The organism is Gammaproteobacteria bacterium, from assembly GCA_029880545.1.
Taxonomy (GTDB): domain Bacteria; phylum Pseudomonadota; class Gammaproteobacteria; order Acidiferrobacterales; family SZUA-150; genus JAOUOD01.
Window position 1 is genome coordinate 1 of the sequence record JAOUOD010000003.1, and the last position, 57,671, is coordinate 57,671.

The window sequence follows — 57,671 nt, forward strand, 5'->3', positions numbered from 1 at the left end:
ATCATTCAACTACTAGAAAAAATGAGGCAATGAAATATGCCTTATAACAATTCGTTCAAATACGCAGGTGTTTCACACCTGCTCGGACCGCGCAAAATGCGCGCGGCCCTTTAACTCTGACGTTAGGAGTAAGCAAGATGAGACTATCAAAATATATCGTGCTTTCATTGTTTTTCTTAATTATTTCCGAAGTTCTTGCTGATGACGTCGAGTCCAAAGTAAAAAAATGGGTTGAAGAGCAGTCGATAAAGAAACAACTTGTTATTTTACAGTCGACAAAGAATTATAACGAAGCATTAAGAACGGCCAAGTTGGCCTCGAAAACTCTGAAATTGAAATTAGATCTTCGTGGTTTGGATCATAATGATGCAACAGGTCTGACATTTTCAAAAGAGGTTTGTGATGGGGAAGGGGGGTTCGGATACCCCTGTTATATCGCTCGGGGCCGATATGACGATGGGGATTATGTAAGTATTGAGCATTCATCTGCCTATAGTGAGTTCTCCAATGGATTCTTCATTGTGGTGGCATCGAGCCATCCAAAAGGGTCGAATGAAGTTACCAGTGTTCTCGAACTAACTAGGAAACATTTTAAAGATTCCTACGCGAAAACAAGCATGGTTTATATGGGTTGTATGCATTAAATCGATAATGATGGAATAAGTCATTGAAATTGGTTTTCTCAATAGCACCGCCTAAAAAGGATCTAAAGGTCGTGCTTCGTACGGGACCTCGCGGACACCGCGCGGCCATTTATGCTAAACGTTATGTTTTAAAAGGGTTTACCCATGGAATTTAGTGATAAAGAACTGGCAGTGATTGCCAGTGCAAAGAAAAAAGTTAAGACAGCAACATTCCTCAGAATTGTGTTGGTTATTGCCATGCTGTCCGGGATTGGCTTGATGTTCACCGGCGTGGTGGTTGCCGAGCAAATTGTTTATTTGGCGGTAGCAGCGATTGTTTTGGCTACTGTACTTCCTCAATTTGGCACAGGGCCAAGGTACGAAGAGTTATTAAAAATACTGGAAAGCAAAGCTAATGCGCAGCGTTCAAAAACATGACGAGGTGCGGCAATCTGGGCCTTCGGCTCCTGCGACGCTCACAAGTTCGCGCCCATGCGCATGGCGTTACGTGACTGGAAGGAATGATCGATGCTGGACCGGCGAAAGATGTAGCGAACCTCATCAGGGAAAGCAAGTCTTATGAATAAAAATAGATATCTATCTTCACAATGGAATAACTACCTGATGATTGGATTGGGTATACCGGCGGTAGCCTATGCCGGAATCATCTTCTTTACATCTGCTCTATCAGAAAAAAATGGTTTTTTCGGTATGGTCGCGGTCGGGATTGTATACTGTCTTATTGTTGAGCAGCATTCATCGATGTTGCTTAAGTGGAGAATTGAAAACATTAGCGATTATATTCCAACAAAATATAGTGTTTCAGAAAGGTTTATAGTCGTTTTATACAATCTGATATGGTGGGTTCCTATTGCGTTTCCGTTTTCAGGTATCGTCAGTTTTAGATCCGGCTCGACAATATTCTTTTTTGTGACATTTTCAAGGGCGCTTATCAATCTATACCGAATCAATGTGCTTACACCAGAAAAAGCATTTCATTTTCCTTTGCGGGGACCAAATTGATATACAGTTCTATAAATTCGCTAATAAATCGTCACATGATAAACAGGGCCAGAGTAAAAAATTACATTGAAAAATCGCTTCGACTTCATGTATCGTTTTGGTCCAGGAGAGTCTTTTTGCACGCCACTAAAAAGTCCTGATTGATATTGGAAACATAAAATCAGTTCACCGAGAGGTGTCCAAATGCGTTTGAAATTCGTGTAAAAATTGGGTGCAGCGTTGTTGGACTGCGTATTGGCCGGCACAGGGATTGCGCTCGCGAAAGATATCCCATCCAAAGCGAACTCCGCTGTCACTGACATTGTGTTTGAGTATGACGCGAATGATTTTTCAACGTACGCCGTTCGGGAAAGTGGATTTGTCGATGTAACCTTTGCGCGCAATACGCCGGATGCGCTCTACGGTGAAATTCTGACCAAGTTGAAGAATCACCCTGATATCAAGGGCGTTCTCGCAGGCAAAGGTGGCCCTGGTTGCTCGGGTTTTTAGGTGCACCGAAATAGCAGCGTTACACAATTAAGGATGGGGCAAAATGGCAAACGACTTCGTCGGCGCTGAGCATGAGTTTCACAGCAAGGAGTTTGCGCTCGGCTGGGCCGAGCGATTCGTTCCTACGCCCGAGCGCCTGCGGTTGTTTGATCTGATCTTTACCGAGCTCACGGAAGCGGTTCCGGATGATGGGCGCATTGTTGAGTTGGGGATGGGGCCGGGCTACCTGGCGAGTTATCTTCTCGAGCGAATGCCCAGCGTCTCGTACTGCGGCATCGACTTTTCCACGCCGATGCTGGACATTGCCCGAGAACGGCTAGAGAAATTTTCGCCGCGAGTCATTTATACCCAGGCGGATCTGGTCGATCAGGCCTGGGAACAGCGCGTCACCAAACCTGTGCATGCGATCGTGTCCACGTGGGCATTGCATGATCTGGGCAGCCGGGACAACATCAATACTGTTTACCAGCGCTCGTTTAGCACCTTGAACAGTGGCGGTGTCCTGATAAATGGCGATTTCATCAAGCCAATCGACGCTGTACAGGAGTTCGAAGGCGGGCGTATTTATATTGCCGAGCATCTTGAGAGCCTGGACAAACTGGGCTATTCGAATCCCCGTTGTCTATCAGTATTCGAAACAGAACTAGACAACCCCACTTCAGCACAGAACTATGCTTGCATAATGGCAGAAAAGTGACGATTGCGTAGAATAGATCGCACTCATGAAAAACAATTACGAAGCACTGAATAAGCTCGGCTGGAGCGACTGGTTCGCGCAACGGGCAATATGCGAGCCAACCGATGCCATTGCTCGCGTGGCGGCAGTGGACCGTGACCAGTTGCTGATCGAGGGGCAGGCCGGGCAATTCCGGGCGAAGCTGTCCGGCAGTTATTTGCACCACCATGTTCCCGAGCAATTTCCCTGCGTCGGTGACTGGGTGTGCGTGGAAAGACAACACGGTGATGACTTTGGCATCATCCATGCAGTGATCGAACGCAGGACGTCGCTGCACAGGAAATCAGCCGGCCACAACGTCGAACACCAAATGATTGCCGCCAACATCGACTACGTGGTGATCGTCCAGTCATGCCAGTTTGATTTCAACCTGAATCGCCTGCAGCGCTATCTTGTCATGATCCTGGAAGGCGGTGCAGCACCGTGCATCTTGCTGACCAAAACCGACCTGGTCGATCCGGGTGTGTTGTCCTCGCAACTGGCCGAGATCGCTTCTGCCGGTATTACCGCTCCGATTTTCCCGCTAAGCAATGTTACCCGTCATGGACTGGATGAGTTCCGACATCTGCTAGTGCCGACCAAGACCTATTGTTTTGTCGGTTCATCCGGGGTGGGCAAGAGTACGCTGATAAACCACCTGATTGGGCACCAACAGCTGGAAACAGGATCAACCAGTGGCACCGGTGAAGGACGACACACGACGGTGCGTCGGGAACTGATTCGCCTGGAAGGCGGTGCGCTGGTTATCGATAATCCCGGGATGCGCGAACTTGGCATTATTGATGCGAATGAAGGCATCGGCGACAGCTATGCCGACATTTCGGCGCTATCAACCGGCTGTCATTACCGGAACTGCAGCCATACTGATGAGCCGGGATGTGCCGTGCTTGCCGCGGTGCGCGATGGCGAGATCAGCACGGAATCGCTTGGGAATTTTCACAAGATCAAGGAAGAATCCAGGTTTAATGACATGTCCTATGCTGACAAGAGAAAGAAGGATCGGAACTTTGGCCGATACATCAAGTCGGCCAAGAAGGACTTGAAAAAGGACAAGTAGCGTCGGTTCCGGGGTATAGCCCCGCACGCCAGACTATATAGTACTATCGGGCACAATCAGGCACTGTCAGGTAATAATAGAGTATGAAACCCGATATACGATTTGGCGATATCCTGGATCAAGACGTCGAGGTCATCGTGAACGCCTGGAACAGGAATATCATTCCCTGGTGGCTGTTGCTGCCACAGGGCGTATCAGGCGCGATAAAAAAGAAAGGTGGCTATGCACCGTTCAGGGACGTGGCCAGGTTTGGCCCCATACCGCTCGGCGAAGCGCGGCTAACCGGCGCAGGCACGTTGCCATTCAAAGCAATCATCCACGTGGCGGGCATCAATATGTTCTGGTGTGCCACGAAATCATCAGTCACGAATTCAGTTATCAATGCCATGAGACTGGTGAATGAAAACGGCTATAAAAGTGTCGCGTTTCCCCTGATTGGTGCGGGTTCCGGAAACCGGGGAGAGCAATGGTCCCTGGATTTAATGAACCACGCGTTTGAGCAAGTGGAAAGTGATGCAAAAGTATTCATCGTCCGGTATAAAAAAGGACATTGACGATATTGCCGGGACGGCGTGGACACCGTTATCAGGTTAGCGCGAACTGCGATAAAAATGAGCCGCCGCTCGATGGTTAGTGGCCCAGCGAAGGATTGGGATAAGGATTGGGGCAGGATTATAAAAAAAGGGGGAGAGCATTCGACATGTTTAGACTGGAAGTCGATAAGGAGATTAACCTGGTCTTTTTGCAGAACTCCATGGCACCGGAGCTGTATGCACTCGTGGAAAGCAACCGGGATTACTTGCACCAGTGGATGCCCTGGGTTGAAGGCACAACATCAGTAGCTGATATTGAATCGTTTATTGAGCGCTCTGTTAACGGTTTTGCCAAGGAAGCCACACTGGTTTGTGCCATCGAGTATAAGGGAAAGCTCGGCGGTATCATCAGTTACAACAAGATTTCCAAAACTCTGAAGAAAGTAGAGCTGGGCTACTGGCTGGCGGAAGCATTACAGGGCAACGGAATCATCTACCGGGCATGTAAAAAGCTCATCGACTATGCGTTTCATGAAATGAATATGGAAAAAGCAGAGATCAGGGTGGTGACAGGCAACCTTGCCAGCCGCAAGGTCTGTGAAAAACTCGGCGGCACCCTGGAGGGCGAGATCAGTCATAGTGAAAACCTTCATGGGAACATTGCCGGCCACGCGGTGTACGCTATTCACAACAAGTAAGTGGCGGCGCAATCAAAAGCCAGGCCCGCACGGTTTGGCAGGGAGTATTGTCTTCGTCTTAAATGCGTATCATTGGTGTTAGCGCTATCAAAGGCCATTCTGAAAGACTTTATTCTGGAGCCGGAACAGGACCTGGAGCGTGTAAAGCAGGAGTTGGTGCGTCACATTGACCTGACGAGAATGGAGCCGGGTTGTCTCGTATTTAACGCGATTCAGAATACTGCAGATCCGAAACGCTTTGAAGTTTATGAAGAATTCGTAAATAGAGCTGCATTCTCGTTCCATCAACATGGAGTGCGCGGCCCCGCATGGGGAAAAATCACTGGAAATGTGGTAAGGTGCTACGAAATCGAAGGGGTTGACGCAATCTGACAACCTATCGTCCTTCTGGCAGGTTATTTTGCTGCCGGCGTTAGCCGGTATGGGCCTGTCATCCGGCCGCTGACCCGGATATCCCGAATCAGCCGGTCGACTCCAATCCAATCACACCCGCCAGGGAGCATCATGCATACACGTCACAGAATTCAGTTTCCAAAATCCGAATCTTCAAAACTCAACCAGGACGAAGTCTATTTCTATCTCCAGGAACAGGAAAAGCAGCGCAAAATCCGCTTCCATGATTACGACAGGATCTACCAGGTGCAGGGCCTGTATGAGCAGATCTTCTATGATCGCCTGAAATGCACCTCCCCGGAGAAAGTCACCGCCATCCTGGCGTCGTCGGTAAGGCAATCAGACGACAACTTGTCTGAATTGCGCGTACTGGACTTTGGTGCCGGTAACGGAATGATGGGCGAGTCCCTGAAGAATCACGGTATCTCGCGATTGATTGGTGTTGATATTATCCCTGAAGCGAAGGAAGCTACCTTGCGAGACAGGCCGGGGCTGTATGATGCCTACTATGTTGAAGACTTCACGCAACTGAGCGCCGAGAAGAAAGAAGATATAGCCTCGTGGCAGTGTGATTGCATGGTTACTGTGGCGGCGCTGGGGTTTGGCGACATCCCGGTCAAGGCATTTATCGAAGCCTTCAATATCATCAAGACCAAGGGCTGGGTCGCGTTTAATATAAAAGAAACGTTTTTCGACGTCAGCGACAAGTCCGGGTTTTCCAAGATGATCCGCGACCTGATATTTTCCAAGTACCTGGATGTCTATCATATCGAGCGCTACCGCCATCGATTGTCTATCGAGGGAGAGCCGCTGTATTATTTTGCCATCGCGGGACGAAAGAATGCCGACGTATCCAGGGAGTTCCTTGAGTCGCAAGGCGTCAGCGCCTGACAGGGAATAACGGTCCTGGCTCCTGCGCTGTTAAAATCATCTTATAGCAGGCAGGAGCATGCCGATGACGGATTCAGCCGCAGTCGAAATCAAGGCGTTTGTGCCAGCCAAGGATTTCGGTTTATCCAAAAAGTTTTATACAGACCTTGGCTTCGATCTGAAATGGACCGATGAGGAACTGGCGTATTTTGCGTGCGGGGCGACGAGCTTTCTTCTGCAGAACTTCTATGTCAAGGCGCACGCCGACAACTTCATGATGCACCTGCTTGTCAGGAATGCCGATGACTGGTGGAACCGGCTGACGGCAAGTGGCATTGTTGATCGCTACGGCGTTTCCATGACCGAACCGGGAGACCGCAGCTGGGGCATGCGGGACTTCACCCTGATCGACCCATCCGGCGTGTTGTGGCACATCGCCAATAATATCCCGCAATCATAATAGCGCCTGGAGTTCGTTTGCTGTGCCGTAATCGGCTGGATGGAGAGCCTGCCCGAAGGCCGAAAATCACGTTTTTGCCGGGGTGCACACCGATCCCGGGTTACCCGGTGCCCGCCGTTAATCCATGAAGCAGGTGAAGCCGGGAACGGACCCAGTCCCGGTTCCGTTACGGAATAGGGTTGCCGCGCATGTCATGTCGCGGCAAGGGCAGCGCAAAGGCCACTTTTTGCGCTATCATCCGGGGAAATCATCCGCCAACCGGAGCCTGTAAAATTTTATGGAAAACCGGCGTCACCCGAGAAATCCTATTGCCGTAATGATGAAGGTATGGCACCCGCAGTTTGGCGAAAAGCTGGTGACTACGCGCGACCTGTCAGATGGCGGGCTGTTTATTGTTTGTGACCCGGCTACCATGCCGGCAATGGGCGAGATCCTGGACGGGCAGGTGCAGTCCGAACATGCCGAGTTGCCGATTGTGAAAATGGAAATTGTCCGGGCCGAGAAAGACGGGCTTGGGTTGCGATTTGTTGGTACATAAAGCTTACACCCCTGCCGACAACCGAGTATTTTCCCCATGCAGCCCGACCAAATCGCTGAAACCTACAACAAGATCGCCGAACACTGGGACTCTCCCGACTTTAATTACGACAACGGTATCAGTCAGCACCAACGTGCCCTGGGGTTGGCACCGCAGGCCGGCGCCGCGCTGGACGCGGGCTGTGGCGCCAGTGGTCGCATTATTGAATTACTGTTGGCCAAGGGCTACGACGTTGAGGGTGTCGATATCTCCGTGGAAATGTTGCGCCGCGCGCGCCGCCGCCATCCTGGTGTTGTGTTTCACGAGGCCAACATTTGCACCTGGGAGTTGCCACGGCAATATGCGGTTATCAGTGCCTGGGACAGCATCTGGCATGTGCCGCTGGCGCAACAGCTGCCGTTAATCAAAAAGTTATGCAATCATCTCGTGCCGGGCGGAGTGTTGATATTTACCACCGGCGGTGTTGAGCAGGCGGATGAAATTACGCCAGATTGTTTCGGGCAGCCTTTATATCATGCCGCACCCGGTATCCCGTCGCTGGTGCAGGCGCTTGGGGAGGCGGGTTGTCGTTGCGCGCATCTTGAATATGACCAGTACCCGGAGAACCACGTTTACCTGGTTGCCCAGAGACTTGAACATACACCGTGATGATTGAAGTGATTTATTGTCGGGGTTGCTGCAAATGATTCGACCGCTGGATGTGAATGTCGCCGACGATCTTGAAGCGGTCGCCCGGATCTACAACCATTATATAATCAATACGGCGATCACCTTTGAAGAGCTGCCCATTGATGCGGACATAATCCGCACGCGCGTTGAAAAAGTCACGGCTGCCGGTTTGCCCTGGTTGATCGCCGAGCAGAATGGTGAAGTCATCGGTTATGCCTATGCCGCGCCGTGGCGTGAACGCTCGGCTTATCGGTTCAGTGTTGAAGTCAGCGCCTACCTGGACAAGGATCAAACCGGTAATGGTTGGGGCACCAGGCTGTTCGAAGAATTGTTTGCCCGGTTAAGACAATGTTCCATTCATGTCGCCATTGGCGGCATTACCCTGCCCAATGCCGCCAGCGTCGCGCTGCATGAAAAGTTCGGCATGACAAAGGTCGCCCATTACCCGGAAGTCGGTTACAAGTTCGAGCGCTGGCTGGATGTGGGCTATTGGCAGGTCATACTCGCCGAATAGCCGGGTCAGCGAGCCCCGGTTTGTTTGGCCACCATGCCGGCATCAAAACGCTGCTTGTCAATAACAAAGCGTTCATGGCTGCCGCGGCTGATCAGGTCAATGCCATCGTGAGCTTCCACGTCGAAGCGCAATCGCCTGCCATCAACCTCCACCAGTGTGACATTGGCCGTGACTTCCAGCCCGGCCGGTGTCGCCGCCTCGTGACTGACATTAATGTGAGTGCCGACACTTTGTTCCGCCGGCCAGTCCAGGTGCGGCACTACCAGTTTGATGCAGGCCCATTCCAGGAAGCCTACCAGGAAGCCGGTGGCAAACACTTCCGGCATGGCCAGGAATTCCTCGGCTTCGGGGTACAGGGCAGGTACGGTTTTGGATGATGGAATCACGAATCGATGTTCATAGCGGATGCCGGGTTTGAGTGATGGCTTCATGCTGCGGTCCTCATGCGATGGCCGGGGTTCATCCGTGAAACGCTGTCCAGGCCCTATCATAATACAGAATCGCTGGGCGGCCACGGCCGTGTTCCAGTATGATGGGGTTATCGATGATCATGGAAACAGGCTGATGATGGCAAGCCACGCAGGTTCCCGGTATGTGCTGATGGTTTCAGTATTGGCGTTGTTGTTGTCCGCCTGTCATGGCGATCGCATCAGCCAGCAATACCAGGTACCGGTATTCGGTACACTGGTGGATGTCAGTGTTCATGATGCGGACCGGGATGCGGCGGCAAAAGCGATTGCGGAAATCACGCAAAAGTTTGAAGCCATGCACAGTGACTGGCATGCATGGAAACCGGGCACGGTAGTCGAGCTCAACCAGGCCATCGCCCGTGGTCAGTCATTCACGGTCAATGATGAAATGGCGACCGTCATTGCGCAGGCAAAAATCCTCGCTGCCCGGAGTCAACATCTGTTCAATCCAGCCATTGGAAAACTGATTGGCCTGTGGGGCTTTCATGCCGACGTGCGACCCAGTGGGCCGCCACCGGCGGCGAAAGAAATCCAGGCATTGGTGAAGCTGAATCCGCGCATGGACAACCTCGAGATCAGTGGTAATAACATCAGTAGCAGTAACCCTGCCGTGCAACTGGACTTCGGTGGTTTTGCCAAGGGCGTGGCCGTGGATTTTGCCATTGCGATTCTGCGCAAACACGGTATCAATAATGCCATTGTCAATGGCGGTGGCGATCTTCGTGCGATAGGCCGTCATGGTGACCGGCGCTGGCGCGTGGGCGTGCGCCAGCCGGGTAACTGGGATGTGGTCGCCGTGATCGAAACCCGCGATGATGAAAGCGTGTTTACGTCAGGCAACTACGAACGTTACCGTGAGCATATGGACCGGCGCTATGCGCACATCATTGATCCGCGTGATGGTATGCCGGTGGAGCATGTGGCATCGGTGACGGTAATCCACAAAGATGGCGCTACCGCTGATGCGGCGGCAACGGCGCTGGTGGTTGCCGGCGTGAAAAACTGGGAGCGCATCGCGCGCAACATGGGCATACGCTATGCCATGATGATTGATGACAAGGGTACGGTGTATACGCACCCGGCCATGCTCAAGCGCCTGGAATTTGCCGAAGACAGCAAGCCGAAGATAGTGCTGGGCGCGGATCTGCCCTAGCCGCCGTACCAACGGCGTTCAATGCCACGCTCGTTCATGATGAAGGTGGCAATCTCTTCTATGGACATGGTACCGGTATTGATAAACGGAACATTGTCACGCTGGTACATGGCTTCAACAGCGCCGACTTCGTATTCGCATTGGGACAGGGAAGAATACTGCGAGTTGGGTCGGCGTTCATTGCGAATCTGGCACAGCCGTTCGGCACTGATGCTGAGGCCATGCAGCTTGCGGCGCCAGGGCTTTAATGCTTTTGGCAACTGTTCCGATTGCAGGTCTTCATCGGTAAGTGGGTAGTTGGCGGCAAGAATGCCGAATTGCAATGCCAGGTACAGGCAGGTCGGTGTTTTGCCGCTGCGCGATACACCAATCAGGACAATATCGGCTTCATCGTAATGGGACGTGGTTATGCCGTCGTCGTTGGCCAGGGCAAAGTTGATGGCATCGATTCGTGCCTTGTAGCCGCCGTTGCTGCCCATGCTATGTGATCGACCGACCGCATGGGATGAATGTATGCCCAGTTCCTTTTCCAGTGGCCGGATAAAGGCTTCAAACATGTCCAGCACCAGCGCGTTGCTTTGCTCTATGTATTCGCGCATGTCCTGCTCGATCAGCGTCGAAAACACCAGTGGCCTGGGTTTGCCTCCCTCGCTGATGCGATTGATCCGTTCCGCCAGCAGCCGGGCTTTTTCCGGCGTATCAATAAACGGCGCCTTGATCATGTCGAAGTCGATGCCTTCGAACTGCGTCAGCAGGCTGTGTGCCAGCGTTTCCACCGTGATGCCGGTGCGATCGGAAACAAAAAACACCGTGCGTTTCATTGGCGAGCAATCTTGTTGCTGTTACAACGACCAGCTTTGTGCATTGCCAGGCTCAGCTGCCGGCAGCGCTGTTGTTGCCGGCTTGCTTGCCCGACTGTTTACCGAGGAACAGCCAGGTTTCCAGGACCGTGTCCGGGTTAAGCGAAATGCTCGAGATACCTTGTTCCAGCAACCACAAGGCCAGGTCCGGGTAATCTGACGGCGCCTGGCCGCAAATGCCGACATACTTGCCTTGCTTGTGACAGGCCTGGATAGCCATCTGGATCAGTTTTTTCACCGCGGCGTTACGCTCATCAAAGGTTTGCGCCACCAGCGCCGAATCACGATCCAGTCCCAGTGTCAGCTGGGTCAGGTCGTTGGAGCCGATGGAGAAGCCGTCAAAGTGTTCAAGGAACTCCTCGGCCAGGATGGCATTGGACGGAATTTCGCACATCATAATCACGCGCAGGCCGTTTTCACCGCGCTTGAGACCGTTCTGCTCCAGCAGTTGCACGACCGCCGCGCCTTCATCGACAGTACGTACAAATGGAATCATGATTTCGACATTGGTCAGACCCATGTCATCGCGAACCTTCTTGATGGCGCGACATTCCAGTTCAAAGCAGGAACGGAAACTTTCCGATACGTAACGTGATGCGCCACGGAAACCAATCATCGGGTTTTCTTCATCAGGCTCGTAACGATCACCGCCGAGCAGGTTGGCGTATTCATTGGATTTGAAATCCGACATGCGCACAATCACCGGCTGGGGATGAAACGCGGCCGCCAGCGTGGCAATGCCTTCCACCAGTTTTTCCACATAGAACTCGACCGGTCCCGGGTAGCCGGTAATGCGTCGGTCAATCTTCTCGCGCAAGCCTGAAGCCAGCTGGTCGTATTGCAACAAGGCACGCGGATGGATGCCAATGGTATTGTTAATAACAAACTCGAGCCGTGCCAGGCCAACGCCACGATGTGGCAGTGAGGCAAACTGGAACGCACGCTCGGGGTTGCCGACGTTCATCATGATCTTGGTGGGCAATTCCGGCATGCTGCCGGCCTCGATCTGGTTGATTTCAAATGCCAGCTTGCCGCGATAGACATAACCGGTGTCACCTTCGGCGCAGGATACGGTGACCTTGTCGCCATCCTGGATGGTATCGGTGGCATTGCCGCAACCCACTACCGCCGGAATACCCATCTCGCGGGCGATAATGGCGGCATGACAGGTGCGACCACCGCGGTTGGTGACTATGGCGCTGGCTTTTTTCATGACCGGTTCCCAGTCCGGGTCGGTCATATCAGCTACGAGCACGTCGCCTTCCTTGACCCGCGACATCTCGCTGACATTGCGTATGACCCGCGCTTCGCCAGCGCCGATGCGCTGACCAATAGCGCGGCCATGGGTGATGGTGGAACCGCTTTCCTTGAGTTGATAGCGCTCGATGACCTGCCTGGATGCGCGACTCTCGACGGTTTCCGGTCGCGCCTGGACGATATAAAGACCGCCGTTAATGCCATCCAAGGCCCATTCAATATCCATCGGCCGGCCGTAATGCTTTTCGATGGTCATGGCCTGGCGGCCCAGCGCTTCAACCTGTTCATCGGTCAGGCAGAAACGGTTGCGCTCGTCAGCGGGCACCTCGACGGTGCGTACTGTCTGGCCGTGCTCGGTGCTGTCGTTGTAAATCATCTTGAGGCTGCGGCTGCCCATTTGCCTGCGCAGGATGGCCGGGCGATTGTCTGCCAATGCGCGTTTGTAGACGTACCATTCATCCGGGTTGACCGCGCCTTGCACTACCATTTCACCCAGGCCGAAGGCGCCGGTGATCAATACCGCGTCACGGAATCCGGATTCGGTATCCAGCGTGAACATGACCCCACTGGCGCCAACGTCGCTGCGCACCATTTGCTGAATACCGGCGGACAGCGCTACCTGGCTGTGATCAAAATCCTGGTGAACGCGGTAGGCGATAGCGCGATCGTTATAGAGTGAAGCGAATACGTGCTTGATGGCGGTCAGTACGCTATCGATGCCGCGTATATTGAGGAATGTTTCCTGTTGCCCGGCAAAGGATGCGGTGGGCAGGTCTTCCGCCGTGGCCGATGAGCGTACCGCTACCGACAGCTCGGCGTCACCGAACCGTTTTTGCATGTCGGCATAGGCATCGCGAACCGCCTGTTCCAGTCCGGGCGTGAACGGGGTGTCAACGACTTGCTGGCGAATGCGAGCACCGGTTTCAGCCAGCTTGACGACATCATTAACATCAAGCCCCGCAAGTTCCTTGTTAATACGATCATCCAGGCCAGATTGCGCCAGAAACTCGCGAAAGCTTTCAGCAGTAGTGGCAAAACCACCCGGCACCTGTACACCCAGCCCGGACAGGCTGCTGATCATCTCGCCCAGCGAAGCGTTCTTGCCGCCGGTCTGTCCGACATCATTCATGCCGAGTTGATCAAACCAGATGATATGCGTTGTCATGCCAGCCTCCGATGGTGTTTGGGTGCAAAACTAAACCAGGCTTTGTTATCAAACCTTGATCTGGATAAAACATAGCAAATGAATTCGCTAAACCAACCTCTAGTGCGCCTTTCGTTTGCAACTGTCGCCCTGACAGCCACAATGGCTGCCGCAGCCGCCGCCTTCCTCGCGGGCCGGGCCCAGCTCCGGGTGCCTGTCAGCAAATCGCCGGGCCGCGGTTTGCACCAGCAACCAGGCAATCGAGGCTGCAAATATAATCGCCATGCTGGCCAGTAGTTTGATCATGTTCAGCTCCCCAGACCGGCAAATCCCATGAAACTCAGCGACAACATGCCCGCCAGCATCAGGCTTAACGCGGCGCCCTGTGTAATCTTCGGCAGTGACGACAGGTCCAGGCGTTCGCGCAAACCAGCCATCAGCAGGATCGCCAGCGTGAAACCCAGCCCGGCACCAATGCTGTATACCAGTGATTGCGTGAAGTTGTATTCACGGTTGGTCTGAAACAGCGCCAGGCCAAGAATAGCGCAATTGGTGGTAATTAGCGGCAGGAAGATGCCCAAAGCCCGGAACAATGCCGGGGACATTTTTTTCATCGACATTTCCACGAGTTGCACGGCCGAGGCGATCACGGCGATATAACAAATCAGGCGCAGAAACTCGATATCGAACGCTACCAGCATCAGGTTAATAACGTAGGCGCAGACGGAGCTGACCAGCATGACCAGCGTGGTCGCCAGCCCCATGGGCATGGCGGTGTTTAGTTTGCCGGATACACCCAGGAACGGGCATAAGCCGAGAAACAGGCTGAGCACAAAGTTATTGGCCAGCATGGCGTTGAAGAAAATAAACGACAGGGTATCAGTGCTCATGCACCACCTCCGCACGTGTCGAATCCGGTTGCCGGCGCTCGCGCCACCAGGCAAACAGCAGCAGCCAGCCACCCAGCACAAAAAACCCGCCCGGCGGCAGCAGCATGATGATCCAGGGCTCAAAGTTTGCGCCCAGCACCGGGTAGCCCAGCAGGCTGCCGTTACCAAGCAGTTCACGCACGCCGCCGATACACAGCAGCGCCAGCGTAAATCCGATGCCCATGCCGGCAGCATTGACGACAGATTTGGCCAGCGGTTGCCTTGAGGCATAGGCTTCAGCGCGACCGAGAATCATGCAGTTGACCACGATCAGCTGGATGAAGGCGCCGAGCGCGTTGTACAAGTCAAGACTGATCGCCTGTATCGCGTAATCCACCATAGTGACAAAGGTGGCGATGATAATAATGTAGCTGGCAATACGTACTTGCCTGGGTATCAGGTTGCGCATCAGCGACACCAGCGTGCTTGACGCCAGCAGCACAAAGCTCGTGGACAACCCCATGGCTATGGCATTGATCACAGAGTTGGTCACTGCCAGCACCGGGCACATGCCCAGCAACATGACAAACACCGGGTTGTCGCGCCAGATGCCCTGCACGAAGGTGTCGAGCGTTACGCGGTTGTCAGGATTAATATCACTGCCGGCTTTATGGTTCATTCGCAGGTTCCCTGAGCTTGTCCAGTTGCGGCATCAGCACCGGTAACAATGTTTGCGCACTGTTATTAAGCATGTGGCCAACTGCGTTTGAGGAAATGGTGGCGCCGGAGATGGCGTCGATTTGCCAGGCGTTGCGCTTGCGGCCATGTTTGACTGTGACAATGGCGTTGCGCAATGCATCAGCCGAATCATTGAGCTGCGCATCCAGTGCGCGAAAGTTTTCCAGGAACGCCGGGTCCGTATTGATCTTGTCACCCAGCCCCGGCGTTTCCGCCATTTTCAGTACCCGGATACCGGTGATGCACTGGCAGTCGGGTGAATAACCGTAAAGCACGTGAATCTTGTCCTGGTAGCCGACGGCCACGGCTTCGGCGGCAATGCCCTTCAGCTGACCGCTTTCGTCGTAACCGGCATAAATGGTGGCAGCCGCATTGTTGTTTTCCGCAGCAATGCTGACAGTTTTGTCTATAACGCTGAAGTCGCGTCGCGATTGTGCGCCCGGGATGACCTGGAACACCGCTTTTTCTATGGCGTGACGTTTGTTTTCAGCGATACGTTCGGCGGTCAATTCCACGGTTGTCACAACCAGCAAGCCGGAAAGCATGGCGATACTGCCCAGTACCAGTACCAGTCTTGTCGGTGAAACCCTGTCTGCAGTGGCCTTAGCAGTATTCACGGTTTCGCCTCACCACGCTTGCGTCGCGAATCTCCGTACACGCGTGGTTGCGTCAACTGGTCGATAAGTGGCGCGGCGGCGTTGGCCAGCAGGATGGCGTACATCACGCCTTCAGGCAGTCCACCGAACAGGCGTATGACTACGGTTAGCATGCCGATCAGCAGGCCGTAGATCCAGACGCCCAGCGGTGTCACCGGTGAACCGACCATGTCGGTTGCCATGAACCAGGCGCCCAGCATCAGGCCGCCGGAAAACAGCATGAACCAGGGCGATGGATAACGGCCGGCATCATAACCGTGCAAGGCTGCGGCCAGTATTGTTGTGCCCAACATGACTGCTACCGGGATGCGCCAGTCGAGCATGCGTCGCAGCGCCAGGTACAGGCCACACAGTATGATTAATGCTGCCGAGGTTTCACCGATAGAGCCTGCAGTCGCGCCAGCAAACAGGCTCAGTGTGTCGGTATGAACGGATTCAAACTTGGCCAGGCCCAGCGGTGTTGCTCCACTGAAGCTGTCCACCGCCATTTTGCTCCATTGATCAACCGGCAGCGCACGGGTGAACGGCCAGGCCAGTGTTGATGGAATGAGCTCAACGAAGCGCTGTGGCGCCAGCGCCGGTGTCCAGGTGGTAATGGCCACGGGAAACGCGGCCTGGATAAAGGCGCGGCCGATAAGCGCGGGATTGAATACATTAAAACCCAGCCCGCCAAACAACAGCTTGCCCAGGGCGATGGCAACAAAGCCGCTGACTGCACCCATCCATAACGGCAGTGACGGCGGCAGGGTCAATGCCAGCAACAACCCGGTGATGACAGCACTCCAGTCGCGCAAGCTGTTGTCACCATTGCGAGCACGGTTAAACATCGCTTCAGTCAACAGGCAACTGGCGGTGACGACCAGGATCAGCGCCAGCGCGCTGATACCAAAGAGATAAATGCCGTAACCACATACCGGCAACAGCGCATAGACAACATTGCGCATGATTTGTTCGACGGAAGAGTCGGCGTGTGCGTGAGGCGAGGTGCGGAGTTCGATGATTGGCGGTTTACCCGGCATATTCAGGCGGCCTGTTCCCGCAGCCGGGTTTCAAGATTAATTGCCTTGGCGATGCGGAAGTACTGGGTCAAGGGAATATTGGACGGGCAGACATAGCTGCAGCAGCCGCATTCAAAACAGTCGTTGAGATGATAGCGTTGCTCCATTGTTTCGTACTCACGTTTGGTTGCCAGCTGTCCGAGCATTGACGGGTTCAGGTTCATCGGGCAGGCGTCGACACAGCGGGCGCACTTGATGCAAGCATACACGCGCCGGGTTTCGCTGGCGATGCCTGTCTCGTTCAGTACCAGTATACCTGATACACCCTTGGTTACCGGAACATCCAGTGATGCCACGGCGCCACCCATCATCGGGCCGCCAAGAATCACTTCCCTGGCGCTGCCATCAAAGCCTGCGTAGTCGAGCAGGAACGCCATCGGTGTACCCAGTGGAACAACGTAATTCCCCGGCTTGTTGATGCCCGGCCCGGTTACGGTAACCACGCGCTCAACCAGGCCATGGCCTTGCGGCAACAGCATGCCAAGTTCGGCCAGGGTGCCGACATTGCTGGTGACGACACCAATCATGTACGACTGGCCTCCCGACGGCACTTCACGATTGAGCAGGGTTTTGATAAGAATTTTTTCAGCACCTTGCGGGTACTTGGTCTGTACCACTTCGACGCGAATGTTATCGTTTGCAAGCAAGCGTGAACGAATGGCGGCCACGGCATCGAGCTTGTTGTCCTCGATACCAATAACCGCCTGGCTGGCGCCTGTTGCCGCAAGTGTGATGCGAATACCGCTTAGCAGGGCGTCAGTATATTCGAGCATGATGCGATGATCAGTTGTCAGGAACGGCTCACATTCACAGCCGTTGACGACCAGCGTATCAATGCACGCGTCTTCCGGTGGCAGAAACTTCACGTGGGTGGGAAATGCCGCGCCACCCAGGCCAACCATGCCGCATTGCTGTATGGCCTGGACGACATCTTTTGCCGACATGCCGGTTACGTCGCGCGGCGTTTCATACAACACTTCCTGTGATGAACCGGCATAGGGCCTGAGAATAATGGCCTCGGCCTTCGGGCCCTTCGCGGTTGGCATCAGCGTGATGTCGCTGATGACGCCTGTTGCCGGGGCATGCAGGGGCGACGACAGCCAGCCATCGGCGCGGGCAATGGGTTCGCCGCGTATTACTTCCTGCCCCTTGCTGACCAGGGGTATGGCCGGTTTGCCAATGTGTTGTGACAGCGGCAGGATCAGTTGCGGCGCAAATGGCAACCGGCGGATTGCGTGCGCACGCGTCTGATCCTTCCATTGTGGCGGGTGAATGCCGTGACTGAAAGACTTGTGCAACCAGTTTGTTATCAGGCCCATGCTGTTCGCCCTATTGATACTTGGCTGCCCGTTGCATGAGCTTGTCCAGTCCTTTTTCATCCTGCTTGAACGGTGTGCCCGGATGAATTGCGCCGGCAGTGCATTTTTCTGCAGCCCGGACAATGTCCTTGTAGGGCCCGGCCGTGGGATCAACGACATAGGCAAGACCAGTTTCATCGTAGGCAAAGATCTTCGGGTTGATTTCGATGCATTCATCACAGGATGTACATTCGGGTGTATCAATCCACACCGGTTCAAAGTCTGACGACCCGGCAGCCGGCGCTGCTGCAGCAGTCGCCGGCGCCACGGTGGACAGCCGATCGGCATTGGCAAGGTTGGTACCGGATGCGGCCATAGCCATAAGGCTGGCTGTAAGTTTCTGCGCCATATCGGCCCGGGCATCGCGTGCCACCTTGTCGACATCGACCACCTGGTCCAGCCCGGCCAGTGATTTGAGCTGGCGCCAGAACTGCCGACGCTCTTCAGCGGATCGCGCCAGTTCCTCGGTCATTAACATGCGTACCAGGTGATTCTTTTCATCAACAGCCCATATATAGGGATAGCGACCTTCGCGCTCGTCGGCGTCCAGGTCCAGGAACTCATGCAGCGGCACCATTTCATCACCCCAGGTTTCGGCCGTTGCCTTCTTGAAGTGTTTGCGGAACCGGCCCTCGGTGGCGGCAAAGTCAGCAAACGTCAGCGGAACGTCCATGGACTGGGCGTTGCCGTCGTTGTCGACGTACTCAATTTTTACTGTTGGCCAGTCATCATCCATGGCCGGGTTGCCGTCAATGTCGATACAGTCGCGGAAGTTGGTGGCCAGGTCCGGATCAAACTTGAACAGCGGGTAGGCGCGCGATTCCACGGCCAGCCGGCTTTGCATGTCGGTGGCATCATCGGCAACTCCGTGTTCCGGCTGGCACACGGAGTAGAGATTGAACAGCGCCGGACGACGACTGTTCAGCCCCTCGATAAATCCTTCAAGCAGGTGCGTCATATGCGACATGGAACTTTGCAAAACATAGGTCGTTCGATGCGCCATGGCAATGAGGCTGATCTCCTTGCGGGTTTCGGTCTTGCCATGCCAGGCCTTGCCATAAGGCGCCATATCCGAAACCTGGCCAATAAAGCCGGAGGTGCAGGCCTGGCCACCGGTGTTGGAGTACACCTGGGTATCCAGGACCAGCGCCTTGATCGGTCGCCCGGCCATCATCATGCGTGACAGGTTCTGGAAACCGATGTCATACATGGCGCCGTCACCGCCGACCGATACCACCGGCGGACACAGGTGGAATTCCTCGTCGTTAAACTGGCGCCAGTCAAAGCGGGCAAAGAACTCGTCATGTTCGCGCGGGTTGTACTTGCCTTGCAGTTCCAGTTCGGCCATGCGCACAACCTTGAAGCCTTCGGCCATCTTTGTCATGTGGCCTTCAAAGATGCCCATGGCAATGGATGGCGAATCCTGGAACAGGTGATTGGACCACGGGAACGGGTAGGGGTTGTACGGGAAGGTCGATCCCCATACCGATGTACAGCCAGTGGCATTGATGAAGCCAAGATTGGCACGACCCATGTGGGTCTTGCCGTCGGTATATTGCCACTTGAGGTAGCGTAGTTTTTCCAGAAGTTGCGTGGCCCAGCGCAACCAGTCGGGATCAATGGGCAACAGGTCGTGCTCGCTGTCGAGCGTGGCTGACAGCCTGGCCAGCGTCAGGTCACTGTCACCCTGTTGTTCCAGCGCCTGGTAGATGGCATGGGTGTCACCAAGGTCCATAGTGTCGGCAATCTTGATGCGGATATGCCGACCAAGCTGCTCGATCAAATCGTCCAGGTGCTTGACGTGTTTCTGCACACGCGGCTGCATCAACGCTGTCACCGTGCCGGTGAAGAGGTGAATCGCGGTTTTTTCACCGCAACCAAGACAGGCGCCGTCACCACAGACCATGGACTGGTAGTTACGCTTGTCCAGCAGCAGCGTTTCCAGCGCGCCAACCTTTTCATCTATATCATCAATACGAATAAAGTCGGCCGAGGTATTGGGCAGATCCAGCCACAGTTGCCAGTCATGGCGCAGTGATTCAACGGACTCTGTTGTTTGCGTGACTGCTTCGAGGGCGCCATCCTTGCAGACGGTGACACACTCCATGCAACCCTTGCAGGTATACGGATTGATGGTGATGGAAAACAGGCCGCCGCTGCCCTTGCTGCGTTTCTCGCGAACCGTGTAATACGGCTTGGTAATGGCAAACCTGAAGTTGCCCATACTTTCAAGGAACCAGTCAAACTCGGTCTCAAGCTGTTGCTTGCCGTCCACTTCCATGACTGACTCTTCGACAGTCTGTTCAATGGCCTGTTGCAGCAGGTGCGCGACATTGGCTGATTCACCGGCCTCGTCTATCGCGGCGTGCAGTTTTTTCTCAACGGTACGTGTAGCCCGGCGCAGGTGGCGCGTCGGCCGGCCGTTGTTTTCAATACGGCGAATCACCGTGTTGAACACATCGCTCATGGTATTGACCAGTCCGGGAATGGCGGCATCAGGGCAGGTGGAAAAACAGTCGCCGCAGGCGGTACATTTTTCCGGGATGAATTCAGGATGTTCAAAACGGATCTTGGTCATGTCCCGGTAGACACCGGTGGCCGCCGGGATCAGGCTGACACCCATGAACGGATCGACCAGGTTGTCATTGCCTTTGCCGGTGGCATAGAAGTGACCGGTTTGTTCCCAGAACCGGTGAACATCGGAGGCATGGCCATCACCCGCCGGTAACTGTTTCAGCATGACCGGCAAACCGGCAGCACGACGCTTGATGTGATCCCGGGTCAGGCCGAGAGGCTTGTCAGTGATCTCATGGATTTCGTCAAAGCCGCGACGCACCACGCGCAGGTTGTCTTCGACAACACGCTTGCCCTTGTCGCCGAACTTGCTGCGCAACTGGTCTTCGATAGCCTTGAGCAACGACTCTTCGTCCAGCCCCGCCTGTTTCATTGCCTTGGACGTGGCAAAAAACGCGCCCTGGAAGGCATTGCCCTGCATGCGGAATTGCAGCTCAGCGTTGCTGGCTTCCTCGCGGGCTATGCGGAAGCCGTCTACGTAGTAAACGTGAATGTCGTTATCAACAATATACTGTTGACCGTGTTGCGGTATGTGCGCCCAGACTTCCTCGGCCGAGTCGAGGCTGCTCTGAATAATAAAGGCGCCACCCTTGTCGAGACCGGCCAGCGGGTTGGAGTGTTCGAAGACATTGGGGTCAGGCGACAGCACCACGTCGACATGGTGGTATTCGCAATTCAGCGGAATCGGTTCCGGCGCGGCCGACAGGTAGTAGGTGGTGGGCTGGCCTTTTTTCTCTGAACCATATTTCGGGTTAGCCTTGATTTCGTAGTCGAGCAGGTCGAACAGGGTCATGGCCAGGTTCTTGCCGGTGGTAATGGCGCCCCAGCCGCCGACGGAATGAATGCGCACGGTGATGGAGTTCTTCGGCATCAGGTTGGGGTTCTCGCTGCCATGCACCGCCAGTTCACGAATACGGGGGTAGGCATCGAGCAACGCCTGCTGATGAATCTCCTGTTTTGGGGTCATTGCCTGGTCATGAATGAAATCCACTGACAGGTAGAAAAAGCGCCGACGCTTGCCCTCGGGCAGCATGTTTTCAACTGCACCAATCAGTGCTTCCGGTTGCAGGTCGCGGCTGCCCAGACCATAAACGCCGGAATACAGCCTTGGCCTGTCTGCAGGCCTGGCATAGGTGTCATAGGCCGGGTAAGGCTTGTCTTCACCACGGCCGACCTGGTTCTCAAGACACTTGCTGATGACTGCCCGTACCTCGCGCATCAATGGCAGGTCTTCAGCAAGTGGTTGATCGGTACGCTCAAGAACGGTGACGGCTTTTTTGCCTTTCAGTACATGGCCGAGCAGGTCGCCGGGGAATGGTCGGTACATGGTGATGTTGACGACCCCGACCTTGAGCTTGCGGGTTTTGCGCAGGTAATCGGCGATGGCCTCGGCCTGCACAATCATGCTGCCCTGGCCGAGTATCAGGTAGTCGGCATCCTCGGCCCTGTAACTGGCGACACGTTGGTACTGCCTGCCGGTAAGCCCGGCATACTGTTTCATGACATCGTCGGTAATGCTGCTGATGTGTTCGAAGAAGTAGGGTCGTTGCGCCGCCACCGACTGCATGTAGGCATCCTGGTTTTGTACGCTGCCTGACAGCATCGGGTTATCCACGTCCCAGACTTCGGGTACGCGACGGCGCTTGTCACCGTAGATCATGCGTTGCGACGGTGTTGGTGTATCAATGATGTCATCCGGCTGGCCGAGGAATTCCTTGATCAGCTCCCGTTCCGGTACTTGCATGGATTCGATCAGGTGCGTGGTCAGGAAGCCGTCCTGGGCAACGGCAGCCGGTGTCAGCGACAGCTCGGCTATCTTGCGCCCGATCAGGTTGAGGTCCGCCGCTTCCTGTGCGCTCTTGGCCATGACCTGGAAGAAACCGGTGTCGTCGATACAGTGATAATCATCATGACCGCAATGCACGTTCAGGCTGGCCTTGGTAATGGCGCGACAACCGATATTGAGCACATAGGGCAGGCGTTTGCCGACCGCGGCATAAAGCGACTCATGCATGAACGCCACGCCTTGCGCCGACGAGAAGTTGGTGGCGCGTAATCCGCTCATGGACATGCCGGCGGTGACAGCGGCCGCAGCATGTTCACTTTCCGGTTCGACAAATATCAGCGGCCTGCCAGATACATTGATATGACCCTTGCTGACTTCCTCGGCCCAGTATTCACCCATTTGTGTTGACGGGGTAATCGGGTAGGCGCCGGCGGCATCACTGGCTTCACGTTCGCACATGATGACGGCGGTGTTGCCGTCTATGGCCTGGCGGATACCCGGGTACTTGATTGCTGTCGTCTGCTTTTTCATGGTTCTGCCCCTTGTGGTGGTACGGCTGCTTGTCTCCTGTGTTGCCTGCTGGTGCTGTTACCAATGAGCTAACCCGGCGGCAGTGGTTGTTGCCGGATAATTTTTCTGGCCTTGAAACCTTTTTGTACGCCGGACTGTTTATCGAGCCAGACGATGGCGCCGGTCGGGCATCGTTCGATGGCGATGCGCGTGGCCAGCGCATTCTTGTCGTAATCGACAATGGCCAGGTTGTGTTCCATGCGCACCAGTCCTTCCGGTGCGTCCAGTGCGCAACGACCACAACCGTCACAGATCACTTCGCATTCAGCCTCGGCCGCGGCACCGGCTTCCTGGTTCTTGCAGGCGACCCAGAGCTGGTGACTGACCGGGTGAATGGAAAACAGCTGGCGTGGACAGATATCAACGCAGTCGCCGCAGGCGGTGCACAGGTCATCAATCACTACCGGCAGGTGATGCGCATCCATAGTGATGGCGTCGAAGTCGCACACCACTTCGCAATCGCCGAGACCCAGGCAACCCCAGGTACAACCCTTGCCACCGCCGGATACCAGGCTGGCCGCCCGGCACGATGGCAGGCCTTCATAATGGGCGCGAATATGGGCGACGTGACTGCCGCCGGCGCAGGCCAGCCGGGCGACGCGCTGTTCGTGTTCGCCGACATCGACGCCCAGGAAATTGGCAATGTGTTGTTGTTCATCGGTGGTGGCGACGGTGCAGGCGCCGGGGTCAAGATCGCCGCGAATCAGGGCTTCGGCAAATTGCCGGCAACCGGCAGTGCCGCAGGCGCCGCAATTGCTGGCCGGCAACATCGATTCAACGTCGTCGATTCGGGGGTCTTCCCAGACATAGAGCTTGCGGTTGGCCAGCGCCAGCACTGCCGCCAGCGTCGAGCCGAGCCCGGCCATAAACAATCCTGCGGTGGCAATGTGCGTTAGTGCTGGCAAACCCGGTTCTCCTAAACCAGAGGAAATTGGTCAAGAATATCCTTACACTTTTTAAGACTAAACAGACACGAACTATTTGTCTCAATAATAATTTCAATGTTTAATATTAAAAATATCAATACAAGGAGCAATCATGACCCGCCACCAGACCTTGTATTACAAGCAGAACCTGCTGAAGCAGTTGCGCGCGTTTTGCCAGGCGGCGCGTACCGGCAATATCACTGAAGCCGCCGAACGCCTGTTCCTGAGCCAGCCGTCCGTGACCCTGCAAATCCAGGCCCTGGAGCGGGAGTTCAATACCCACCTGTTCGAGCGACGCGGACCGCGGATCAGTCTGACCGGCGAAGGCCAGGTGCTTTACAACCTGGCCCAGCCGCTGGTGGACGGCATGGACCGGTTGCACGAAACCTTCGATGCCCATCTCGGCAAGCTGGAGTCGGGCGAACTGAACATTGCTGCCGGTGAATCGACCATCCTGTACGTGTTGCCGGAAGCGACGCGGCAGTTCGTCGAACGCTATCCCGGGATCGAGCTGAAAATGCACAACGTTACCGGTCGCGATGGCATGGCCATGTTGCGCAACAATGACGCTGATTTTGCTGTCGGTTCCATGCTGGAGATTCCCGATGACATTGAATACGAAGCGGTGGTGACCTATGACCCGGTGCTGATAACGCCGCTCGATCACCCGTTGGCAACGAAAAAGAAGGTGACACTGGAAGACATCAGTGAATACGGCCTGATCCTGCCACCGCGTCATTTAAGTACCTGGCGCGTGGTGCAGCTGGTGTTCAGCCAGTACAACCTTAACTACCGGGTAACCCTGGAAGCCGGTGGCTGGGAAGTGATCAAGAAATATGTCGAGCTGGGCCTGGGACTGTCTATTGTCACTGACGTTTGCCTGACCGGTGATGAAAAACTGGTGCGCATTCCGCTGAATGATTATTTCCCCGAGCGAAGTTACGGCATCGTCACCCGCAAGGGCAAATACCTGTCGCCGCAGGCGCGGCGGTTTATTGATATGCTCAAGGCCGTATATCACCAGGCGTAACCGCGTGTTGTCCGTAGTGCTATAGTCTTGTGCATTGACAAAGCCGTGGATGCTGTTGACAACATCAGGGTCATTAATAAATCAGCGCTGAGGAGAAACCGGGTATGGCTGTGAAATTCTTTGGTCGAAGCCTGTACAAGGGCCGGTGTTTCCGCCGGGCATTAAGCATCGACGAGCTGCGCGAAGTGGCGCGTCGGCAGGTACCGTACTTTGCGTTTGAGTACGTCGAAGGCGGAGCCGAGGATGAGCGCGCCTTGCGCTGGAACCGCGGCGCCCTGGAAAACATTCGATTAATCCCCAATACACTGGTTGATACCAGCGATCGCCATCAGCGCATCTCCCTGTTTGACCGGCAATCACAATCACCGTTGATTGTTGCGCCGACCGGATTGAACGGCATGTTGCGTTACCGCGGTGATGCGGCGCTGGCCCGGGCGGCAACGGCAGCCGGTATTCCGTTTACCCTGAGCACGGTATCCAACATGTTGCTGGAAGATGTCGCTGTCAGCGCGCGTGAGGTCGGTGATGCACGCATGTGGATGCAGCTCTACGTGATGAATGACCGTGCTGTTGCCCGAAATATCGTTGAGCGTGCCGACAAGGCCGGTTACGAGGCGCTGGTGTTTACAACCGATGCCAATGTCTTTGGTTATCGTGAATGGGATCGTCGCAACTACCGCGAACCCGGCAAGCTGACCTTGCGCAATATGATGAATGTACCGTTTCATCCTCGCTGGGCCTGGGATGTATTGCGACACGGCATTCCCTGGTTCGACAATATTGTTGACTTCATGCCGCCGGAAGCAAGAAGCGCCAGCGGTGGTGTGGCGTTTTTCCCCAGGTTGTTTGCACCGAACCTGTCCTGGGATGATGTTGCCTGGATACGTGATGCCTGGCCGCGCAAGTTGCTGATCAAGGGGGTAATGAGCGTGGATGATGCGCGCAAGGCCGCTGATGTCGGCTGTGACGGCATTATCCTGACCAATCACGGTGGTCGTCAGCTGGACAGTTGCGTGGCGCCCATCGAAGTCTTGCCGGAAATTGCCGCCACTGTTGGCGAGCGCATGACTATTATAGTGGATAGTGGTTTTTATCGTGGCGGCGACGTGGTCAAGGCTGTTGCCCTGGGCGCGGATGCGGTCATGATCGGCCGTGCCGCGCTGTTCGGTCTTACTGCGGGCGGTGAAGCCGGTGTTGCCCATGCGCTGCACATCATGATGAGCGAGATTGACCGGACCCTGGGCGAGCTGGGCTGTTGTTCACTGGCCGATGTGCATCCCAGTATGCTGGTCCAGGGTTAATTCTTCGAATGCATCACTCCCCCGCTGATTCGGTACACGCCGTTCTGTGGATGACCGGTGCATTACTGTCTTTCTGTTTGCTTGCCGTGGGTGCGCGTGAACTCAGTGGTGGCATCAGCGTCATGCAAATGTTGCTGTTTCGCAGTGTTATAGGTGTCGTCATTATCGGCCTGGTGATCGTGAGCGGGCGGCGTTGGGCACTGTTTGCCAGTGCCCGTCCGCGTCTGCACGGGTTTCGCCACCTGTTTCATTTTGCTGCCCAGTACTGCTGGTTCGTTGGCCTGGGCGTACTGCCTCTCGCCGAGGTGTTTGCGCTGGAGTTCACGGTACCATTGTGGACCATGCTGATCGCGGTATTGTTCCTGGGTGAGCAGGTGACCCGGCGCAAGCTTCTGGCCATTGGCCTGTGCCTCGCGGGTGTGGTGTTAATCGTCCGGCCGGGATCCGGTGTCATGAACATGGCATCAGCCATTGTTATAGTCGCTGCCATCCTGTTCGCCATCTCCCACAGTGCCACCAAGGCGCTGTCGTCTTCCGAGCACCCGCTGACGATCCTGTTTTACATGTGCCTGGTGCAGCTGCCTCTTGGCCTGGTACTGTCGATACATGGCTGGAAGCAACCCGAATCCGGTCACTGGCTGTGGATCGTGGTGATTGGTATTACGGCATTGACAGCACATTACTGCATGACCCGCGCCATGCATCATGCCGAGATCACTACCGTGGTAACGCTGGACTTTTTCCGCCTGCCCTTGATCATCCTTGTGGGCGTGGTTTTCTACCACGAGTCGTTTGACGGCTGGTTACTCGCCGGAGCGGCCTTGATGCTTTTCGGTAACCGGATTAATCTTGGTGGCAGCAACGTGGTCCCGGTGTCGCCGGATCCGCAGCACGAACCAGTTGAACTACGGCGCTGAACCATTACCGAGATAGATGGTCGATGCAAATAGCGCATGCCTGATGAATAATAATGATTTGAACAGGTGGATTATGTATACGATTGAAAGCCTGCTTGAGATGTTGCGCAGTAATCCCGAAAACGTCAGCTTTGATGACTGCATCGCAGTGATTGATGCCAATTACGAGTTCACTCCTACCGCATTCAGAAATGGCATGCTGGTGAATAATGCCGGCGAGAACAACGGTTCCTGCAAGATTTTCGCCTTTGCAAAATTGCAAGGCCTCGATAAAACACAGACCCTGCACTGTTTTGGCGATTATTATCGAAAGGATGTGCTGGGCTCGCCTGATGGTGATGATCATCAGAATATACGAAATTTCATGCAAACCGGATGGAGTACGCTCGGATTTGACGGTGTTGCACTGGCTGCCAGGTCTTAACGCTGCCTTCAAGCTGAAGGATGGCAGCTGTGCTGGAAATTCCGGCTGTGGCGTACTTCTGAAACCGGTTATGGATCGAAAGGCGCCATTACGGAGAGATGAATGACCATACTTGATACTACCGCTATCCTGATTTCGCTCGCGGCTTTTTTATCCTGGGTTAATTACCGCTTTATCGGTTTGCCGCAAGTCATCGGCCTGATGATCGTGGCACTGGTGCTGTCCACCGGTGTGCTCGTGATCGGACAGTTTCGGCCGGAAATCATGATCCCGGTGCAGCGGGTATTGACCAGTGTTGATTTCAACCAGGCGCTGATGCACGGCATGTTGAGCTTTCTTTTGTTTGCCGGTGCCCTGCATATCAATCTCAATGACCTGGCCCGGCAGAAATGGGTAGTGGGTACGCTCGCATCCATTGGTGTAATCGCCACGACATTTATTGTCGGAACTGTCATGTGGTGGATCATCAGCCAGGTGCATCCCGGGTTTCCGTATTTATACGGCCTGCTGTTTGGTGCGCTGATCGCGCCGACAGACCCGATTGCGGTTATGGCAATACTGAAGACCGCCGGCGTACCCGACAGCTTGCGCATCAAGATTGCCGGTGAGTCACTGTTTAATGACGGCGTTGCCGTGGTCGTATTTATTGTCCTGCTGCGCCTGGCATCCGGCGAGGCGGACATATCGGCCATGTCCATTGCCGGATTGTTTGTCATGGAGGCGTTGGGTGGCGCGATATTTGGCCTGGTGCTGGGTTTTGTCGTATACCAGCTCATCAGGCGCGTCGACAACTACCAGATCGAAATCATGATGAGCCTGGCACTGGTGATGGGCGGTTATTCACTGGCCAGTGCCTGGCACCTGTCCGGCCCCATTGCCATTGTTGTCGCCGGACTGTTTATGGGAAACCAGGGCCGATACTTTGGCATGTCGGAAAAAACCCGTGAGCATCTGGATACTTTCTGGGAACTGGTTGACGAGATGTTGAACGCCTTGCTGTTCCTGTTGATCGGTCTAGAAGTCATGGTGATAAGTATCACCGGTGAATATCTTGGCCTCGGGCTGATTGCCATTGTCGTGGCCTTGCTGGCACGTTTTGTCAGCGTGGCAGTACCGGTCTCCATCATGAAGCGGTTTCGGGAGTTCACGCCGGGTTCGGTACGGTTGCTTACGTGGGGCGGGCTTCGCGGGGGTATATCAGTAGCGTTGGCATTGTCATTACCGGCAGGACCTTACCGCGAGGTTGTGCTCGCGATAACCTACATTGTTGTTGTGTTTTCCATAATTGTGCAGGGGCTGAGTATCAAGCCGTTGGCAAGATGGCTGCTTAATCGATAAACAAGAACCCGGCCACAAGCCAGGAAAGAGCAGGAAGTTTTCAGCCTGTTAAATGCTGCTGGATGAGCCGGGAATTCGCTTCAGAGTCCGAACTCACCCTGCAGTAGTACACTCATGCCTTCAAAGTCTGAATTACCGGCCTGGCTGAATCCCTGTTTGATAGAAAGGGGCATCTCGAACCAGCCTGGTGGCGTTGTTTCCGGAAAAGTATAAGTATAAAATATTGTTAATGTGAAAAAACATCCGCATCATGATGATCATGATGCGGATTAACGGATTGTCTTCGTGATAACTGTTAAAGATCGGTAGCCATTGTGCTGAACAGGCTGTTTGCATAAGTGAAATAGGGGAAGAAACAGTTGCTGTGTGTGGTCGGAAGTCCACCGAGATAGCAGTCAACACTGTCTACATCGGCAGCACCATTGGCCTGCATGGATGCAACCGCGAGCGGCGTATTGAAATAAGGCACTGATACGTCGTCCGGACCATGAAAGAACCGGGTCATGGTAACCGGTGCCCAGTTGTAGATGTCATTTTCCGCGATTGCGCTCTTGAGCGGGCCTTCACCACTGCCAAGAAAGTCGGCGCGAAAAGCGGGATTGAACAAGTCAGCAGTGACGGTGGTCAATAGCGCGTTGATTTCCTCCTTGTTCAGGGTCCCGTCAAAACTGTTGTTGATAGCGTCGACATACGGGGCCTGGAAATAATCCGGAATGCGATTGAAGTTGTAGGCAGTATCATAGGCTTTCAATACAAATCCGACATAGGCAGGCACGGGCAAGCTTGTTGATGCAACGATAGCCATGGCTGTTGTGCTCATGTCAAAAGGACCCGCAGCGGGCGCGGAAGCGGTGATCGGGAATTCCACGGCGAAGTCATTTTCCAGTGAGCGTTGCGCCGCCAGTGTCGCGTACCCGCCTTCCGAGTAGCCAGCCAGGAACAACTGACCGTTAAGTTTCAGCTGGTTTCGCGTCGCCAGGGTAGCGGTAGCGTGCAACATATCAACAGTTGTAGATGCCAGGGTCCTGGCATGAATAAACGGGTGCATCACACCGCTGGTGTCGCCATAACCAATGTAATTTGCGGCCGCGACAACGTAACCCTGGGACGCAAACATAACAGCTATATCCGCGTAACTGACTTCAGGAGCAGTTTCGGCACCTCCCGCCATGGACGATGGAGCCTTGTTCAGAAACAGGGTGCCGTGCTGCAGGCTGATTAGCGGGCTGGTTGCGCCCGGGTCCTTTACCGGCGCTGTGATCAGGCCCGAAACGGAAACAAGATTCCCGTCGGCATCAGGAGTTGAGTAGACTATCTTGTAGGCGGTGACATCATAGGCGGCATTGAGCCCGGCGAGGCCATACGATGTATAGGCAGACATCATGGCGTCGGCAGCAGCAACCGGTATGGTTGCCAGTTCCGTCTGCTCGAGCAGTGCTCCCCGGTGAGCAACAAATTTATCTGCTTCCGGTCCGCAGGCTGTCAGCAGTACAAAGAAAAGTACAAACACCGGGACAAGACACCTCTGTCTGAATGAAAAGCAATAGCATTCTGGGCCTGGCATGATTCATCCTCCATGTGAAGTGGTGGCAGGGAGAGCCACCTTCACTCCATGCGTTTGCAGTAAATGTGCCAGTTTTACAGGGTTTGCTAACCTATTGACTTTCAGTAAATAAATATAAAACTCGTTATTAGTGTCCGGAAACAACTAATTGGAAATAGACACGGTATGTATACGGGTGTACATTGGATGCGCTATGGGCACGAAAAAACTGACTTCGGCCGAACGCACATTCCTTGATAATGCTGTCGGGGTTATTTATGCCAACCCGTTCAGCGCAGATCGTGACCTGGTCGACAAGAGGCTGGTGGATTTTCCCGCCGGGGAAAATTATACCCTTCGTTACCAAAGAATTATTTCCGCCATCGCTGACGGCGTGTCGGGCCTCGTCTCCAGTGGGCACCACGATATCAGGCAGTTCAGCGGTACAGCACGTGATTTGCTGGAAAGCGTCCTGATTTTCCACGTCTATCACCAGGTTTTTCTGGAGTTCGACTCGTTAATCGAAAAGCAGCTGGGTAACGGCGATACCCCGGTCAAGGTCCCTTTTGCGCGTGATGCACTGGCCATGCTTCACAGCTTCGGGTTCGCAGAGGAAGCGGCGGAAAGATACTTCGCGGCGTTTTTCCAGATTCGGCGCGCGTATTATTTTATCGGAACATCTATTATTGGCAGAAGCCCGTGCATGCGCGGCTTGCGAGAAGCGCTCTGGAACAACGTAATTACCAGTGACATCGGCTTGTACATGAGAACCCTGGTCGGACGCATGGAGGATTACTCAACACTGTTGCTCGGTGAAACCGGTTGCGGCAAGGGTATCAGTGCCGCAGCCATAGGCCGATCAGCCTTTATACCATTTGATAGCAACCGCGGCTGTTTCAGGCTTAATTTTAACCGGTCATTTATGTCCATTAACCTGTCCCAGTTTTCCGAGTCGCTTATTGAATCGGAACTGTTTGGTCATGAGAAAGGCGCATTTACCGGGGCAGTCAGTAATTATGAAGGCGTGTTGGCCAGGTGCTCCCGTTACGGCGCCGTTTTCCTGGACGAGATCGGCGAGGTATCGTTACCGGTGCAGGTGAAACTGCTGCGCGTGCTCGAGGATCGGAGGTTCATGCCTGTCGGAAGTTATGAGCAGAAGCAGTTCGAGGGTCGAATTATCGCGGCGACAAACCAGTCACTCGACAGGCTCCGGGAGGAAAACCGTTTTCGTGATGACTTTTATTACCGGCTTTGCTCCGATGTCATTCATGTGCCGCCGTTAAGGCAGCGTATTGCCGAGGACGAAGAAGAGCTTGATGATCTCGTTGTTCATACACTGGCCCGGATTGTCGGCACGTCATCACCGGAGCTCGCGGACCGGGTAATCTCATGTATTCGTGACCAGATACCGCGTGACTATCCGTGGCCAGGAAATGTGCGTGAACTCGAGCAATGTATACGGCGCTTGCTGCTGAAACGTCGGTATGAGGCAGGCCCCGCTAGTCTGCATAAAACGAACGATATTGATGGAATGCTGAAGCTTGTCGAGCAGGGCAGCGCCAGTGCGCAGGAGCTTTTATCCAGCTATTGCAGGAAGCTCTACGGACAACACGGTTCCTACGAGACCGTGGCCCGAATCACCCGGCTGGATCGCCGGACAGTCAAGAAATATATCGATATATAACCCGGGCAGGAGTCAATGCTCCTGCACATTCAGTTCCTTCAGTTTGCGCGTCAGTGTATTGCGTCCCCAGCCCAGGCGCTTGGCTGCTTCCTGTTTGCGTCCGCCTGTGTACTTTAATGCCTCTTCGATCAGTACGCGTTCGAATTCTTCGTTAAGCGCCTGAAAGATATCCGAGTCGCCGCGCGCAAGCTGCTGGTCAACGAACTGCTTCAGCTGCAACTGCCAGGCATCCTCTATTTCACCGGAATGTTCTTCGCGCAATTCCGGTGGCAGGTCTCCGGTGCGTATGGTTTGCCCGGGTGCCATGACCGTCAGCCAGCGACAGGCGTTTTCCAGTTGCCTTACATTGCCCGGCCAGGCGAGTCGCGCCAGGTAATTCTGTGCGTCCACATCAATCTTTTTCGGTTCGACATTGAGTTCCGTGGCAGACTTGTCGAGAAAGTAGCGTGTAAGCGCCGGAATATCCTCGCGCCTCTCTTTCAGTGATGGCAGATGAATACGAATAACATTCAGACGATGGAACAGGTCTTCGCGGAAGCGACCTTCCACGACGCGCTTTTCCAGGTTCTGGTTGGTGGCGGCAATAATGCGCACGTCAGTCTGTATTTGCTCGCGTCCGCCGACACGGTAAAAACGACCATCAGACAATACGCGTAACAGCCGGGTTTGCAGTTCAGCCGGCATGTCACCGATTTCATCCAGGAATAGTGTGCCCCCGCGCGCCTGCTCAAAACGGCCGATGCGTTGTGAGTGTGCGCCGGTAAAAGCGCCTTTCTCGTGCCCGAACAATTCCGATTCCAGCAGCTCCGCGGGAATCGCGGCAATGTTAATGGCAACGAAGGTTTTGTCGGCGCGCGGGCTGTGATTGTGCAGTGCTCTTGCCACCAGTTCCTTGCCGGTGCCGGATTCACCATTGATCAAGACGCTGAGATTGGAGTTGGCCAGTCGCCCGATAGCGCGGAACACTTCCTGCATGGCCGGTGCTTCACCGATAATCTCCGTCTGGTATTCAGGCGTTTCGACAGCGGTGCTGTTGAAATTGCTGCGCCGGTGTTCAATGGCGCGTCGCACGAGGGACACGGCATCGTCCATATCAAATGGTTTGGGCAGGTATTCGAATGCGCCACCCTGGTATGATGCCACCGCGCTCTCGAGATCGGTGTGTGCCGTCATGATGATGACCGGTATGTCAGGCGCCTGTTTCTGGATGGTTTGCAATAATTCGAGCCCACTCAGGCCCGGCATGCGAATGTCGGTAACAATGACATCGGGACGCTTGCGCTCGAGCAACTCGGCAATACCTTCAGCGGACTCAAAACATTCCACGGCCAGTTCGGCCTGTTCCAGCGCCTTCTGCAGCACCCATCGAATGGAACGATCATCGTCGATGACCCAGACTCTATCCTTGGCGGCCATGCGGATTCTCCAGCGGCAAAAAGATTGAAAATACGGTTTTGCCAGGGCGACTTTCGACCTGCACCAGGCCGCCGTGGCGGGCAACAATATCCTGGGTTATGGACAGGCCGAGCCCGGTACCATCGGGTCGGCCGGTTACCAGCGGATAAAAAATATCGTTGCGAATATCTTCGGGGATGCCTGGCCCGCTGTCTTCGATATCAATGCGCACGGCCAGGCGATGCCGTTCGCCGCCAATGGTGAACTGGCGTTCGATCCTGGACCGCAGGACCAGGTGGCCGTTTCCGGCCATGGCTTCAATGGCGTTGCGGCAAAGATTCAGCAAAGCCTGGATCATCTGGTCACGATCCAGTGATAATTCCGGCAGGCTCGGGTCATAGTCGCCGCGAATAATCAGCTTGCTGCCGGATTCAACACGCACCAGTTTGCGTACGTGCTGCAGCAATTCGTGAATATTGCAGGGTTCGCGATTGAGTGGCTGGTTGGGGCCAAACATGCGATCGATCAGGTTACGAAGCCGGTCGGCTTCTTCAATGATGATGCGTGTGTACTCTTTCAGTTCTTCGCTGGGCAATTCGCGCTCCAGCAGTTGCGCAGCGCCGCGAATGCCACCCAACGGGTTCTTGATTTCATGGGCGACGCCACGAATTACGGCGCGGTTGGTCATGTGCTGGCTGAGCATTTTCTCTTCCTGCGCCAGTCGCAGTACTCGGTCAGTCTGGTTCAACTCGAGAACAATATTATGTACACCATGGCCCTCGTTGATCGGGTTAATGGTGTAGTCGACGGTAATGGATTCGCCGTTCGGCAGGCGCAACATGGTCTCGCGGGTGGTAAATGGATGTTGGCTGGCGAGTGTATCGTTCAGCGCCTGGATCAGCTCCGGGTTATTGGGCAGCCAGGATTCGATGTGTTCACCGACAATCTGGCGTGAGCTCGAGTCCAGCAACATTTCCCCGGCCGGGTTTATCGCCCGCAACCGGAGGTCGGCATCCAGGCTCAGCACAGCCGTGCTAAGACTGTCCAGGGTTTGCTGTGACAGATGTGTGCTCATGGCCGCATGCTTCGTAATGTTAGTGCTCACTCTCACAATTAGGGTTCTAACATCTTGAATTCTATCTGTTTTCGCTTTGCACCAAAATAGTGCAAATTGGATTTTGGCAAATAAAAACGCCCCCAATCGGTGGGGGCGTTTCACCGCTCGGTCAAATGCAGTGCCAACAGCGGAGCCGGCACTGCTACGGGATGCCCCCGTCTTACATGCTGTAGTACATGTCGAATTCAACCGGATGCGTGGTCATACGCAGACGGGTGACTTCTTCCATCTTCAGCTTGATGTAGGCATCGATCATGTCGTCAGTGAACACGCCACCGGCGGTCAGGAATGCGCGATCCTTGTTCAGTTCGTCCAGCGCCTGGTCCAGGGCATGGCAAACAGTCGGGATGGCGGCTTCTTCTTCTGGCGGCAGGTCGTACAGGTCCTTGTCCATGGCTTCGCCCGGGTGGATCTTGTTCTGGATGCCGTCGAGACCGGCCATCATCAGCGCGGCGAAAGTCAGGTACGGGTTGCCGGAAGCATCCGGGAAGCGTACTTCGATGCGACGCGCTTTTGGGTTGGTTACGTACGGAATACGAATGGAAGCAGAACGGTTGCGGGCAGAGTAGGCCAGCATAACCGGGGCTTCGAAGTGCGGTACCAGGCGCTTGTAGGAGTTGGTGGAAGCATTGCAGAAGGCATTCAGTGCCTTGGCATGCTTGATTACGCCACCGATGTAGTACAGCGCGGTTTCTGACAGGCCGCCGTATTCGTTGCCAATGAACAGGTTCTTGCCGTCCTTGGACAGCGACATGTGCACGTGCATACCGGAACCGTTGTCACCTACCAGCGGCTTGGGCATGAAGGTCGCGGTCTTGCCGTAATTGTGGGCAACGTTCTGAACCACGTATTTCAGGATCTGGTTCTGGTCAGCGCGTTTTACCAGGGTATTGAACGCGGTACCGATTTCACACTGGCCGGCAGTGGCCACTTCGTGATGGTGTACTTCAACGCCAACGCCCATTTCTTCCAGTGCCAGGCACATGGTGGAACGGATGTCCTGCAGCGAGTCGACCGGCGGAACCGGGAAGTAACCACCCTTGACGCCGGGACGGTGACCCATGTTACCGCCTTCGTAAACACGCTCGGAAGACCACTGGGCTTCTTCGGAATCCACCTTATAGAAGGCGCCACTCATGTCTGCACCCCAGCGAACGTCTTCCAGGATAAAGAATTCCGGTTCCGGACCAAAGAAAGCGGTATCGGCAATGCCGGTGCTCTTCAGGTATTCTTCGGCACGCTTGCCGATGGACCGAGGATCGCGCTCGTAACCCTGCATGGTTGATGGCTCAACGATGTCGCAGCGAATGATCAGCGTTGGCTCTTCCATGAACGGGTCCATCACGGCGCTGTCAGCATCCGGCATCAGGATCATGTCGGATTCGTTAATGCCTTTCCAGCCGGCAATGGATGAACCGTCGAACATTTTGCCTTCTTCAAACATGGCTTCGTTGGCTTCACGGACCGGCAGCGATACGTGCTGTTCCTTGCCCTTGGTGTCGGTGAAACGCAGGTCGATAAACTTGACCTGGTTGTCTTTAATGGTCTTGAGCACATCAGCGACTGACATGATTTCCTCCTACGTCGGAATATTGATGCCCTTGTGGGGCGGCTAAATTTTTGATCCAGGCGGATTACCCGCCTGGATCGTGAAACTGGCACGTTGGCTTTGTCGGCCTCGGTGTTTGAAGTCGTGCATAAGCACCAAACTTGTGCTCTAGTAATGCACGCGGCGTGCCAAGTTATTCGTTTCGATAACTCATTGAATATACGAACAAAATTGTTTCGTCGCCTGTTTAGAACGCACCATTATGTAGCATTCTGGTCACTAAATGCACCATTATGGTGCATTTAGTGAAAGTACAGCACAATTTCGCCCAGTTCCGGGTCATCCTTGATGGTGTCCTGGAACTCTTGCGTCAGCGCGTCGGCTTCGTCTTCGTCGCTGGCATAGTTAATGGGCAGTACGATTTCCGCGTTCACCTTGCCATTCATATAGTGCAGGGTGATACGTTCAATATCGCCGGCGGCCGGGATGCCGGTAAAATATTTGCCTAGTCGAGGAATGATCTCCTGCCTCAGTGGCAATTTCGCCGTTTTTGCATTATTCAGATCATCCTCGGCATCTACATGGACAGTGACATCGGCCACTTCCGGAATGTCGGCAATGACACTGCGGCGTACGGTTTCGCTGATCTGATGACCTTCGCTGACGCTGAGACTGGGTTCCACCTGGATATGTACGTCTACCAAGGCGATACCGCCCATGCGTCGGGTACGCAACATATGCAATGAGCGGACGCCGGAAGTGCTCTTGATGACCTTGTGAATGGCTTCAACCCGGTCCTGGTCCAGGCCGGTATCAATAAGTTCGTGGATGCTGGTCCAGGCCAGCTCCCAGCCTATCTTGGCAACCATGGCGGCAACAATAACCGCGGCAATGGCATCGAGATATTCGAGGCCGGCCATGGTACCGACGACACCGATGATGACGACGATGGACGAGATGGCATCACTTCGACTGTGCCAGGCGTTGGCGCGTAACAGGTCGGAGTTGTATTTGCGCGCGGCGTGCATGGTGTAATGATAAATGGCTTCCTTGGACACCACTGAAGCACCGGCAATAATCAGCGCCCACATACCCGGTTGCAACAGCAGGTCCGGCTCAAACAATCGTCGTGTCGAATCAATGGCAATTCCGATGGAGACGCCGATAAGCGCAATACCCAGTCCGACAGTGGCAATGGTTTCGATGCGGCCGTGACCATAGGGATGTTCGTCATCAGCCTCGGCGCTGGCATGTTTTGCGGCATACAACACCATGAAATCCGTTGCCAGGTCAGACAGCGAGTGTACGCCGTCGGCAATCAAAGCCTGTGAATGACTGATAAAACCGACAACAATCTTGGCGACACCCAGCAGCAGGTCGATGACTGAGCCGATCAGCGTGACTTTTAGCGTATCCTTGTAACGCGCTCCTTGGTTGACGTCCTGCTGCAAGCCATGACCGCTGACATGGTGGCCCGAATGTGAATGGGGGTGATGACTATGCGCCATGGTGGACCTCCAGGCGGATAATCACTTCATGATCGTTATCGACCGTTTCAACAACCGTGTGGCCGTTGATTCGGCACCAGGTAGGTATGTCGTTCAGGGCGCCATGATCGGTGCAGACAACTTCCAGCATTTCACCGGAGGCCATGCCATTGACCTTGTCCTGGGTCCTTATGACCGGCATCGGGCACAGCATATTTCGGGCATCCAGTGTTTCCATAATTATTTACTCAATGCGTTTACAGGTACCATTCCTGGGGCAGTTCATCCGGGTGTAGTGGTGCCACCTTATATTCAGTAACCATATCGGACAAGTCATGTATGGAAACCGTGACCTCATCGTCTGTTCGGCCCTTGCCAAACCGCGCGGTCAGGCGCGCAGCCAGCAGCAGGTCATTTTCGCTGACAGTACCGGATTCTGCATCCAGCAGCACCAGTGGGCCGCGATGGCTGCTGGCATGCATGTGAACAAATCGGTTGCGGTAACCGCGCAGGAAATTATTTTCACCATCGTCGCGCCCAATGATGAGTTTGAAATGTGGTCTCGGCCTCACGTGGCGCCCGACCTTGAGCAGCATTATGTCATCAATTTCGTATCGTTTTTCACCGCGAACCTGCCACAAGTCGGCAAGCTTGCGTGAGTAGTTGGCATCAGTAAGGAAGCAGCAGCCACCTGCCGGTTGGGCGTAATCATTGAACCCGAGCTGGTTGGCCAGTGCCATTTGCGGCTTGCGATTGCGACCGGAGAAATCGAGCAGCTTGTTCCTGTCTACCCAGCCTTCGCGCTCGGGCAGGGTTTCCGGAAGTATCCTGGCGCATAATGGCCTGAGTAACAGATCCCTGGCACCGGATTCGCGGGCGATCACGGGCATTGTGTCCTTGCGTTGTGACATGGGTCGTTGTCCGACCACTTCACCGGTGACAATAAAATCAAAATCGTGCTGCTGTATCCACTCGAGTGCTTTCCGGACCATGAATCCCTTGCAGTCGAGACAAGGGTTAAGGTTGGCGCCGTAACCATGTTTCGGGTTTATGACGACATCCTTGTATTCCTCGATGATGTCAACGATGTGTAGTTTGATGCCCAGCTGTTCAGCCACCCATAGCGCGTTGTTGCGCTTTTCCTTGTTCTTGTCCTTGTTGCGTATGGCGTGCGTATGGCCTTCTACGCAGAAGCCGGTGTAAAAGTTGATGCCTTCCACATGAATGCCCTGGTCGAGCATTAACTTGGCGGCGAGCAGTGAATCCAGTCCACCGGAAATCAGGGCGGCGGCTTTTCGTTGGGTCATGGCTTGAATACACATCTGTAATCCAGGGAAGCGTCGGATTTTATCTCAAAACTGTCCCTGACAGGTATGCCCGGTTGTGCCTGTCGGCGCTGAACGGGACAGCTTCTTCGGACTGGTCGTGAAGTTGGCCAAATAAAAAACGGACCCGAGAGCCCGTTTTTTATTTACGCTGATAATAATTATGGTCCTGCTTTTTTGTGTGCTTGCAGCCCGTTTTTTGGTCGCTGGGCTTTTTTTGGCCTCTTTCGGGCCCTTCTCCTCCACCGGTGGTCCAAGCGTGTCGTGCCACCTACTGGAATGACCTTACTCTAATCCTGTGTTCCTGTCCATAATCAAAATTATTCTCATTTAAAACCGGCGGTATTGGTAAAACTATTTATTTCATAATGTTTTTGTTGTCCGAGCCATCGACCATGCGCAGTTCTTTCCAGTTGTAGCGGCGAATATGGGCACTTTTGCCTGGTTCAAATTCTCCCTGATCGACCCGGCTGTAGACTACTGGCTCATCGCAATTGTAGACATAGCGTTTTGTCGGGTAGTGCAGCTTGATGGCGCCGAGTTCCCCCGCCTCACAGGGGATGGGATTGGTCTTGCTGGCCTTGCCTCTTGCCAGGGCGCCAAGGGTCTCCAGATCGGTGTCGAGATTCTTGTAAGGATTGGCTCCGGAGCTTTTTGGTGTCGCTTCAGTATTTTCTGTTGATGGCTCAGTAACGGTTTCCGTCACCGCCGGTGGTGTTGGCGCGATACTCGAGGTCGGTACTGGCTGCCATTGGGCAAGGGAAATGTGAGGCAGTGACAGCTGCAACCAATGCAGGACAGGTACGAGCCAAAGCGCCAGCCAGGCAAGGTGCAGCAATCCAACCGGTCGACCTAACCGAATATAAGGCACTGGTGCAATCAGCAGCCAGGCCAGTATGTGTCGCCGCGGCAGAAATGTGTCACTGCTGGTAGCCAGTGCGCGCAAGTGCGCCATGCGTTTGGCGGCCCAGGGTTCGGTGGACACCAGTTCATTCAATGACATCCAGAAGTGAGCGCCTTCCAACCCCTGTTTGGCAAACTCCGGAATATTGACCGACTTCCAGCGTTCACTGCGGGTGACTTCGACGGCCAGGCCAAAGGCGGCGTCCACCTTGTTTTTGCAGGCACCCAGGCCGGCGCGATCATAATGATAGGTTTGCGCACGTCGCCAGGCTGTACCCAGCAGTGGCAGGACCAGTGCCGGTGCCAGAAAAAAGCGCCAGGATCGATACGGGTCAGTGAGCTTTGCCAGTTGCTGACCCATGTGAAATTCAATGGCACCCTGGCGCTCGGTTAGCGCGGCAATGATGTCCCCGTCCAGCGCCAGATGGTAGCGGCCGAAGACGCGAACGCTCTCGAGCAGTTGTTCGTGCCCGCAAATGTAGGCAGTGGGAACGTCGTCAATATTGAGTCGATCACAGGCTTTGTGCAGCCGCGCGAACAGGTCGGGCTGCTGTTTTTCAGTGAGCGCCACTGCGAATCCACGTAATTTGCTGAGACGGCGAATTCTGTACAGTGCGTGTACAAGCCAGGTGACGACGAGTGTGGCGAACACGAGCGGCGGCAGCAGGGTGTCGCGAACTCTCGCCTCAAGAGGTGTGTACTGGGCCAGCCATTGCGGCAGTTGGAACCATAAATAGCCCAGCAAGCTGCCCCAGAATCCCAGTGACAGCAGCAGCGTGATGACAAACAGCGGTTTGTAATGTTGGTAGCGAAGAATGGCTGCGCTCATGGACCTGGTCGATCTTTCCCTGTTTTGTACCGAATTATTGTAGGTAATGGCCTGAATATTTGTTTTCGGCGGTGCGTTGTTTCATTATTTCATGGCTTTCTATGCTAAACCATAATATAGATGATTTCCCTGATTTCGCGGTGGACCGCCTGAATGACCTGGCCTTTTCGACGCCGATTGCGACGATCCCGTGACCCCGGTTCCCGGGTAGTTGCCGGTGTGCGCTGGATTGGCCGTATCCTGCGCTGGTCTTTCCGGTTGTTGCTGGTATTCATAATTGTCGATTTGTTTTACGTGGCCACACAATGGCCGGATTGGGATGCGCTGCAAAAGGGCTCGATACCCAAATCAAACTTTATCCTGTCTTACCAGCGAGACTTGAAGAAACCGCGGCACAAAAACTTGCCGCCGCTCCGATGGCGACCCGTTAGCTATGACAAAATCCCTCAGCACATGATTCGTGCCGTCGTAGTTGCCGAAGATAGCCGCTTTTACCAGCACGATGGCTTCGATCTCATCGCATTTCGCGAAGCTATGGATCAAAACCTCAGTCGTGGAAAGCTGGCATTTGGGGCCAGTACAATTTCCCAGCAAACCGTGAAAAACCTGTTTCTTACCGGGTCGCGGGATTTTCTGCGTAAATGGCACGAACTGCTGCTGACCTGGGGCATGGAACGCAACCTGAAGAAGCGCCGGATCATGGAGCTTTATCTCAATATTGCCGAGTTTGGCAAAGGGATCTACGGTGTTGAGGCGGCGTCGCTGCATTACTGGAACAAGCCGGTCAGCCAGGTCACCTGGCGCCAGGCAGCGGAACTGGCCGCGTGCCTGCCCAGCCCGAAAAAACACAACCCGACGACCCGCACGCCAGCCTTTGAGCGACGTGTCGACAAGATCTATTACTGGTTGATGCAGAACCAGAACGGAACCTGAGTCGTACGCTGCGATTATGCCTGACGCTGGCAGCAAGGCCGCGTTATAATCGCGGGCCGTTTAGCCTGAACAGAGGGATTTCGCTTGTATTTCCAGGACCTGATTTTCAACCTTCAGCAATATTGGGCTGGCCAGGGCTGCGTCGTGGTTCAGCCGTATGACATGGAAATGGGCGCTGGCACATTTCATCCGGCGACTTTCCTCGCGGCCATTGGCCCCGAGCCTGCACGCACCGCCTACGCGCAACCTTGCCGTCGACCTACAGATGGTCGGTACGGTGAAAATCCCAACCGGCTTCAGCATTACTACCAGTTCCAGGTCATCCTGAAACCGTCACCATCCAATATCCAGGAGCTGTACCTGGGCTCATTGAAAAAGCTGGGTATTGATGTGTTAACCAACGATATTCGTTTTGTTGAAGACAACTGGGAGTCGCCCACCCTTGGTGCCTGGGGCCTGGGCTGGGAAGTCTGGCTGAACGGTATGGAAGTCACCCAGTTCACTTACTTTCAGCAGGTGGGCGCGCTGGAATGCAGGCCGGTAACCGGTGAAATTACCTATGGTCTTGAGCGTATCGCCATGTACCTTCAGGGTGTAGACAGTATTTTTGATCTGCAATGGAACGAGAGATTTACTTACGGCGACATTTTTCACCAGAACGAGGTGGAATTTTCAGGATTCAATTTTGAACATGCCAACACCGAGTTGTTGTTCAGGCAATTTGATGATTGCGAATCCGAGTGCAAGCGCCTGGTGGAAGCCGGCGTGCCGCTGCCGGCCTATGAAATGGTGCTGAAAGCCTCGCATGCATTTAACCTGCTGGATGCACGCAGTGCCATTAGCGTCACCGAGCGTGCGCGTTATATTGGCCGCGTGCGCGGACTGGCACGATTGATTGCGCAAGCGTATTACGATTCCCGTGAAGCTCTTGGTTTTCCGAAGCTCAAGGCAGTAAAGGGCAAGGAGGCAGCCAATGGCTAAGAAAGCAAAAAAGAAGAGCGCCGGAAAAACCGCGCGCAAGGCTGCAACCAGGTCATCCACCGATCTATTGATCGAGTTAGGTACGGAAGAGTTGCCGCCGAAGGCGCTGAAGTCACTGAGTGAAAATCTTGGTCGTTTCGTGCATGAGGGGCTGGCAGAGGCCGGGCTGCTCGAGTCGGATGATTACCGTGTGTTTGCCGCGCCGCGTCGACTGGCCGTGTTGTTTGGCAAGGTGCGATTGCAGCAACCTGATCGCGAAACGGAGCGAAAAGGGCCGGCGGCGCAGGCGGCATTTGATGCTGATGGTAAGCCAACAAAGGCGCTGGAAGGTTTTGCCCGTTCCTGCGGTGTGACCCCGGACAAGCTGGAAAAAGTGCAGACCGACAAGGGTGAGTGGATGGTGTTCCGCAGCCTCGAAAAGGGCCAGAAAGCCGCTGTCCTCGTTCCGGCGATATTCGAAAACGCACTGAAAAAATTGCCTATCCCCAAGCGCATGCGCTGGGGCGACCTGGATGCGGAATTTGTCCGACCGGTACACTGGTTACTCATGTTGCACGGCGACAAGTTGGTACCAGCGGAAATGCTGGCGGTCAAATCCGGACGTGTCAGTTATGGTCATCGCTTTCACGCGCCGAAGGCCATACGCATTCCTGCGGCAAAAGATTATGAGCGCTTGCTGAAATCCCAGGGCAAGGTAATTGCGAATTTTGCCGTGCGTCAGCAGTTGATACGCAGTGGTGTCGAAAAGCTGGCTGTCAAACAAAAAGGCCAGGCCGTGATCAATGTGGACTTGCTTGATGAAGTCACCAGCCTGGTGGAATGGCCTGAACCGGTACTCGGCTCCTTTGACCATGCGTTCCTTGATGTGCCTGCTGAAGCGCTGATCAGCAGCATGCAGGATCATCAGAAGTATTTTCCTGTCATCGGTCGCAGCGGCAAGCTGATGCCGCATTTTATTACGGTGGCCAACATCAAGAGCCGGAAACCGGCCGCCGTGCGTGCGGGTAACGAGCGTGTATTGCGTGCCCGCTTTTCCGATGCCAAGTTCTTCTGGGATACGGACCGCAAAACGGCACTGGCTGATCGTATCGCTGCACTCAAGGATGTGGTATTTCACGTCAAGCTTGGCACGGTCCATGACAAGGTTGAGCGCGTGAAAAAACTCAGCGCTGTCATCGCCACTGAGCTGGGCGGCGACAAGGCCATGGCAACGCGTGCTGCACAACTTGCCCGCGCCGATCTTATGACCGGTATGGTATTCGAGTTCCCTGATTTGCAGGGCATTATGGGCAGGTACTACGCCGTCCATGATGGTGAGCCGGCCGACGTCGCGGCCGCCATGGAAGAACAGTACATGCCGCGATTTGCCGGCGACCAGTTACCGAAAACGGCAACCGGCCAGGCACTGGCAGTTGCCGAAAAAATTGACTCCATTGTCGGTATCTTCAGTATCGGCGAGGTGCCAACCGGCGACAAGGATCCGTTTGCCTTGCGTCGCGCCGCTTTGGGCGCCTTGCGTATCATGATTGAGGCCGATCTGGATCTGGATTTGCTGGCCCTGGTCCGCAGTGCGGCAGCCAGCCAGCCGGGACAGTTTGATATGGATAAAGCCAGTCATGAGGTATACGGCTTCATGATGGAGCGATTGCGCGCCTATTACGCTGACCAGGGAGTAGCCCATGACGAGTTTGAATCTGTGCTGGCGACGAAGCCTTCCAGGCCGCTGGATTTCGACCGGCGCATCAAGGCAGTCAAGGCTTTCCGCAAGCTCAAGGAAGCTGAACCCCTGACGGCAGCCAACAAGCGTATTCGCAACATACTCAAGCAGGGTGGTACTGCCAACCGGGATCATGTTTCGAAACAGCTGTTGTCGGAACCGGCTGAGGTGGCACTGGCGGACAAGGTCATCGCCATGAGTGCTGAGCTGGAACCGGTGTTTGCCAAGGGCGACTACACTGCTGCGATGAAGAAGCTGGCAGCGCTGCGACCACAGGTGGATGACTTCTTTGACAAGGTCATGGTGATGGTGGACGAGGAAGCGGTACGTGACAATCGCCTGGCATTGCTGGATAGCCTGGGCAGGCTGTTTCTTCGTATCGCGGATTTGTCAAAACTGCAGGGATAAAAAACGGCCTGTTACTGACCGCATGTTCTCGGCAGCAGCCTTGCAGGCCGGATTGTAAACGGGTTTGCCGGATCGGATTGTCGGCGAACGGCCACGGTAAATTATGGAACACAAGCAGATATGACTGACCAGGATTCCTACCAGGCCATGCTTGACGCAGTACAGGCATTTCACTGCAAGCATGATTTCAGAAATACCGGTGGCGAGGAGCTGACCTACCGAATTGCGTTGATGAGTGAAGAGCTCGGTGAAATGGCGGCAGCGGTAACCAAGGGCAAGAGCATTGAGAGCCTGGCCGAGGAGACCGCCGATTTGTTTATTCTGCTGATCGGCACGGCTATTGCCGCTGATTTTGATTTGAAAGCAGCCTTCTGGAAGAAAATGGACAAAATCATGCAGCGTGAGTCAAAAATGGTAAATGGCCGGATCCGGGTATCCGAGTTCCGGGATATGGACTAGGTGGCGGTATGAAACTTGTTATTCTCGACAGGGACGGAGTCATCAACCAGGATTCTGACCAGTTCATCAAGTCACCTGATGAATGGATTCCGATTCCCGGCAGCCTGGAGGCAATCGGGCGCCTGAACCGGGAGGGCTGGCGCGTGGTGATCGCCACCAACCAGTCCGGCATCGCCCGCAACCTGTTTAACATGGACATGCTCAATCGCATCCACGACAAAATGGTGCAAATGGTTGCAGGAAAGGGCGGTGAAGTGGACGGTATTTTTTTCTGTCCCCATGGCCCGGGTGATGCCTGTCGTTGTCGCAAGCCGAGACCGGGATTGTTCGAGGATATCGCCGAACGTTTTCGTATCCAGTTGAATGACGTATTTGCTGTTGGTGACTCGGAGCGCGATATTGTTGCAGCCCGCGATGCCAAGGCCAGGCCGGTACTGGTCAAGACCGGAAAGGGTCGCAGTACCGCCAAAACGTCCACCGAGCTGGATGGTGTGCCGGTGTTTCGTGATCTGGCTGAATTTGTTGACACCCTGGTACAGGGCAAGCTGGAAGAGTACTGATTCATGATGCAATGGATTCGATCAATCCTGTATACCGTGTTTATGCCGGTTTCGCTGGTGCTTTTTGTTGGTCCCGGCCTGATCCTGTATTTCTTTCCGTATTCCTGGCGTTATCGCTATATGGCCTTGTGGCCGGCTTTCCAGACGTGGTTGCTCAAGGTGCTGTGTGGTATCCGTTATGAAGTGGAGGGCCGGGAAAACATGCCTGAAGGCAACGCCATTATCCTGGCAAAGCATCAGTCAACCTGGGAAACCTTCGCCTTTGTCAAACTGTTTCCCCGGCAGACCTACGTGTTCAAGCGCGAACTGTTATGGCTACCGTTTTTCGGCTGGGCGCTGGCCATGTTGCATCCCATTGCCATTGATCGAGGCGCCGGCCGCAAGGCGGTTGAGCAGTTGATCAGTCGCGGGCGCGAACGCCTCAAGGAAGGGCTTTGGGTGATCGTGTTCCCGGAAGGTACGCGCATGGCTACCCATACCCGCGGCAAGTACAAGCTTGGTGGCGCAATACTGGCAGCTGAAACCGGATACCCGGTTGTACCTGTTGCGCACAATGCCGGCAGCTTCTGGCCGCGCAAGCAGGTATACAAACAGCCGGGAACAGTCAGGGTGTGTATTGGCCCGGTGATTCACAGCGAAGGCCGCAAGGCCGATGAAATCATGGCGGATGTGGAGCAATGGATTGAAACCAGGATGCAGGAGCTTGAAGGCCGTGATCAGCCGGCAGAGCTCGTTATCAGGGAATACAAAAAGAAATCCCGCTAGGCATCGTGCCCGGATCTGTATTTCGGCAGGATTACAAAAAACGTTGTGCCCGACCCGGACGAACTGAAGCCGATTTGCCCACCATGGGATTCAACTATGGATTTGGAAATGTTCAGTCCAAGGCCGGTACCGCCTGATTGCCTGGTTGTTGATGTGTTCGCCTGGGTGAATCGTTCAAATATCCGGCCCCGAAATTCTTCGGGAATTCCTTCTCCCTGATCCTTGATATCGATACGCCAACCTTGGCCGGCATCGCAGGTGTCAATGTGTACCTCGGTGTGTTTACGAGTGTGGCGAATGGCGTTGCTGATAATATTGAAAAAGACCTGGATGATACGGCCGCGGTCGCCGTATACCGGCATCTGAAGCGTTATATCCGGCATCGCCAGGCGAACATTGTACCGGGAAGCCAGGATCGCGCCGGTCTCGCAGGCTTCGGAAAGCGCTTCGGTCAGGTCAAAGGGCTTTCTTGATAAAGACAATGTGCCCGCCTGCATTTTGGCGGCGTCCAGCAATTCGTTGATGAGTTCAAGCAGCCTGTCAGAGTTGCGATCTGCGATACCAAGAAGTTCGGTACCGCTGGCGGCGGTAATGTCAATGTTGCCGTGCTTGATCAGCTTGATTGCACCTTGTATTGATGTGAGCGGTGTGCGTAATTCGTGACTGATGGTGGACAGGAAGTCATCCTTGACCTTTTCCGCCCGTTCACGCTCGGCGATTTCGCGAGTCAGCTGCGCGTTGGTACCCGCCAGGGCCTCGCTGATCCGTCGAAACATGCGCTGACTGTCCAGTACCAGCAAAAGCAATGTGTTCATCAGAAAACCGGCAATCACAACAAACTGGGAGTTTCCGGAAAAGGTATTAATGAAAAATTCCTGGTCTGGTGAATAATGACTGTCCAGTTCCAGTGTGCCCAGCATCACCGGTAAATACGTGCCCAGGACCGAGTTGATTCCGGTATGCGAGGCAGTGGACTGATAGAGCATCTTGCCGTCATGGAAAATGCTGATGCTGATATTTTTGCCCACCTCGTATTCGTCGGTATGTCTTTTCAGGGTTGCCAGGACAAGTGCATCCAGCCTGATAAGGGCAATCATTGAGCTGGTGTCATCCCATAGCCTGTAGGTGCTGACAAGGTAGTGGGATCCGTCGCCGGTATCCACCAATAAATGCGTCGCCCGGTCCTGTTGAATGGATTCCGCAAGTTCCTGAATGTGTTCCCGCTTGAACGGGTTGAATCCTTTCTCGCGGTAAATTCTCCTCCGGTGATCACTGATGATGACCGCGCTGAGTTCGGGCAGGTCGTTCCGGTACCGGTGGGTGTCCTGTTCCCAGTACGCAAAATTCTTTTGGCCATGCTGCAGCACGCGATCACGCATGCGGCCGAGAGCCAGGATGTCATTGCGGTAGTTTGTCTGTATGGCCAATGCAAAGGATTTGCCGGCTGATTCGGTCAGGTTTTTCAGGTATCTGTATTCCTTGTCATGGATGGCAAACCAGATGTTCAGCACTATGGCGGCGCCAATCAGCCAGAGCCCGGCCAGGCCTCGTGTCTTGTAGCGTCGGCCGAACATTTGTACATGATGGCGAGCAATCAGGGCCAGTGCCGTAGACAGCAGCACAAATCCCGTGGCCGTGTGTACTGCCATTAGTGTATACGCGCCCCAGTCAAAGGTGTTGACCGGTCCGGCCAGGTAGCCATACAGGGCGCTGTAGGAAATTGCCGCGATAACTGTCGAGATGAGCAATACCAGCATGTTGAAGCTGTAGCGGTAATGTTGCTGACTGCTGATGAGAATCAGCCCCAGCCCTGCCATCAAAAAACAGGTTGCCGTATTGGGAGCCATTCTGCCGGGGTGCGAAGTCTTGGTAGTAACGTAGGCATCCATGAACAGCTGGTCAATGCCGAGGTCGGTATGGGAGATGTACTGCGCGAGTGTCAGGGAGCTCAGGGCCAGCAACAGGAACGCCAGTGTGCGTGTAATGGTGTCGTATCGGAGCCAGTGTGCCAGGATGGCACAGTTGGCGAGGATAAAACCCAGGGCCGTGTTGAATTGCATGGGAACCCAGTCGCTGCGCAGCTGGAAAAGGGTGGAAATATTCAATACCCAGCCGAGCAAGACCAGTAGACCCAGTGCCAGCCCGGCGCTGGCCAGTGCAACCAGAATTGCCGAATCATGTTTTCCGGGGTACGAGTCACCGGCGAAGCGGTTTTTTAACCGCGCTGCAATGGACTTGATCCTGATGGACAGGCTGAATGCCACATCACGCTCCCAACGTTTCCGTGTCTCAACTGTTCCGGTGTTGTAATTGGTTTATTACCGGCTCTTTGTCGGCAGGAAAATTGCCGAACGGGTCGGCCCTGCAACTTTGTTCGCCTACCTGGCTCTTATACCGGTTTAAGTACCATAATAGCAATTATTAAAGGAGGTAAAATCTTGGCTATAGCGCCTGCCAGGACCCATTGCCGTTCGAGCCTCCAGTACTGGTCCGGTATCGGGCCGCCACCGGCAAATTCCCGCGCCAGTCTTGCCTGTCGAACCTGTGCCGGTACCATGAATACTCCCCAGATGATCCCGGACGCCATGAATAGCCACAGGCCCCACATCATCCACGGAGTGTCGACCGGAAGGTTGCCGTGAAGGTGGGCGTTTCCAACGCCGGTGATCAGTATGACTATACTGCCAAGCGTGGTGAACCAGATATCGCCCCGGGTGATCTGGGACTGTGCAAAGGCAATGATTTCGGGTTTGCCGGTACGCACCGCCATGAATTTCCACCAGGAGCTGATCAGGATGTTGCCATAAAAAATAATGATGCCGAGTATGTGCAGAATTTTGATGAACTGGTAGCTGTCCGGCATGACGGGCCCTCATTTGCTGACTGGGTGACTTGTTATTGCCTTGCATGACCATCTGGAACGCGTTGACGGTGCACAATAGAGGATGGCAAACAGGCTTGTCTACCGATGCGCACTATCCTGGCACTGGTGTTTGTGTCATTCATCCCGGGGATTGGTTTGCAATCAGGTTGGAGATAGCGATGTACTCGTCCACGCTGAGCGCCTCAGGACGGTTCTGAGCGTCGATTCCAGTTTGTTGCAGCTGTTCAACAGTAACAAGACCTTTGAGTGTGTTACGTAGCGTCTTGCGCCGTTGAGAAAAGGCTTGCCTGACAACTCTTTCGAACAAATCCATGCTGATGACCGTTTTACTGTGTTCCGGTTCCGGTACAAGTTGAACTATTGCCGAGTCCACTTTTGGTGGAGGGTTGAAAGCGCCGGGCTTGACGATGAACAGTCGTTGGCATCGGCATTGGGCCTGCACCATTATGGAGAGACGGCCATAATCCTTGCCGCCGGGAGCCGCGACAATACGATCAACGACTTCCTTTTGTAGCATGAAAGTCATATCACGAATGCAGGACTGTTGAGTTAGCAGGTGAAAGATCAGCGGTGTCGAGATGTTGTAGGGCAGGTTGCCGACTATACGCAGTTTCCCGTTGCCGGCAAGTGAGCAAAATTCAAATTTCAGTGCATCGGCGCGATGGACAAACAGCTTCTTGCCGTAGTCGGGGTGCTGTTCCAGTCTGTCAGCAAGATCGCGATCCAGCTCAATAACGTCCAGTTTCTGCAGTTTCTGCAGCAATGGGTTGGTCAATGCGCCCAGTCCTGGGCCGATTTCCGTTACGGTATCGCCTGGTTCGGGGGCAATGCAGCCAATAATGCGCTGAATCACATGCTGGTCGTGCAGAAAGTTCTGACCAAAGCGTTTGCGTGGAATATGTTCAGCCATGATCGCTATCCATGCCGGTGGAGGTCAGCCTGATCGCCTGTTCGAGGGCGGCCAGGAGGCTGCCATCATCTATATTGCCGGTGCCGGCAAGATCGAGTGCGGTGCCGTGATCAACTGATGTGCGGATAAATGGCAATCCAAGTGTGATGTTTACCGCCTGGCCGAAGCCGAGGTGCTTTAGTACGGGCAATCCCTGGTCATGATACATGGCCAGCACCGCATCCACTCCTTGCAGTGCTCGTGGCGTGAACGCGGTATCGGCAGGTGTAGGCCCCTGGAGATGTATGCCTTGTTTCCGGTATTCCTCGATGACCGGCATGATGCAGTCAATTTCCTCGTGACCAAGATGGCCGTTCTCCCCGGCATGAGGATTGAGGCCGCAAACATTGATAACCGGGTCAGAAATACCAAACCGGTTGTGCAAGTCATGATGGGTAATGTGAATGATCTCGGTGAGTGACTCGCGGGTAATGCTGCGACTCACTTCGCTTAGCGGGACGTGGGTGGTGGCCAACGCAACCCTCAATTGCGGACAGGCCAGCATCATGACCACCCTGTTTGTCCCGGATCGTTGTGCCAGGTATTCGGTATGCCCGGTAAACGGTATGCCGGCGTCATTGATGATGCCTTTGTGCACGGGTCCGGTAACCATGGCAGCGAATTCATGATTCAGGCAGCCATCAATGGCCCGGTCCAGGGTATCCAGAACATAGCGGCTGTTGGCGGCGTTGAGTTGACCGGCGATGGCGTTGCTGCTGTTTGCCACCGGCTCAATGTAAAAACCCGGCAGTATCGTGCCGGGCTTCCAGGGCTGGCTGTTCAGAGGCAGATCCAGTTGCCGTGCTCGAGCCTGGAGCATGTCCGGGTCAGCTATGCATACCACTGGAACCGGTAACGCTGCGCATGAAAGTCTTACCGCAAGATCAGGCCCGATACCGGCGGGTTCGCCTGGCGTAAATGCAATGACTGGTGATGAAAACTTACTGGCCATCAATCAGGATCTGGATATAGGCTTCATCCTGGAGTTCGCGCAGCCATTGCTGATACCGTTCTTCACTCTTGCGCATGACGATCTGGTTGCGCGCTTCGGCGCGATCCAGCAGTTCGCCGATATCCTGCTGCCGACGTTCCAGGACTTCGATGATATGAAATCCGTAATCAGATTTGATGATTGGACCCAGCACACCGATTTTCTGCGTCTGTAGCGCCTTGTCAAATTCGGGTACGGTCTGTCCCGGGTTCATCCAGTCCAGCTTGCCACCCTGTGCTGATGAGCCTGGATCCTCAGAGTGGGCCTGGGCAACCTTGGTGAAATCACCGCCGCCCAGTATGCGATCGCGCAACTGTTCAATCTTGTTGCGTGCCTCGGCCTCCGGCATAACCGCGTTGGTCGCGATCAGGATATGGCGCGCCCGTACCTGGGTAACAATCTTGCTCTTTTTGCTGCTGCGCTTGTTATCCAGTTTCAGGATATGAAAGCCGTTGGCGCTGCGTACCGGCTCGCTGACTTCCCCTGGTTTCATTCTTTCCAGCTCTTCGACGAACACGGCTGGCAACTGGCCGGCCTGGCGCCATCCGAGGTAACCACCTTCGAGAGCCCTGGGTCCCTTTGAGTGAGATGCCGCGACTGTTTTGAAATCCGCGCCATTGCGCAATTGCTTGACCAGGCCCTCGGTTTTTGTCGCCAGTGCCTTGATGATTTCTGTGGTAGCGTTTTCCGGCAGCGGCAGCAGGATGTGCGAGACCTCGTAGCTGTCACCGGTATTGGCGCGCATGGTGTTTTCGAGAAAGTCACTGACTTCTGCTTCCGAAACATGTATCCGGCGTTTTACTTCGCGCTCTACCAGCTTTTGTTGCAGCAGTTGATCACGCACCTGTTCCCGGTACTCGGCCATGGTCAGGTTGTCCCGCTCCAGTTGCTGGCGCAGTTTCTTGTCAGTCAGATTGTTTCTTTTCCTGATTTGTTCGATGGCGTTGTCAATTTCCTGGTCGCTGGTCTTGAGGCCGGTTGCTTCGGCGAGTTGGGATTGCAAACGGTCAATAATGGTTTTGCCCAACACTTGTTGGCGCAGAATGGATTCCGGCGGCAGGGCGATTTTACGTTCCTTCATTGACCTTCGTGCGCGCTCAAGTTCCTGGTTCAGTTCGCGCTCGGTAATGATGTCGTCGTTGACGGTCGCGGCGATTCGATCAACCGCGTTTTCGATGGCAGTTTCCGCCGCTACTGCTGACGGCAAAGCAAATCCGGACATGGCGATACAAAGAGCGATACCGGCACAGGTTGCCGGGAGCTGACGCTGGGTGGTTTTCATAGTTTTTTGGCTCGAGTTGTTGCTTTGGGTACCTGGCTGGAGCCATGCTGGCTCACTTTGTTTCTGCGGTCGAAGCATATCATGATCGGTGCGGTGTGCTCAGTTTTTCGCAATGGCTCAGTCGATGATTTCGCCGGATTGTTGTGCTGACTCGGGGTTTTCAAATCGATGAAAAGTCGCCAGTTTGAACGGGCTGCGCGGCTGGTCACCAAGTTTTGCCAGCCCGGAAAATTCTATCTGCGCCATGGTGCTGTCGATCTGTTCGCCGGCGTCACCCAGGCGCCGACTGCCATAGACCCGTAACGCCCAGCAGCAACTGCGGTATTCCAGCCCGGCATAGGATTCGAGGTTGGTCTGTGCCTCGAGATCATAGTTCCAGCGCCCGGAAACACTGAAGCCGAAGCCAACAGGGGTGGCGAACGAAATATCCGCCTGTCTCTGACCTTCGTGGATTACCCGGTAACCGGCATTGAATATGACATTGGCCGCTGGCTGGTATTGTAAAAAGTTGTAGTTTTGTCGAACCGCGTCCAGGTAGGGATCCCAGTTTACCCGGCTGTGTGCATACCAGTTTCCGGGCAGGCGGGCACGTAATTCGGTAATGGTGTCGGTGGTCGGGTGCGCGTCAATACCCGGAAAGATGTTTACCCGGCGGGCTTCACGATAACGACCGGCGCCTATGGCGAGGCCGATCAGTTCTTCGCCGGACGCGTTGGCGACAAGTCGCGACTGCAAGCCGACGCTGATGCGATTGATGTCGCCCAGGCGATCACCACCGGAAAATCGTTCTACGCTGAAAAGCTGCGCATAAGTGGCTTCCTGCTCACGGGTATCAAATACCGGCAGTTGGTCCTGCTCCTGGTAGGGACGCCATGCGTAGAACAGTCTCGGTTCGAGGGCGATGGTGTGGCTGGAACCGATGCGCTCCAGCGCCAGGCCGGTATCAATGCTGGCAAACCCGGTACTGATCTGAAGCCGTTCTTCGAAACCGCCGGTACGGGCGCTATCCGGTGTACTACCCAGGTCGTACGACAGGTGGTCACCGCCGACGACGGGTACAAAGTGACCCCAGGGAGCACGAAACGGCAAGCTCAGTTTTGGCTGCAATAGCAGTCGTTGACCCTGGATATCTTCCGGGTGACTGAAGTTTACCCATTCAGTATTGATATTGGCATTGAGTCTTGCCGTGATCTCAGGGTAGTGGCTGTCCAGCTGTAATCGTGGCAAAAATGCATAGGGCTGGCTGCTGCTGCGGGTTTCATCAATAGTCTGGTAGTCCAGCATTGTCAGTCGGCTTTGCCAACGGTTGCCGCCATAACCGAGCGTAGCCTGTTGCGGAAGATGCACCTGGCTGCTTTCAGCCAGCGTCTCGCCGAAATCCCGCAGGTAGTCGGCATCGGAGACCCAACTGCCACGCAGTCCGGCACTGATGCCTGAGGACCAGCGTTGACTGTGGCGGAAGTTGGCACGACCACGGTTGTCGCCGGTTTCCTTGTCATTCCACAAGGCTTCGGCATCAAGTTGGCCCGCGTAGCCCTTGCCCATGTAGCGAAACTCGTTCTGTAATTGCCAGCCACGCTGGCGCATGTAGACCGGCGTAATGGTGTCATCCATTTGTGGTGCAAGATTGATGTAATAGGGAACCGAGATGCGCGCACCGGTGTTGTCGCTGGTGCCATAGTTTGGCGCCAGGAAACCGCTCTTGCGTCGATCTGACAGCGGGAAATCCACATAGGGCCAGTAAAATACCGGTATGTTCTGAACATGCAGAACCGCATGGTGTGCCACGCCAATATCATTGGTGCGATCAAGCTCAAGCTCGCTGATGGACAGGTACCAGGCCTTGCTGTCCTGTGGACAGGTGGTATAGCTCAGGTCATCGAGGCTCAGGCTGCCGCTGGCCTCAAATGAAATCCTGTTGGCGGATCCTCTGCCCTTGTCAGCCAGCAGGTAATCCACCTGGCCGGTTTCGCCTTTTTTGGTTCCGGGCTGATAGTACAGAACAGGTGTCGTGAACTGGTCGCCGTTGCCGCGACAGAACAGCGCCTCGTTTGCCGTTACCGTGTCCTGCTGCCGGTCGTAGTGAATGATATCGGCCTGTATGCTTTCATTGGCATTGTTCAGGGTAACTTGCCCCTGAAACTGAACATGGTTTTTGTCCGACATTTCCACCCGGTCTGACCGAATGGAAACCGAGCCATCTGCTGTAACGCTGCCCGGTGACACCGGGCAGGTGCGGGGGTTTGCCCCGGATGCGTCAACCGGGGTTTCCGTGCACTGGGCTGCATGCAGGTTGCTGATTAGGCCGCAGCAGCCAAGAACCAGGTAAAGACCAAGAGGACGGAAACTGGGTTGCATGGTTAGGGTGATCACAGGTTTTCAAGTCGCGGCTAAAATTGCATAGAATGGCGGGGTCTTCAAGCAATGAATCGGGTGAATTTTTGGATAAACGATATGAGCAGTTAAAAGGGTGGCTGGCAGCGACACTGGACGCGGCAGAATATGAAATCCAGCCGGCTTCTGCCGATGCCAGCTTTCGGCGCTATTTTCGTGTTTTCACCGGTGGCCAGAGTTTTATTGTCATGGACGCGCCGCCTGAAAAGGAAAATGTCGGGCCGTTTATTGAAATTGCCGGACACTTGCTTGCGCTCGGTCTGCATGTACCGGAAATCTTTTACCAGGACCTTGAACAGGGATTCCTGCTGCTCAGTGACCTGGGTAGTCGCCCCTATCTCGATGAGCTTGGGGATTCGACAGTGGAAAGGCTTTATGGCGATGCGCTGGGCGCGCTTGTTGTGTTGCAGGCCGGCATATATACAGATGATGATTTTCTCCCGGAGTATTCGGCAGAACTGCTTATGAGCGAAATGGAGCTGTTTCGTGACTGGTATCTCGGTGAGCATCATGGCCTGGCATTGTCGGCATCCCGGGCGGATGTATTGCGGGAAGCCTTCGAGTTGTTGCGTGACCAGGCGTTGGCGCAAACCCGGGTATGGGTTCACCGTGACTACCATTCCCGGAACCTGATGATATGCGAGAGCCATAACCCGGGGATTATCGATTTCCAGGATGCTGTTATCGGCCCGGTCACCTATGACCTTGTATCACTGTTGAGGGATTGTTATATCGCCTGGCCCAGGGAGCGGGTGGAAGACTGGGTAAAGGGATATCATCAGCTGGCCATGGATTCCGGTATACCGGTATGCGAGGACGACGAAGAATTCCTGCGCTGGTTTGACTGGATGGGGGTTCAGCGTCACCTGAAGGCGATTGGTATTTTTGCCCGCCTCAATCACCGCGATGGCAAGCCGGGATACCTGAAAGACATACCTCGTACATTGGCGTATGTGCTGGATGTCTGTCAGCGTTATCCAGAGCTTGAGTCATTTTACCAATTGCTTGATGAGCTCGACTTGCCGGAGGCTGCGTGAAAGCAATGATCCTGGCGGCGGGGCGCGGAGAGCGAATGCGCCCGTTGACCGATCATACGCCGAAGCCGTTGCTGGAAGTGGGCAAGTATTCACTTATTGAGCACCTGGTTCGGTCACTGGTTGAAAGCGGGTTTGTGCGTTTAATTGTCAATCACGCCCATCTCGGCAACCAGATTGAAGCCAGGCTGGGTACCGGTGCGCAATTTGGGGCGACTATTGAATACTCAGCTGAAGGCGAGACCGGCCTGGAGACAGGCGGTGGTATATACAAGGCATTACCATTGCTCGGAGATGCCCCGTTCCTGGTGGTGAATGGCGATATCTGGACAGATTACCCGTTTTCCCGAATGCACAATATGGTGCCAGCCGGTATGGCGCACCTCGTGATGGTGGATAATCCCCCGCAGCATCCTGCCGGAGACTTTGTGCTCCACGACAATTCAGCAATCAGCAATGATTTGGATGGTCGATTGACCTATTCGGGTATTGGCGTGTATCGCCCGGAAATGTTTGCGGGCTGCCAGCCGGGAAAGTTTCCATTGGCGCCCATACTGCGCAAGCTGGCCGATGAATCAAGGCTGACAGGTGAATATTTTCCAGGCAATTGGTCCGATGTTGGAACACCGGAGCGCCTACAGGTGCTTCGTGACCAGTGTGGCTGAGAAGTTGTTGAACGCGCTGCCAGTCAGCGCGCGTGCCTGTTTGCGGAGTGATGAGGCATGCCGGCGTAGATCGAACCAGGGGTCGGACAAATAAAAAACCGGTGAACCCGGGTAACAGGGCGATAACCGCCGATGTAGCCGAATTCACCGGTTTGTCGACCGGCCTGCCCACGTTAACCCCGCCTTCAGCGGCGACAGGAGTCGTCTCCGAAGGCAGGATTTGTGCTGTCAGCCGACCTGATGCCGATTTAACGCTTTTTGCGAGCGCGCTTCTTGGAAGCCTTTTTCTTGGACTTTTTCTTTGAAGCTTTTTTCTTGCCTTTTTTCTTCGAAGCCTTCTTCTTTGAAGCTTTTTTCTTCGAAGCTTTTTTCTTCGAAGCTTTCTTCTTCGAAGCTTTCTTCTTTGAAGCCTTCTTCTTGGTTACACGCTTCTTAGCGGTTTTCCGCTTGGCGGCGCGCTTCTTGGTCGCCTTTTTCTTAGTTGCCATGACAGCACTCCTTCTGGGTTGTGGTTAGAGAATGAAACATCAAAAACGCATACTTGAAAGAAACAAGCATGCGAAAAAAAACTGGATTGACTGAAAAGAACTGGTTTGAGACGGACGGAAGGGTGGTTTCGGTGAGAGATGTCGGTTTGCCGTACAACAGGAAAGACAGCCCCCTTGGCTGCCTTTAACGACTTCCCTTGAGAGCTTCCGGTTTGCCCGTATAACGGGCTTGCTGTTGGTCGGCCTGCCGCTAATTTGCAGAGTGAGAATGCTATTAGCGCCGACACGTTGTCGCAA

Annotated in this window: 55 protein-coding genes; 29 read left to right on the top strand and 26 right to left on the bottom strand. The window is 54.5% G+C overall.

Features of this window, described 5'->3' with window-relative positions; translation table 11 throughout:
* The first annotated feature begins 137 nt into the window (after positions 1-137).
* From OEZ10_04030 to OEZ10_04095, 14 genes are all read left to right on the top strand, one after another.
* On the top strand, positions 138-644 hold the full coding sequence (locus tag OEZ10_04030) for a hypothetical protein (protein ID MDH5632143.1): 507 nt from the start codon (positions 138-140) through the stop codon (positions 642-644).
* Positions 645-788: 144 nt separating this feature from the next.
* Positions 789-1,061 carry a hypothetical protein gene (locus OEZ10_04035; protein MDH5632144.1) on the top strand — a complete coding sequence of 91 codons (273 nt, stop codon included), beginning with the start codon at positions 789-791 and terminating at the stop codon, positions 1,059-1,061.
* A gap of 141 nt (positions 1,062-1,202) precedes the next feature.
* Positions 1,203-1,646, top strand: coding sequence for a hypothetical protein (locus OEZ10_04040; GenBank protein ID MDH5632145.1), 444 nt, complete (start codon positions 1,203-1,205; stop codon positions 1,644-1,646).
* A 222-nt stretch (positions 1,647-1,868) separates the two neighbouring features.
* The gene (locus tag OEZ10_04045) at positions 1,869-2,135 is read left to right on the top strand and encodes a hypothetical protein (GenBank protein ID MDH5632146.1); all 267 of its coding nucleotides are present in this window, start codon (positions 1,869-1,871) and stop codon (positions 2,133-2,135) included.
* A gap of 43 nt (positions 2,136-2,178) precedes the next feature.
* Entirely contained in the window at positions 2,179-2,832 is a 654-nt protein-coding gene (locus tag OEZ10_04050; GenBank protein ID MDH5632147.1) for a class I SAM-dependent methyltransferase, read from the top strand.
* A 25-nt stretch (positions 2,833-2,857) separates the two neighbouring features.
* Positions 2,858-3,928 (top strand): ribosome small subunit-dependent GTPase A, encoded by a 1,071-nt coding sequence (rsgA, locus tag OEZ10_04055; protein MDH5632148.1) that lies wholly within the window; start codon positions 2,858-2,860, stop codon positions 3,926-3,928.
* A gap of 83 nt (positions 3,929-4,011) precedes the next feature.
* Positions 4,012-4,482, top strand: coding sequence for a macro domain-containing protein (locus tag OEZ10_04060; protein MDH5632149.1), 471 nt, complete (start codon positions 4,012-4,014; stop codon positions 4,480-4,482).
* Positions 4,483-4,628: 146 nt separating this feature from the next.
* Complete coding sequence (locus OEZ10_04065; GenBank protein MDH5632150.1) at positions 4,629-5,159, top strand: GNAT family N-acetyltransferase; 531 nt, start codon at positions 4,629-4,631, stop codon at positions 5,157-5,159.
* 75 nt (positions 5,160-5,234) lie between these two features.
* On the top strand, positions 5,235-5,531 hold the full coding sequence (locus OEZ10_04070) for an antibiotic biosynthesis monooxygenase (GenBank protein MDH5632151.1): 297 nt from the start codon (positions 5,235-5,237) through the stop codon (positions 5,529-5,531).
* Between the two features lie 132 nt (positions 5,532-5,663).
* Positions 5,664-6,443, top strand: coding sequence for a class I SAM-dependent methyltransferase (locus OEZ10_04075; protein MDH5632152.1), 780 nt, complete (start codon positions 5,664-5,666; stop codon positions 6,441-6,443).
* Positions 6,444-6,507: 64 nt separating this feature from the next.
* Entirely contained in the window at positions 6,508-6,882 is a 375-nt protein-coding gene (locus tag OEZ10_04080) for a VOC family protein (protein ID MDH5632153.1), read from the top strand.
* A 277-nt stretch (positions 6,883-7,159) separates the two neighbouring features.
* Positions 7,160-7,420 (top strand): PilZ domain-containing protein, encoded by a 261-nt coding sequence (locus tag OEZ10_04085; protein ID MDH5632154.1) that lies wholly within the window; start codon positions 7,160-7,162, stop codon positions 7,418-7,420.
* A 36-nt stretch (positions 7,421-7,456) separates the two neighbouring features.
* Positions 7,457-8,068 (top strand): class I SAM-dependent methyltransferase, encoded by a 612-nt coding sequence (locus OEZ10_04090; protein ID MDH5632155.1) that lies wholly within the window; start codon positions 7,457-7,459, stop codon positions 8,066-8,068.
* A gap of 34 nt (positions 8,069-8,102) precedes the next feature.
* Entirely contained in the window at positions 8,103-8,603 is a 501-nt protein-coding gene (locus OEZ10_04095) for a GNAT family N-acetyltransferase (GenBank protein MDH5632156.1), read from the top strand.
* 5 nt (positions 8,604-8,608) lie between these two features.
* Here the strand turns inward: OEZ10_04095 and OEZ10_04100 are convergent, their stop codons facing one another.
* Positions 8,609-9,034 carry a thioesterase family protein gene (locus OEZ10_04100; protein MDH5632157.1) on the bottom strand — a complete coding sequence of 142 codons (426 nt, stop codon included), beginning with the start codon at positions 9,032-9,034 and terminating at the stop codon, positions 8,609-8,611.
* Between the two features lie 34 nt (positions 9,035-9,068).
* Between OEZ10_04100 and OEZ10_04105 the strand changes: the two genes are divergently transcribed.
* Positions 9,069-10,226: an FAD:protein FMN transferase gene (locus OEZ10_04105; protein MDH5632158.1), complete on the top strand. Its 1,158-nt coding sequence runs from the start codon at positions 9,069-9,071 to the stop codon at positions 10,224-10,226.
* On the opposite strand, the gene OEZ10_04110 is transcribed toward OEZ10_04105, so the two are convergent.
* The 10 genes from OEZ10_04110 to OEZ10_04155 form a co-directional block, all read right to left on the bottom strand.
* Positions 10,223-11,047 (bottom strand): kinase/pyrophosphorylase, encoded by an 825-nt coding sequence (locus tag OEZ10_04110; GenBank protein ID MDH5632159.1) that lies wholly within the window; start codon positions 11,045-11,047, stop codon positions 10,223-10,225. The genes OEZ10_04105 and OEZ10_04110 overlap by 4 nt on opposite strands.
* A gap of 52 nt (positions 11,048-11,099) precedes the next feature.
* The gene (ppsA, locus tag OEZ10_04115; GenBank protein ID MDH5632160.1) at positions 11,100-13,508 is read right to left on the bottom strand and encodes a phosphoenolpyruvate synthase; all 2,409 of its coding nucleotides are present in this window, start codon (positions 13,506-13,508) and stop codon (positions 11,100-11,102) included.
* A gap of 99 nt (positions 13,509-13,607) precedes the next feature.
* On the bottom strand, positions 13,608-13,793 hold the full coding sequence (locus tag OEZ10_04120) for a hypothetical protein (protein ID MDH5632161.1): 186 nt from the start codon (positions 13,791-13,793) through the stop codon (positions 13,608-13,610).
* A gap of 2 nt (positions 13,794-13,795) precedes the next feature.
* On the bottom strand, positions 13,796-14,377 hold the full coding sequence (locus tag OEZ10_04125) for an RnfABCDGE type electron transport complex subunit A (protein MDH5632162.1): 582 nt from the start codon (positions 14,375-14,377) through the stop codon (positions 13,796-13,798).
* Entirely contained in the window at positions 14,367-15,035 is a 669-nt protein-coding gene (locus tag OEZ10_04130; GenBank protein MDH5632163.1) for an electron transport complex subunit E, read from the bottom strand. The genes OEZ10_04125 and OEZ10_04130 overlap by 11 nt, the downstream gene beginning before the upstream one ends.
* Positions 15,025-15,711 (bottom strand): RnfABCDGE type electron transport complex subunit G, encoded by a 687-nt coding sequence (locus OEZ10_04135; protein ID MDH5632164.1) that lies wholly within the window; start codon positions 15,709-15,711, stop codon positions 15,025-15,027. Before OEZ10_04135 ends, OEZ10_04130 begins: the two co-directional genes overlap by 11 nt.
* Positions 15,708-16,769: an RnfABCDGE type electron transport complex subunit D gene (locus OEZ10_04140; GenBank protein ID MDH5632165.1), complete on the bottom strand. Its 1,062-nt coding sequence runs from the start codon at positions 16,767-16,769 to the stop codon at positions 15,708-15,710. Before OEZ10_04140 ends, OEZ10_04135 begins: the two co-directional genes overlap by 4 nt.
* Before the next feature lie 2 nt (positions 16,770-16,771).
* Positions 16,772-18,127, bottom strand: a complete 1,356-nt coding sequence (gene rsxC, locus OEZ10_04145) for an electron transport complex subunit RsxC (GenBank protein ID MDH5632166.1) — start codon at positions 18,125-18,127, stop codon at positions 16,772-16,774.
* A gap of 10 nt (positions 18,128-18,137) precedes the next feature.
* Positions 18,138-23,057 (bottom strand): 2-oxoacid:acceptor oxidoreductase family protein, encoded by a 4,920-nt coding sequence (locus OEZ10_04150; protein ID MDH5632167.1) that lies wholly within the window; start codon positions 23,055-23,057, stop codon positions 18,138-18,140.
* 68 nt (positions 23,058-23,125) lie between these two features.
* A complete protein-coding gene (locus OEZ10_04155) occupies positions 23,126-23,962 on the bottom strand; it encodes a 4Fe-4S binding protein (protein ID MDH5632168.1) in 837 nt (278 codons plus the stop codon).
* A gap of 172 nt (positions 23,963-24,134) precedes the next feature.
* On the opposite strand from OEZ10_04155, the gene OEZ10_04160 reads away from it, so the two are divergent.
* The 5 genes from OEZ10_04160 to OEZ10_04180 all read left to right on the top strand — a co-directional run bounded on the left by OEZ10_04160 (position 24,135) and on the right by OEZ10_04180 (position 29,032).
* On the top strand, positions 24,135-25,052 hold the full coding sequence (locus OEZ10_04160; protein MDH5632169.1) for a LysR family transcriptional regulator: 918 nt from the start codon (positions 24,135-24,137) through the stop codon (positions 25,050-25,052).
* 104 nt (positions 25,053-25,156) lie between these two features.
* Complete coding sequence (locus tag OEZ10_04165; protein ID MDH5632170.1) at positions 25,157-26,353, top strand: alpha-hydroxy-acid oxidizing protein; 1,197 nt, start codon at positions 25,157-25,159, stop codon at positions 26,351-26,353.
* Positions 26,354-26,361: 8 nt separating this feature from the next.
* Positions 26,362-27,270, top strand: coding sequence for a DMT family transporter (locus tag OEZ10_04170; protein MDH5632171.1), 909 nt, complete (start codon positions 26,362-26,364; stop codon positions 27,268-27,270).
* Positions 27,271-27,343: 73 nt separating this feature from the next.
* On the top strand, positions 27,344-27,694 hold the full coding sequence (locus OEZ10_04175) for a HopJ type III effector protein (protein ID MDH5632172.1): 351 nt from the start codon (positions 27,344-27,346) through the stop codon (positions 27,692-27,694).
* 102 nt (positions 27,695-27,796) lie between these two features.
* Complete coding sequence (locus OEZ10_04180; GenBank protein ID MDH5632173.1) at positions 27,797-29,032, top strand: sodium:proton antiporter; 1,236 nt, start codon at positions 27,797-27,799, stop codon at positions 29,030-29,032.
* A gap of 295 nt (positions 29,033-29,327) precedes the next feature.
* Here OEZ10_04180 and OEZ10_04185 read toward each other — a convergent pair whose 3' ends face one another.
* Positions 29,328-30,542 carry a prolyl oligopeptidase family serine peptidase gene (locus tag OEZ10_04185; protein MDH5632174.1) on the bottom strand — a complete coding sequence of 405 codons (1,215 nt, stop codon included), beginning with the start codon at positions 30,540-30,542 and terminating at the stop codon, positions 29,328-29,330.
* 247 nt (positions 30,543-30,789) lie between these two features.
* Between OEZ10_04185 and OEZ10_04190 the strand changes: the two genes are divergently transcribed.
* Positions 30,790-32,259: a sigma 54-interacting transcriptional regulator gene (locus OEZ10_04190; GenBank protein MDH5632175.1), complete on the top strand. Its 1,470-nt coding sequence runs from the start codon at positions 30,790-30,792 to the stop codon at positions 32,257-32,259.
* Positions 32,260-32,271: 12 nt separating this feature from the next.
* On the opposite strand, the gene ntrC is transcribed toward OEZ10_04190, so the two are convergent.
* From ntrC to OEZ10_04225, 7 genes are all read right to left on the bottom strand, one after another.
* Positions 32,272-33,675, bottom strand: coding sequence for a nitrogen regulation protein NR(I) (gene ntrC / locus OEZ10_04195; GenBank protein MDH5632176.1), 1,404 nt, complete (start codon positions 33,673-33,675; stop codon positions 32,272-32,274).
* Positions 33,659-34,729 (bottom strand): nitrogen regulation protein NR(II), encoded by a 1,071-nt coding sequence (glnL, locus tag OEZ10_04200; protein ID MDH5632177.1) that lies wholly within the window; start codon positions 34,727-34,729, stop codon positions 33,659-33,661. Before glnL ends, ntrC begins: the two co-directional genes overlap by 17 nt.
* Positions 34,730-34,931: 202 nt before the next feature.
* Positions 34,932-36,341 carry a glutamate--ammonia ligase gene (glnA, locus tag OEZ10_04205; GenBank protein ID MDH5632178.1) on the bottom strand — a complete coding sequence of 470 codons (1,410 nt, stop codon included), beginning with the start codon at positions 36,339-36,341 and terminating at the stop codon, positions 34,932-34,934.
* A gap of 281 nt (positions 36,342-36,622) precedes the next feature.
* Positions 36,623-37,828 carry a cation diffusion facilitator family transporter gene (locus OEZ10_04210; GenBank protein MDH5632179.1) on the bottom strand — a complete coding sequence of 402 codons (1,206 nt, stop codon included), beginning with the start codon at positions 37,826-37,828 and terminating at the stop codon, positions 36,623-36,625.
* Entirely contained in the window at positions 37,818-38,051 is a 234-nt protein-coding gene (locus tag OEZ10_04215) for a sulfurtransferase TusA family protein (GenBank protein ID MDH5632180.1), read from the bottom strand. Before OEZ10_04215 ends, OEZ10_04210 begins: the two co-directional genes overlap by 11 nt.
* Before the next feature lie 13 nt (positions 38,052-38,064).
* On the bottom strand, positions 38,065-39,114 hold the full coding sequence (locus OEZ10_04220) for a tRNA (5-methylaminomethyl-2-thiouridylate)-methyltransferase (GenBank protein ID MDH5632181.1): 1,050 nt from the start codon (positions 39,112-39,114) through the stop codon (positions 38,065-38,067).
* A gap of 376 nt (positions 39,115-39,490) precedes the next feature.
* Positions 39,491-40,864: a hypothetical protein gene (locus OEZ10_04225; protein ID MDH5632182.1), complete on the bottom strand. Its 1,374-nt coding sequence runs from the start codon at positions 40,862-40,864 to the stop codon at positions 39,491-39,493.
* 153 nt (positions 40,865-41,017) lie between these two features.
* On the opposite strand from OEZ10_04225, the gene mtgA reads away from it, so the two are divergent.
* From mtgA to OEZ10_04255, 6 genes are all read left to right on the top strand, one after another.
* Positions 41,018-41,797: a monofunctional biosynthetic peptidoglycan transglycosylase gene (gene mtgA, locus OEZ10_04230; GenBank protein MDH5632183.1), complete on the top strand. Its 780-nt coding sequence runs from the start codon at positions 41,018-41,020 to the stop codon at positions 41,795-41,797.
* A gap of 84 nt (positions 41,798-41,881) precedes the next feature.
* A complete protein-coding gene (glyQ, locus tag OEZ10_04235) occupies positions 41,882-42,778 on the top strand; it encodes a glycine--tRNA ligase subunit alpha (GenBank protein MDH5632184.1) in 897 nt (298 codons plus the stop codon).
* Positions 42,771-44,903: a glycine--tRNA ligase subunit beta gene (gene glyS, locus OEZ10_04240; protein ID MDH5632185.1), complete on the top strand. Its 2,133-nt coding sequence runs from the start codon at positions 42,771-42,773 to the stop codon at positions 44,901-44,903. The genes glyQ and glyS overlap by 8 nt, the downstream gene beginning before the upstream one ends.
* Positions 44,904-45,023: 120 nt before the next feature.
* Positions 45,024-45,362 carry a nucleoside triphosphate pyrophosphohydrolase family protein gene (locus tag OEZ10_04245; GenBank protein ID MDH5632186.1) on the top strand — a complete coding sequence of 113 codons (339 nt, stop codon included), beginning with the start codon at positions 45,024-45,026 and terminating at the stop codon, positions 45,360-45,362.
* An 8-nt stretch (positions 45,363-45,370) separates the two neighbouring features.
* Positions 45,371-45,922 (top strand): D-glycero-beta-D-manno-heptose 1,7-bisphosphate 7-phosphatase, encoded by a 552-nt coding sequence (gene gmhB / locus OEZ10_04250; protein ID MDH5632187.1) that lies wholly within the window; start codon positions 45,371-45,373, stop codon positions 45,920-45,922.
* 3 nt (positions 45,923-45,925) lie between these two features.
* Complete coding sequence (locus OEZ10_04255; protein ID MDH5632188.1) at positions 45,926-46,687, top strand: 1-acyl-sn-glycerol-3-phosphate acyltransferase; 762 nt, start codon at positions 45,926-45,928, stop codon at positions 46,685-46,687.
* Here the strand turns inward: OEZ10_04255 and OEZ10_04260 are convergent.
* The 6 genes from OEZ10_04260 to lptD form a co-directional block, all read right to left on the bottom strand.
* Positions 46,684-48,951 (bottom strand): HAMP domain-containing histidine kinase, encoded by a 2,268-nt coding sequence (locus OEZ10_04260; GenBank protein ID MDH5632189.1) that lies wholly within the window; start codon positions 48,949-48,951, stop codon positions 46,684-46,686. The two genes, OEZ10_04255 and OEZ10_04260, sit on opposite strands and share 4 nt — an antisense overlap.
* A 125-nt stretch (positions 48,952-49,076) precedes the next feature.
* Positions 49,077-49,550, bottom strand: coding sequence for a DUF2269 domain-containing protein (locus OEZ10_04265; protein MDH5632190.1), 474 nt, complete (start codon positions 49,548-49,550; stop codon positions 49,077-49,079).
* Positions 49,551-49,689: 139 nt separating this feature from the next.
* Positions 49,690-50,481 (bottom strand): 16S rRNA (adenine(1518)-N(6)/adenine(1519)-N(6))-dimethyltransferase RsmA, encoded by a 792-nt coding sequence (gene rsmA, locus OEZ10_04270; protein MDH5632191.1) that lies wholly within the window; start codon positions 50,479-50,481, stop codon positions 49,690-49,692.
* Positions 50,474-51,472 carry a 4-hydroxythreonine-4-phosphate dehydrogenase PdxA gene (gene pdxA, locus OEZ10_04275; protein MDH5632192.1) on the bottom strand — a complete coding sequence of 333 codons (999 nt, stop codon included), beginning with the start codon at positions 51,470-51,472 and terminating at the stop codon, positions 50,474-50,476. The genes rsmA and pdxA overlap by 8 nt, the downstream gene beginning before the upstream one ends.
* A complete protein-coding gene (locus tag OEZ10_04280) occupies positions 51,462-52,793 on the bottom strand; it encodes a peptidylprolyl isomerase (GenBank protein MDH5632193.1) in 1,332 nt (443 codons plus the stop codon). Before OEZ10_04280 ends, pdxA begins: the two co-directional genes overlap by 11 nt.
* Before the next feature lie 117 nt (positions 52,794-52,910).
* Positions 52,911-55,166, bottom strand: coding sequence for an LPS assembly protein LptD (gene lptD, locus OEZ10_04285; protein ID MDH5632194.1), 2,256 nt, complete (start codon positions 55,164-55,166; stop codon positions 52,911-52,913).
* A gap of 68 nt (positions 55,167-55,234) precedes the next feature.
* Here lptD and OEZ10_04290 point away from each other — a divergent pair, with 68 nt between their 5' ends.
* Positions 55,235-56,224, top strand: coding sequence for a phosphotransferase (locus OEZ10_04290; GenBank protein ID MDH5632195.1), 990 nt, complete (start codon positions 55,235-55,237; stop codon positions 56,222-56,224).
* On the top strand, positions 56,221-56,886 hold the full coding sequence (locus OEZ10_04295) for a nucleotidyltransferase family protein (GenBank protein MDH5632196.1): 666 nt from the start codon (positions 56,221-56,223) through the stop codon (positions 56,884-56,886). Before OEZ10_04290 ends, OEZ10_04295 begins: the two co-directional genes overlap by 4 nt.
* 248 nt (positions 56,887-57,134) lie before the next feature.
* Here the strand turns inward: OEZ10_04295 and OEZ10_04300 are convergent, their stop codons facing one another.
* Positions 57,135-57,374 carry a hypothetical protein gene (locus tag OEZ10_04300; protein MDH5632197.1) on the bottom strand — a complete coding sequence of 80 codons (240 nt, stop codon included), beginning with the start codon at positions 57,372-57,374 and terminating at the stop codon, positions 57,135-57,137.
* Between the last annotated feature and the right edge of the window lie 297 nt (positions 57,375-57,671).

What these genes read in the sequence shown, in the direction of transcription:
- OEZ10_04265 (MDH5632190.1), bottom strand. Translation starts at nt 49,550, where the DNA reads ATGCCGGACAGCTACCAGTTCATCAAAATTCTGCACATACTCGGCATC.
- rsgA (MDH5632148.1), top strand. Translation starts at nt 2,858, where the DNA reads ATGAAAAACAATTACGAAGCACTGAATAAGCTCGGCTGGAGCGACTGG.
- gmhB (MDH5632187.1), top strand. Translation starts at nt 45,371, where the DNA reads ATGAAACTTGTTATTCTCGACAGGGACGGAGTCATCAACCAGGATTCT.
- glyS (MDH5632185.1), top strand. Translation starts at nt 42,771, where the DNA reads ATGGCTAAGAAAGCAAAAAAGAAGAGCGCCGGAAAAACCGCGCGCAAG.
- OEZ10_04180 (MDH5632173.1), top strand. Translation starts at nt 27,797, where the DNA reads ATGACCATACTTGATACTACCGCTATCCTGATTTCGCTCGCGGCTTTT.
- OEZ10_04150 (MDH5632167.1), bottom strand. Translation starts at nt 23,057, where the DNA reads ATGAAAAAGCAGACGACAGCAATCAAGTACCCGGGTATCCGCCAGGCC.
- OEZ10_04080 (MDH5632153.1), top strand. Translation starts at nt 6,508, where the DNA reads ATGACGGATTCAGCCGCAGTCGAAATCAAGGCGTTTGTGCCAGCCAAG.
- OEZ10_04160 (MDH5632169.1), top strand. Translation starts at nt 24,135, where the DNA reads ATGACCCGCCACCAGACCTTGTATTACAAGCAGAACCTGCTGAAGCAG.
- OEZ10_04175 (MDH5632172.1), top strand. Translation starts at nt 27,344, where the DNA reads ATGTATACGATTGAAAGCCTGCTTGAGATGTTGCGCAGTAATCCCGAA.
- OEZ10_04245 (MDH5632186.1), top strand. Translation starts at nt 45,024, where the DNA reads ATGACTGACCAGGATTCCTACCAGGCCATGCTTGACGCAGTACAGGCA.
- OEZ10_04095 (MDH5632156.1), top strand. Translation starts at nt 8,103, where the DNA reads ATGATTCGACCGCTGGATGTGAATGTCGCCGACGATCTTGAAGCGGTC.
- glnL (MDH5632177.1), bottom strand. Translation starts at nt 34,729, where the DNA reads ATGAGCACACATCTGTCACAGCAAACCCTGGACAGTCTTAGCACGGCT.
- OEZ10_04130 (MDH5632163.1), bottom strand. Translation starts at nt 15,035, where the DNA reads ATGAACCATAAAGCCGGCAGTGATATTAATCCTGACAACCGCGTAACG.
- OEZ10_04280 (MDH5632193.1), bottom strand. Translation starts at nt 52,793, where the DNA reads ATGAAAACCACCCAGCGTCAGCTCCCGGCAACCTGTGCCGGTATCGCT.
- OEZ10_04210 (MDH5632179.1), bottom strand. Translation starts at nt 37,828, where the DNA reads ATGGCGCATAGTCATCACCCCCATTCACATTCGGGCCACCATGTCAGC.
- OEZ10_04120 (MDH5632161.1), bottom strand. Translation starts at nt 13,793, where the DNA reads ATGATCAAACTACTGGCCAGCATGGCGATTATATTTGCAGCCTCGATT.
- OEZ10_04035 (MDH5632144.1), top strand. Translation starts at nt 789, where the DNA reads ATGGAATTTAGTGATAAAGAACTGGCAGTGATTGCCAGTGCAAAGAAA.
- pdxA (MDH5632192.1), bottom strand. Translation starts at nt 51,472, where the DNA reads ATGGCCAGTAAGTTTTCATCACCAGTCATTGCATTTACGCCAGGCGAA.
- OEZ10_04155 (MDH5632168.1), bottom strand. Translation starts at nt 23,962, where the DNA reads ATGGCCGGGCTCGGCTCGACGCTGGCGGCAGTGCTGGCGCTGGCCAAC.
- OEZ10_04300 (MDH5632197.1), bottom strand. Translation starts at nt 57,374, where the DNA reads ATGGCAACTAAGAAAAAGGCGACCAAGAAGCGCGCCGCCAAGCGGAAA.
- OEZ10_04140 (MDH5632165.1), bottom strand. Translation starts at nt 16,769, where the DNA reads ATGCCGGGTAAACCGCCAATCATCGAACTCCGCACCTCGCCTCACGCA.
- ppsA (MDH5632160.1), bottom strand. Translation starts at nt 13,508, where the DNA reads ATGACAACGCATATCATCTGGTTTGATCAACTCGGCATGAATGATGTC.
- OEZ10_04165 (MDH5632170.1), top strand. Translation starts at nt 25,157, where the DNA reads ATGGCTGTGAAATTCTTTGGTCGAAGCCTGTACAAGGGCCGGTGTTTC.
- OEZ10_04125 (MDH5632162.1), bottom strand. Translation starts at nt 14,377, where the DNA reads ATGAGCACTGATACCCTGTCGTTTATTTTCTTCAACGCCATGCTGGCC.
- OEZ10_04225 (MDH5632182.1), bottom strand. Translation starts at nt 40,864, where the DNA reads ATGAGCGCAGCCATTCTTCGCTACCAACATTACAAACCGCTGTTTGTC.
- OEZ10_04090 (MDH5632155.1), top strand. Translation starts at nt 7,457, where the DNA reads ATGCAGCCCGACCAAATCGCTGAAACCTACAACAAGATCGCCGAACAC.
- OEZ10_04100 (MDH5632157.1), bottom strand. Translation starts at nt 9,034, where the DNA reads ATGAAGCCATCACTCAAACCCGGCATCCGCTATGAACATCGATTCGTG.
- OEZ10_04170 (MDH5632171.1), top strand. Translation starts at nt 26,362, where the DNA reads ATGCATCACTCCCCCGCTGATTCGGTACACGCCGTTCTGTGGATGACC.
- mtgA (MDH5632183.1), top strand. Translation starts at nt 41,018, where the DNA reads ATGACCTGGCCTTTTCGACGCCGATTGCGACGATCCCGTGACCCCGGT.
- OEZ10_04075 (MDH5632152.1), top strand. Translation starts at nt 5,664, where the DNA reads ATGCATACACGTCACAGAATTCAGTTTCCAAAATCCGAATCTTCAAAA.
- OEZ10_04255 (MDH5632188.1), top strand. Translation starts at nt 45,926, where the DNA reads ATGATGCAATGGATTCGATCAATCCTGTATACCGTGTTTATGCCGGTT.
- OEZ10_04220 (MDH5632181.1), bottom strand. Translation starts at nt 39,114, where the DNA reads ATGACCCAACGAAAAGCCGCCGCCCTGATTTCCGGTGGACTGGATTCA.
- rsxC (MDH5632166.1), bottom strand. Translation starts at nt 18,127, where the DNA reads ATGGGCCTGATAACAAACTGGTTGCACAAGTCTTTCAGTCACGGCATT.
- OEZ10_04190 (MDH5632175.1), top strand. Translation starts at nt 30,790, where the DNA reads ATGGGCACGAAAAAACTGACTTCGGCCGAACGCACATTCCTTGATAAT.
- OEZ10_04030 (MDH5632143.1), top strand. Translation starts at nt 138, where the DNA reads ATGAGACTATCAAAATATATCGTGCTTTCATTGTTTTTCTTAATTATT.
- OEZ10_04065 (MDH5632150.1), top strand. Translation starts at nt 4,629, where the DNA reads ATGTTTAGACTGGAAGTCGATAAGGAGATTAACCTGGTCTTTTTGCAG.
- OEZ10_04085 (MDH5632154.1), top strand. Translation starts at nt 7,160, where the DNA reads ATGGAAAACCGGCGTCACCCGAGAAATCCTATTGCCGTAATGATGAAG.
- glnA (MDH5632178.1), bottom strand. Translation starts at nt 36,341, where the DNA reads ATGTCAGTCGCTGATGTGCTCAAGACCATTAAAGACAACCAGGTCAAG.
- OEZ10_04050 (MDH5632147.1), top strand. Translation starts at nt 2,179, where the DNA reads ATGGCAAACGACTTCGTCGGCGCTGAGCATGAGTTTCACAGCAAGGAG.
- OEZ10_04110 (MDH5632159.1), bottom strand. Translation starts at nt 11,047, where the DNA reads ATGAAACGCACGGTGTTTTTTGTTTCCGATCGCACCGGCATCACGGTG.
- rsmA (MDH5632191.1), bottom strand. Translation starts at nt 50,481, where the DNA reads ATGGCTGAACATATTCCACGCAAACGCTTTGGTCAGAACTTTCTGCAC.
- OEZ10_04060 (MDH5632149.1), top strand. Translation starts at nt 4,012, where the DNA reads ATGAAACCCGATATACGATTTGGCGATATCCTGGATCAAGACGTCGAG.
- ntrC (MDH5632176.1), bottom strand. Translation starts at nt 33,675, where the DNA reads ATGGCCGCCAAGGATAGAGTCTGGGTCATCGACGATGATCGTTCCATT.
- OEZ10_04040 (MDH5632145.1), top strand. Translation starts at nt 1,203, where the DNA reads ATGAATAAAAATAGATATCTATCTTCACAATGGAATAACTACCTGATG.